This window comes from Pseudomonas sp. 3HC3, from assembly GCF_044904505.1.
GTDB lineage: Bacteria > Pseudomonadota > Gammaproteobacteria > Pseudomonadales > Pseudomonadaceae > Aquipseudomonas > Aquipseudomonas putida_Y.
This window is the reverse complement of the sequence record NZ_JADDRH010000011.1, coordinates 112,761-155,850: the sequence shown is the minus strand read 5'-3', so window position 1 is coordinate 155,850 and position 43,090 is coordinate 112,761. Positions and strand designations below refer to the sequence as shown.

Sequence of the window (43,090 nt, the reverse complement as noted above, 5' to 3'; positions counted from 1 at the left end):
AGCAAAAAGCTTCCTCGAACAGGCCTGATACATAGATGCAACCGGGTTCCTATGTTCAAAAAAGCAGCTAGACAGTGTGGGCGAGTCCATACATAGGAGCGGGTTTACCCGCGAATACGGTAGCGGCAGCAACGGTGAACGGCGGGTGGAGATTGGCCAGCTGGGCCGGCCTCTTCGCGGGTAAACCCGCTCCTACGGCGGGCTGCGTCCAACCTCCGATGTGTGCCCACCACCAATCTGTGTAGGAGCGGGTTTACCCGCGAATACGGTAGCGGCGACAACGGTGAACGGCGGGTGGAGATTGGCCAGCAGGGCCGGCCCTTTCGCGGGTGAACCCGCTCCTACACGGCGGGCTGCGCCCAACCTCCGGTGTGTGTCCACCACCGATCCGATGTAGGAGCGGGTTTACCCGCGAATACGGTAGCGGCAGCAACGGTGAACGGCGGGTGGTAAATGGCCAGCAGGCCCGGCCCTTTCGCGGGTGAACCCGCTCCTACACGACGGGCTGTGTCCAACCTCCGATGTGTGCCCACCACCAATCTGTGTAGGAGCGGGTTTACCCGCGAATACGGTAGCGGCAGCAACGGTGAACGGCGGGTGGAGATTGGCCAGCAGGCCCGGCCCTTTCGCGGGTGAACCCGCTCCTACACGGCGGGCTGTGTCCAACCTCCGATGTGTGCCCACCACCAATCTGTGTAGGAGCGGGTTTACCCGCGAATACGGTAGCGGCGACAACGGTGAACGGCGGGTGGAGATTGGCCAGCAGGGCCGGCCCTTTCGCGGGTGAACCCGCTCCTACACGGCGGGCTGTGTCCAACCTCCGATGTGTGCCCACCACAGATCTGTGTAGGAGCGGGTTTACCCGCGAATACAGTAGCGGCGACAACGGTGCACAGCGGGTGGGGATTGGCCAGCTGGGCCGGCCTCTTCGCGGGTAAACCCGCTCCTACGGCGGGCTGCGTCCAACCTCCGATGTGTGTCCACCACAGATCTGTGTAGGAGCGGGTTTACCCGCGAATCCGGTAGCGGCAGCAACGGTGCACAGCGGGTGGAGATTGGCCAGCAGGGCCGGCCTCTTCGCGGGTAAACCCGCTCCTACAGCGGCCCGGCTCCAACCTCCGGTGTGTGTCCACCACCAATCTGTGTAGGAGCGGGTTTACCCGCGAATACGGTAGCGGCGACAACGGTGAACGGCGGGTGGAGATTGGCCAGCTGGGCCGGCCTCTTCGCGGGTGAACCCGCTCCTACGGGGATCTCGGCAGGAACAGCGGATAGGCAAACAAAAAGGCCGGCATCTCTCGATGCCGGCCTTTTTGCTTACTTGGCCTGGTAGATGATCCCCGGGCTGCACTGCACCATCTGGTAATGGTCCGGCAAGCCGTTCAGCGCTTCCGAGGCGCCGAGGAACAGGTAGCCACCTGGCTTGAGGGTACTGTGAATGCGCAGCAGGATGTCCTTCTTCACCTGCGCCGAGAAATAGATCAGCACATTGCGGCAGAACACGATGTCGAACTTGCCTAGACTGGCATAGCTGTCGAGCAAGTTGAACGAGCGGAACTCGACACGGCTGCGAATCGCTGGCTTGACCGCCCAGCGCCCCGGCCCCTTGGGGTCGAAGTAGCGCTGCAAGCGCTCTTGGGACAAGCCGCGGGCAATCGCCAGGCTGTCATATTCGCCAGTCTTGCAGTTGGTCAGCATGGTGCCGGAGAGGTCGGTGGCGACGATCTGCGCCCCCATCTTCAACTGGCCGAGGTTGCTGCGCTCGAACTCGTCGATTGCCATCGAGATGGAATACGGCTCCTGCCCCGACGAACAGGCCGCCGACCACATGCGCAGTCGCTGGCCGGGGTTGTTGCGGATGAACTCGGGGATCACCTTGTTCTTCAGCACTTCGAACGGATAGGTGTCGCGAAACCACAGGGTCTCATTGGTGGTCATGGCATCGACCACCTGCTCGCGCAAGCCGCCGCGCGGCTGGGCCTGAATGCGCTGCACCAGCTCACCCAGGCTCTTGATGCCCTGTTGTTCCATCAGCTTGTTGAGACGGCTGGAAACCAGGTACTGCTTATTCTCGCCAAGCAGGATGCCACAGGCTTTCTCCAGGAAGACCCGGAACTGTTCGAAATCCAAATTACCCGTAGACACTACTGCCGCCTCTTTTCAATCACTGGTGCCGGGGGCATGCCCCCCGGCTGCTTCAATGCGCTGCCTTGATCCGGTCGACCACCCGTTGGGCCAGGTCGTCCGGCTTGAACTTGGCCAGGAAGTCATCGGCGCCGACCTTCTTGACCATTGCCTGGTTGAACACCCCGGAAAGCGAAGTATGCAGGCAGATGTGCAACTTTTGCATGCGCGGATCGCTGCGAATCTCCGCCGTTAGCGTATAGCCGTCCATTTCCGGCATTTCAATGTCCGAGATCATCATCAGGAACTCTTCTTCAGGCTTTTTGCCCTCATCCACCAGCTGACGCAGGTAGTTCAGCGCCTGACGACCATCATTGAGCGCCACCACCTCGACCCCGACGGTTTGCAGGCAACGGCTGACCTGTTTGCGCGCCACCGACGAATCGTCGACGGTCAGCACCCGCATCAACACCGCCTTGTCCTGCACCTCGGCATCGATCACACCGGCCGATACCGACTCGGACGACGGCGACACTTCGGCCAGCACCTTCTCCACATCGATGATCTCGACCATGCGGTTGTCCACCCGGGTGACCGCGGTCAGGTAGTGATCACGGCCGGTCCCCTTGGGTGGCGGATGAATCTCTTCCCAGTTCATGTTGACGATGCGCTCCACCGAATGCACCAGGAAGCCTTGGGTCTTGGTGTTGTACTCGGTGATGATCACGAAGCTGTTGCGTGTGTCTTCCTGCAGCGGTCGCAACCCGGTGGCCATCGACAAGTCGAGGATCGGGATGGTCGCCCCGCGAATATTGGCAACGCCACGCACCACAGGGTGCGCCTTGGGCAGCAAGGTCAGCGCAGGGCATTGCAGTACTTCCCTGACCTTGAACACATTGATGCCGTAAAGCTGTTCGCCATTGAGGCGGAACAGCAGCAATTCCAGGCGATTCTGCCCCACCAGCTGCGTGCGCTGGTTGACCGAATCCATAACACCCGCCATGCCAGACTCCTTAACGTTTCAGCCTTTCGTTGCAACTCAGGTAGCGAGTCGGCACGGGCTTTGCTTTTTTGAGTGTCATGCACACGAAAACGACATTTTCCCGACGATTGACACGCCTGCTGACTGGCCCGCTGGCCACGCTGTGCCTGCTGATGCCCGGCGTTCGCACGGTAGCGGACGCGTTCACCTTGCCTGAACAGCTTATCGGTGTCACCCAAGGGTTTCTTGAATTCACCGTTGAAGATTACCTGTCCACCACCCAGACTGCCGGCCGCTATGAAATCCAGGTCAACCCGCTGGACCCACGGTTGCGCATGCCATTGTGCAGCCAGCAGCTGGACGCCTCGCTGGAAAGCCCGGCCAAGCCACTGGGCCGGGTGACGGTAAGGATACGCTGCAACGGCGCAGCACCGTGGACGGTATTTGTACCGGCCACCGTGCGACTTTTCCGCGACGTGGTAGTGGTAACCCGCCCGCTCAAGCGCGACAACACGGTCGGCGAAGGTGACGTGGCCCTGCGCGAGCGAGACGTCGGCACCCTGGGCCAGGGCTTCCTGACCGAGCTGGACCAGGCGGTGGGCATGAAGATGCTGCGCCCCACGGTGATCGACCAGGTGCTCACCCCGCAACACCTGGAACAGGCCGAGGTGGTGCGCAAGGGTGATCATGTGGTGATCATTGCCCGCAGTGGTGGCCTGAGCGTGCGCATGCCGGGCGAAGCCTTGAGCAAGGGCGGCCTGAGCGAGCAGATCCGGGTACGCAACCTCAACTCCAAACGCGTGGTCAAGGCCAGGGTGACCGGGCCTGGCCAGGTCGAGGTCAGTATGTAGGCCAGCCACCAGATTGCGCTGGCAGTGAGGAACCGCTTTTCCTAAACTGTGTCAGAACACGGGTTCGCGGGCTTGCCGACAGGCGGCAATGCATTTGTGCCTAAAGTTTATATCGGGTTGGCCGAAAACAAGGCAAGCGTCCAAATACCCAGAGGTTTCTGATCATGGTCATCGACTTCAGTCGTTTGAATAACTCTCCGTCCGTCACGGGCGGCGTGCGCGGCAATACCGCGTCCGGCAGCGCCGAAAAACCGGCAGCCAGCCAGGAAGCGACAAGCGCCACCAGCGCCAGCGGAGAAGCGGTACACCTCAGCCAGGAGGCCCAGCAGTTGCAGAAGATCAGCGACAAGCTGCGCGACGAGCCGGTGGTCAACAGCGCCCGCGTGGCCGAGTTGAAACAGGCAATCGCCGACGGCAGCTACCAGGTCGATGCCAGCCGGGTCGCCAGCAAACTGCTTGATTTCGAAGCCCAGCGCTGACCGTACGGCGCGCTGACTTCACGGACGCTAGAAAAGCCAAGAGTTAGCCATGCACGACACCACCTTGCTGCAACTGATCGAAGATGACATTGCCCCGATGCAGGAACTGCTCGACCTTCTGCACAAGGAAGCAATTGCCCTGCATGGCCGCGACATGCCGCTGCTGGAGCAAATCCTGGCGCGCAAGCAGTCGTTGATCATCTTGCTCGAGCAGCACGGCCAGCGCCGCAGCCAATTGCTCGGCAGCCTGGGCCTGAGTGCCGACCGCACCGGTGTGCAGGCTGTAGCCGCGCAGTCACCTCATGGTGATGTGATGCTGCAGCGGCTCGACATGCTGTCGCAACTGATGGACGACTGCCAGCAGGTCAACCAGACCAATGGCCGGATCATCCAGGTGCAGCAACACGTCACCAACAACCAGATCCGCATCCTTCAGGGCGGCGATTCGCCCTCACTCTACGACAGCCGTGGCAGCACCTCGCCTCTGGCCAAGCCGCGCGCGCTCAGCCAAGTGTGATTTTTCTATCAAGGCACAGAACATAGTGGCAAAATGCCGTTACTTGCGTGTGTCGCTTTTGCCTGGAGAACGATAAGCTGTGTTCAATGAATCCGATGCCCCGCAGCCACCCAAGGTGTTGAGCACCCCCTTGGAGATTGCGGCCAACTTGCGGCAGCTGCAGGAAAGCCACGACCCCCTGATCATCACCTTCCATGACCGCAGCCAGCGCTTCCAGAGCTATGTGGTGCGCGTGGACCGCGAAAGCAACACCCTGGCACTGGACGAGATGATCCCCCGTGACGGCGAGAAATTCATCGAGAACGGCGAGCACTTCCGCGTCGAAGGCTTCCACGATGGTGTGCGCATCGCCTGGGAGTGCGATCACGAGCTGAAAATCAGCGAGGTCGACGGCCATCGCTGCTACAGCGGCGCCCTACCGCAAGAGATGACCTACCACCAGCGCCGCAACGCCTTCCGCGCCGCACTGAAGCTATCGCAGCTGGTCGACATCATCCTCGACGGTGCTCACCTCAAGGGCAACGGCGCCATGCGAGGCAAGCTGCTGGATATCTCGGCCACCGGCTGCAAACTGCGCTTCGAAGGCAATGTCGAAGACCGCTTGCAACTGGGCCAGGTGTATGAGCGTTTCAAGGCGGGCAACCCGCTGGGCCTGGTGGATACCATGGTCGAGCTGCGTCATCTGCACTATGAAGAGCGCATCAACACTACCTTTGCCGGCGTGCGCTTCCACAACCTGAGCGGGCAGGCTCAACGCAAGATCGAGAGTTTTGTGTACCAGCTGCAGCGTGAGGCGCGGCGGTTCGACAAGGACGATTATTGATCGTCGGTCGGTAAAACAGAAAACGCCACCTGCTGAGGTGGCGTTTTCATTTGTGTTTCTGCTGGGCTGGCCTCTTCGCGGGTAAACCCTACACCGACTTGCTGGCTTCTTCCGGTTCAGGCGCCTGCTGCTGCGCGCCCTTCTCTTCATCCTCGGTGTCTTCAGCCGCCACAGGTGCCTGCATCACGTCCTGCACGGTCTGCTCATCCACCCGCGGGTCCAGCGCCGCCGACAACGGCGAACCGGCCGCCGGCATCGCCACGTGGCCCAGCGGTGCATCCTGTACCTGATGCAGGCCGGTAACCGCTTTCGGCCGAATGCGCCAGACCAGCACCAAGGCAAAGAATACGAAGAAGGCATACAACATCTGCGCGCCCAGCACCTTCATCAGAACCCCTGCCGCCAACGGGCCAACGCATGCACCCACACCGTAGGTCACCAACAGCATCGCCGTCAGCGATACCCGGCGCTCGCTTTCCACGTGGTCATTGGAAAAAGCAACCGCCAGCGGGTACAGGCAGAACTGCAGCAACGAGATCAGGAAGCCGATACCGAACAGCAACTCCAGCGGCACACTGGGCAGAATCGCCAATGGCGCAGCAGCCAGTGCCAGCCCCACAGCCACGCTACGAATAAGCACGGCCCGGTCATAACGGTCAGACAACCAGCCTAGCGGCCACTGCACCAGCAGGCCGGCAAAAATGCAGCTACCCATGAACAGACCAATTTGCTCGGTACTCATCCCCTGGCTTGACGCATATAAAGGCGCCAGACCGTAGAACGAGCCGACAATCAGCCCCGAGCCCAAAACCGTACTGAGCGACTGCGGCACGCGCTTGATGAAGAACTTCGGCTCCATCGGTGCCGGGCGCAAAGGCGCCGGGTGAATACGCCGGGTCATCGCCACGGGCACCAGGCACAGGGCAAAGCACATCGCCACCAGCATCAGCAGCTCAGGGCCGAGCTGCGGGTGCACAACCAGGATCAACTGGCCAAGCACCAGCCCCAGGTACGAAGCAATCATGTAACCGCTGAACACCGCGCCCCGGTGCTTCACATCGGCCTGCTCATTGAGCCAACTCTCGATGACCATGTATTGGCACATCATCCCCAGGCCAACGATCATGCGCAGCCCGACCCAGGCCGGCAGCCAGTTGGTCAGGCCATGACCGAGCACCGCGGCGCCGACGATACCGGCACAGGTGGCATAGGCGCGTATGTGCCCTACCCGCCCGATCAGCCGGTGGCCAACCTTGCCGCCAACCGCCAGGCCAAAGTAGTTGGCCGCCATCAACGCACCCACCCACAGGCTGTCGACATGGTCGGCCGCCAGGCGCAGGGCCAGGTAGGTGCTGAGCAGGCCCGAGCCGATCAACATCATCAGCGCGGCGAAATACAACGACTGAAACGGCTTCCATACATTTCGCATACGTCCCGTGGAGCTCCCTGGTCAGGTGGCAGTTTTGGGTGCTAGCAGCATAAAGGCAAAAACCGCCTGGCGCAGGCCCCCCGACAGCTATTTGGCTGTGCGGGGGCGTGCCCGGTGCAGGTTGTGTCGCGCTCAGGCCTGTGCCGCCAGCACCCGGCGCTCCCACGGCGTGATCTCGTCGAAGAAATCGCTCAGTTCAAGGGTCTTGCTGGCGATGTAGCCTTCGATGAACTCGCTGCCGAACAGTTCCCGCGCCAGCGTGCTGCGCTTGAGTCTTTCAAGGGCCGCGTGCAGCGTGCACGGCAAGCTCAGGGGCTCGGGCACCTCGAATTCGCCCTGGATGGCCGGCGATGGCTGCAAGCGCTGCTCGATGCCGTGCAGGCCGGCGGCCAGGCTGGCGGCAATGGCCAGGTAAGGGTTGGCATCGGCGCCTGGCAGGCGGTTTTCCACCCGTCGCGCGACCGGCGCACTGGCCGGAATGCGCAGGCCAGCGGCGCGATTGTCCTCGGACCAGCACGCATTGTTCGGCGAGGCATAGGGATGGCACAGGCGCTGGTAGGAGTTGACGTTGGGCGCGAACAGGGCAGTGAAGTCGGCCATGCACGCCTGCAACCCGCCGATGAAGTGGTGGAAGGTGTCTGTCGGCAGGCCTTGCTCGTCACTGAACACGTTACGCCCGCTGCTGGCCTCGACCAGGCTCTGGTGAATATGCATGGAGCTGCCGGGCGTACGCGCCAGCGGCTTGGCCATGCAGACCACCGTCAGCCCGTGCTTGAGCGCTACTTCCTTGAGCAGGTGCTTGAACAGGAAGGTCTGGTCGGCCAACAGCAGCGGGTCGCCGTGCAGCAGATTGATCTCGAACTGGCTGACACCCATTTCGTGCATGAAGGTGTCACGTGGCAGGCCGAGCGCGGCCATGCAGTGGTACACCTCCTTGAAGAACGGGCGCAGGCCGTTGTTGGAGCTGACACTGAACGCCGAATGGCCCTGCTCGCGGCGGCCATCGCTGCCTACAGGCGGCAGGAACGGTTGGTGCGGGTCAGTGTTGGGGGCAAAGACGAAGAACTCCAGCTCGGTTGCCACTACCGGCGCCAGGCCCAGTACCGCATAGCGGGCTATCACGGCCTTCAGCTGGCCCCGGGTGGACAGTGCCGAGGGCCGGCCATCCAGCTCGTTGGCATCGCAGATGGCCAAGGCGCGGCCGTCATCGCTCCAGGGCAGGCGGTGGACCTGACCGGGTTCGGCCACCAGTGCCAGGTCGCCGTCGTCACTACCGTAGAACTTCGCCGGTGGGTAGCCGCCCATGATGCACTGCAGCAGCACCCCCCGGGCCATTTGCAGACGACGGCCTTCGAGGAAGCCTTCGGCGGTCATCACCTTGCCGCGCGGGACGCCGTTGAGGTCAGGGGTGACGCATTCGATTTCATCGATGCCCTGGAGCTGAGCAGTGCTCATGACGCTTGTCCTTGTTGTTGTAGGCTGACAACAACATAGGCTGCGGGTGTTTAAAATATCAAGCAGCCTATTGGGTGGCTGTGCCGGCCTCTTCGCGGGTGAACCCGCCCCTACAGGTGGATGCGATCCTTGTGCCGGCACCGCCCCCCTACTCCCGCAAGGTCATGCCATTGGCCGGCAACGGCAACGCCGTCTTGTAGCGCACCTGCTTCAGGGCAAAGCTCGAACGAATATTGGCTACCCCTGGCAAGCGCGTCAGGTAATCGAGAAACCGCTCCAGCGCCTGGATGCTGGGCAATAGCACCCGCAACAGGTAATCCGGGTCACCCGTCATCAGGTAACACTCCATCACCTCGGGCCTTTCGGCAATTTCTTCCTCGAAGCGGTGCAACGACTGCTCCACCTGTTTTTCCAGGCTGACATGGATGAACACGTTCACATCCAGCCCCAGCACCTCCGGCGACAGCAAGGTCACCTGCTGGCGGATCACCCCCAGCTCCTCCATGGCCCGCACCCGGTTGAAACAAGGCGTGGGCGACAGGTTCACCGAGCGTGCCAGCTCGGCATTGGTGATGCGGGCGTTCTCTTGCAGGCTGTTGAGAATGCCGATATCGGTACGATCGAGTTTGCGCATGAGACAAAATCACCGGTTTTTTGTGTTTATGCGGAATGTTTATCTGCCCTGCTCAGCAAAGGCAATCAACTTGAGAGAAAAATTCTCCTGCCGGGCCACTAAGATGTAAGTGACGCTGACTTACCAGTCACAAGCCGGTACTCAGCGGCGGCCGCTTCAGAGCTCACAAAAACAAATACCCGAGCGAGCGTAAAAAGCATGAACGAGTACGCCCCCCTGCGTTTGCATGTGCCCGAGCCCACCGGCCGGCCAGGCTGCCAGACCGATTTTTCCTACCTGCGCCTCACCGATGCAGGTCAAGCCCGTAAACCCGCTATCGATGTCGATGCTGCCGACACTGCCGACCTGTCCTGCAGCCTGGTCCGCGTGCTCGACGAGCAAGGCAACGCGCAAGGCCCCTGGGCCGAAGACATCGACCCGCAGATCCTTCGCCAAGGCATGCGCGCCATGCTCAAGACGCGGATCTTCGACAGCCGCATGGTGGTTGCCCAGCGCCAGAAGAAGATGTCCTTCTACATGCAAAGCCTGGGCGAAGAAGCCATCGGCAGCGGCCAGGCGCTGGCGCTGAACCGCACTGACATGTGCTTCCCGACCTACCGCCAGCAAAGCATCCTGATGGCCCGCGACGTGTCGCTGGTCGAGATGATCTGCCAACTGCTGTCCAACGAGCGCGACCCCCTCAAAGGCCGCCAGTTGCCGATCATGTACTCGGTGCGCGAAGCCGGCTTCTTCACCATCAGCGGCAACCTGGCGACCCAGTTCGTGCAGGCGGTCGGCTGGGCCATGGCATCGGCAATCAAGGGCGATACCAAGATCGCCTCGGCGTGGATCGGTGACGGCGCTACTGCCGAGTCGGACTTCCACACCGCCCTCACCTTTGCCCACGTGTACCGCGCCCCGGTCATCCTCAACGTGGTCAACAACCAGTGGGCCATTTCCACCTTCCAGGCCATCGCCGGTGGCGAGTCGACCACCTTTGCCGGCCGTGGCGTGGGTTGCGGTATTGCTTCGCTGCGGGTTGACGGCAACGACTTCGTCGCCGTATACGCCGCCTCGCGCTGGGCTGCCGAACGCGCCCGCCGTGGCCTGGGCCCAAGCCTGATCGAATGGGTCACCTACCGTGCCGGCCCGCACTCGACGTCGGACGACCCCTCCAAGTACCGCCCTGCCGATGACTGGAGCCACTTCCCGCTGGGTGACCCGATCGCCCGCCTGAAGCAGCACCTGATCAAGATCGGCCACTGGTCCGAGGAAGAACACCAGGCCGTTACGGCCGAGCTCGAAGCTGCCGTGATTGCCGCGCAGAAAGAAGCCGAGCAGTACGGCACCCTGGCCAACGGGCACATCCCGAGCGCCGCCTCGATGTTCGAGGATGTGTACAAGGAGATGCCCGAACACCTGCGCCGTCAACGCCAGGAACTGGGGGTTTGAGATGAACGACCACAACAACAGCATAAACCCGGAAACCGCCATGGCCACCACTACCATGACCATGATCCAGGCCCTGCGCTCGGCCATGGATGTCATGCTTGAGCGCGACGACAATGTGGTGGTGTACGGCCAGGACGTCGGTTACTTCGGCGGCGTGTTCCGCTGCACCGAAGGCCTGCAGAACAAGTACGGCAAATCGCGCGTGTTCGACGCGCCCATCTCCGAGAGCGGAATCGTCGGTACCGCCGTGGGCATGGGCGCCTATGGCCTGCGCCCGGTAGTGGAAATCCAGTTCGCCGACTATTTCTACCCGGCCTCCGACCAGATCGTCTCCGAGCTGGCCCGCCTGCGTTACCGTTCGGCCGGCGAATTCATCGCCCCGCTGACCCTGCGCATGCCTTGCGGCGGCGGCATCTACGGCGGCCAGACTCACAGCCAGAGCCCGGAAGCGATGTTCACCCAGGTGTGCGGTCTGCGCACCGTCATGCCGTCCAACCCTTATGACGCCAAAGGCCTGTTGATTGCCTCGATCGAATGCGACGACCCGGTAATTTTCCTGGAGCCCAAACGCCTGTACAACGGCCCGTTCGATGGCCACCACGACCGCCCTGTAACACCGTGGGCGAAGCACCCGCACAGCGCCGTACCCGACGGCTACTACACAGTTCCGCTGGACAAGGCCGCCATTGCCCGCCCCGGCAACGACGTGACCGTGCTGACCTACGGCACCACGGTGTACGTGGCCCAGGTCGCCGCCGAAGAAAGCGGCGTCGATGCTGAAGTGATTGACCTGCGCAGCCTGTGGCCGCTGGATCTGGACACCATCGTCGAGTCGGTGAAAAAGACCGGCCGTTGCGTGGTGGTGCACGAGGCCACCCGCACTTGCGGCTTCGGTGCCGAACTGGTGTCGCTGGTGCAGGAGCACTGCTTCCACCACCTTGAGGCGCCGATCGAGCGCGTCACCGGCTGGGACACCCCCTACCCTCACGCACAGGAATGGGCTTACTTCCCAGGCCCTTCGCGGGTAGGTGCGGCATTGAAAAAGGTCATGGAGGTCTGAATGGGCACGCACGTCATCAAGATGCCGGACATTGGCGAAGGCATCGCGCAGGTCGAGTTGGTGGAATGGTTCGTCAAGGTCGGCGACATCATCGCCGAGGACCAGGTGGTGGCCGACGTCATGACCGACAAGGCCACCGTCGAAATCCCTTCGCCGGTCAGCGGTACAGTGCTGGCCTTGGGTGGCCAGCCCGGTGAAGTGATGGCGGTCGGTAGCGAACTGATCCGCATCGAAGTAGAAGGCAGCGGCAACCATGTGGATGTGCCTCAGCCAAAGCCGGTAGAGGCCCCGGCTGCCCCGATTGCAGCCAAGCCGGAACCGCAGAAAGACGTAAAACCCGCCGCGCACCAGGCGCCCGCCAATCACGAAGCTGCGGCCATTGTGCCGCGCCAGCCGGGCGACAAGCCGCTGGCCTCGCCGGCCGTGCGCAAACGCGCCCTGGATGCCGGTATCGAACTGCGTTACGTGCATGGCAGCGGCCCGGCCGGGCGCATTCTGCACGAAGACCTCGACGCCTTCATGAGCAAGCCGCAAAGCAATGCCGGCCAGGCACCGAATGGCTATGCCAAGCGCACTGACAGTGAACAGGTGCCGGTGATCGGCCTGCGTCGCAAGATCGCCCAGCGCATGCAGGACGCCAAGCGCCGCGTCGCACACTTCAGCTACGTGGAAGAAATTGACGTCACCGCACTGGAAGCCCTGCGCCAGCAGCTCAACAGCAAGCACGGCGACAGCCGCGGCAAGCTGACCTTGCTGCCATTCCTGGTGCGCGCCCTGGTCGTGGCGCTGCGAGACTTCCCGCAGATCAACGCAACCTACGACGACGAAGCGCAGATCATCACCCGCCATGGCGCGGTGCATGTGGGCATTGCCACCCAAGGTGACAACGGCCTGATGGTACCGGTGCTGCGCCACGCCGAAGCGGGCAGCCTGTGGGCCAATGCCGGCGAGATTTCGCGCCTGGCCAACGCTGCACGTAACAACAAGGCCAGTCGCGAGGAACTGTCTGGCTCGACCATCACCCTGACCAGCCTCGGCGCCTTGGGTGGCATTGTCAGCACGCCGGTGGTCAACACCCCGGAAGTGGCAATCGTCGGGGTCAACCGCATGGTCGAACGGCCAGTGGTGATCGACGGCCAGATCGTCGTGCGCAAGATGATGAACCTGTCCAGTTCGTTCGACCACCGCGTGGTCGATGGCATGGACGCCGCCCTGTTCATCCAGGCCGTGCGCGGCCTGCTCGAACAGCCCGCCTGCCTGTTCGTGGAGTGAGCATGCACCAGACTATCCAAACGACCCTGCTGATCATCGGCGGCGGCCCCGGCGGTTATGTGGCTGCCATCCGCGCCGGGCAACTGGGCATTCCTACCGTACTGGTGGAAGGCCAGGCACTGGGCGGCACCTGCCTGAATATCGGCTGCATTCCGTCCAAGGCACTGATCCACGTGGCCGAGCAGTTTCACCAGGCCTCGCGCTTTACCGAACCCTCGCCGCTGGGCATCAGCGTAGCCTCGCCGCGGCTGGACATCGGCCAGAGCGTGGCCTGGAAGGACGGCATCGTCGACCGCCTGACCACCGGTGTTGCCGCCTTGCTGAAAAAGCATGGGGTCAAGGTGGTACATGGCTGGGCCAAGGTGCTCGACGGCAAGCAGGTCGAGGTCGATGGCCAGCGTATCCAGTGTGAGCACCTGTTGCTGGCCACCGGCTCCAGCAGTGTCGAACTGCCGATACTGCCGCTGGGTGGCCCGGTGATTTCCTCGACCGAGGCCCTGGCGCCCAAAGCACTGCCGCAACACCTGGTGGTGGTCGGTGGTGGCTATATCGGCCTGGAGCTGGGCATTGCCTATCGCAAGCTGGGTGCACAGGTCAGTGTGGTGGAAGCGCGTGAGCGCATCCTGCCGACCTACGACAGCGAATTGACCGCCCCGGTGGCCGAGTCGCTGAAAAAACTGGGCATAGCTTTGCACCTGGGTCACAGCGTCGAGGGCTACGAAAATGGCTGCCTGCTGGCCAGCGACGGCAAGGGCGGGCAACTGCGCCTGGAGGCCGACCAGGTACTGGTGGCCGTGGGCCGCCGGCCACGTACCCAAGGCTTCAACCTGGAATGCCTGGACCTGAAAATGAACGGCGCCGCCATTGCCATCGACGAGCGCTGTCACACCAGCATGCACAACGTCTGGGCCATCGGCGACGTCGCTGGTGAACCGATGCTGGCGCACCGGGCCATGGCGCAGGGCGAGATGGTCGCCGAAATCATCGCCGGCAAGGCCCGACGCTTCGAGCCGGCAGCGATTGCCGCTGTGTGCTTTACCGACCCGGAAGTGGTGGTGGTCGGCAAGACCCCGGAACAAGCTAGCCAGCAGGGCCTGGACTGCATCGTCGCGCAGTTCCCGTTTGCCGCCAACGGCCGGGCCATGAGCCTGGAATCGAAAAGCGGTTTTGTGCGCGTGGTGGCGCGGCGCGACAACCACTTGATCCTGGGCTGGCAGGCGGTTGGCGTGGCGGTTTCCGAACTGTCCACAGCGTTTGCCCAATCGCTGGAGATGGGCGCGTGCCTGGAAGATGTGGCCGGAACCATTCATGCCCACCCCACGTTGGGTGAAGCGGTGCAAGAAGCCGCCCTGCGCGCTTTGGGCCACGCCTTGCATATCTGACACTGAAGCGGCCAAGGCCGATTTGGCCCGCTGCGCCGAGAGGCGCTGCGGGTCTTTTTTCGTTCAGGCCATCTAAGCCTCCAGAAAACAGCGTGCGCTCTGAGGGGCTTGTTACTCGGCAATTGCGTTCTTGCCTGTCCCCTTGGCCCTGTATAGCGCCTGGTCGGCACGCGCCAGCAGCGCGTGCTGGTCCTCCCCTTCCAGCCATTGCACCACGCCATAGCTCATGGTCAGCCGGCAATCACCCACCGGCTCCACCTGCTCCAGCACCTGGCGCAAGCGCACTGCCACCTCCAGCGCCTCCCCCAACGCGGTCTGCGGCAGCACGATGACGAACTCGTCGCCTCCCCAGCGCGCAAGCAGGTCCAGTTCGCGCAAGCAGGTGCGCAGGTTTTCGGCCACCCGCACCAGCGCCGCATCGCCACGGGCGTGACCGTAGCGGTCATTGATCGGTTTGAAATCATCCATGTCCATGGCAATCAGCGACAATGGCTGGCGGAAGCGCTGGGCGCGCTGGCACTCCAGCTGCAACGCGCTCTCCAGCCGGTAACGGTTGGCGACGCGGGTCAACGCATCGCGTTCGGCCAGTTCACGGTTTTCGTCCAGTTGCCGCTGCAACTGCTGGTTCACCCAGGACAACTCGCGAGTGCGTTCGGCCACCTGAAACTCCAGCGACTGGTTCTTCTGTTCCAGTTGAGCCACCAAGCGCTTGCCAGTGTCGATATTGCGATGCGCACCCAGCATGCGCGCCACGGAACCGTCCTCGTTATGCGCGATGATGTAGCCGCTGTCTTCGATCCAGATGTAGCTGCCATCCTGACAACGGCAACGGTATTCAATGCGGTAGCGCTCGTTGCGCTGATTGATATAGGCCTCGAAATGCGCCATTACCCGTGGGTAGTCTTCAGGATGGATCACGCTTTCCCAGGTAAATACCGAGTTGGCCATGGAGTGGCTGGCATAACCCAGCATGCTGTACCAGCCCGGGTTGCGATAAACGTAGCCAGTATTGGCATTCCAGTCCCAGATGCCATCGCTGATCAAATCGAACAAGGTGTGCAACTGCTTTTCACTGAAGCCGGCAGGTACCGGCCTGGTTTCTTGACTCATGGACACTCTCCCTGATGCCCAGCAACTGCGCTCCGATCAAGGGGCTGCCGACAGTGGTGGTAATTGCCGCAGGCGGCAAGATCATGCCTGACACGGGCAAGCATATGCCCGCCCGCGTGTAACGGAAATACCGCCAAAGCCCTGATTTCAACCGACACAGTGCTGGCACGGCTTTTGCGCTGGGTATCCGCCCACGAGATTTCCAAGGAGGAAACATGATAATCGCCCATAATGGCGTGAGCTGGCAGCCCACACTCCATCAGCCTCGGCACGCCAACGATGAACAGGCAGTGGCCGAGATTGCGCCTGTCCGCACACCAATATCCACCGCCAACACGGCGAGCCAACAGCAGAACGGAGGCAGTACCGCTCAGCAAAACGCTGAGGATGCTCGTGCAGAAGCCTTTGCCAAATTCAAGGTGATGCTGCAAAACCTGGGTTCTGCGACCACCGAGCCGGTCATCGGAGAACCACTGCCGCCCAAGACTGCCCGGCAGGAATTTCATGACTTCATGTCCAAGTCGCCTGGCGAGATGATCAAGGAAAAACTGCTGCGTGAGGTAGGCCTGACCGAAGAAGAGTACGACGCCCTGCCACCAGAAATGAAAGCAAAGGTCGACGAGTTGATCGCCCAGCGCATGAAAGAAGACATCGAGCGCAAGATGGAGGAGAAAGCGCAAGAGCAGGTCGCCAAGGTGGATGGCGAACAGGATGAAGAGCAACAAGCGGCAAGCCCGGTATGAAGGAGTGGCAGCGCTCGACTGGTATAGCGCCGCGGTTCGTCCAAGGCTCCCCGACCTGACCGGTTTGAAGGCGTCAGGTGGCGTCGATGTTCAGGTGGTGCATGGCTTCGTCAACTGCACCGCTACCGGCGCCATCACCGGCCTCAGGAAAAATCGGCAGGATGTTGTGCAGAGAATTCGTTTGAGGTCCTTGGCCTTATTGTCCAGGGTGGCAGGCTGGTAGCTATTTGCCACGCGTGGACGCAGGCGCATGACGATGCCTGCGTTGGGGGACGATGTCGGATCCCTCCAAAAATAAGAGAGGACAAGGAAATGCAATCCAACAGTTTGAAGCAAAGCCTCAAGCAGCGGCATATCACCATGATCGCGCTGGGTGGGGTGATCGGTGCAGGCCTATTCATGGGCTCGGGCTCACTGATCGCATCGGCAGGGCCCGCGGCCATACTGTCGTATTTCATTGGTGGCCTGGTGGTCACTCTGGTCATGTTCATGCTGGGCGAAATGGCCTGCCGCAACCCGGATGCAGGGTCGTTCTCGACCTACGCCAACACCTACCTCGGCGACTGGGCAGGGTTTGCGGTCGGCTGGCTGTACTGGTTCAAGTCGATGATGACCATCACCCTGGAAGCGGTACTGCTGGGTGCCATCCTGCATGACTTCCTGCCCTGGCTGCCGATCTGGGCAGGCGCCTTCCTGATGCTGGTGACACTCATGGCCAGCAACGCCTACTCGGTGCGCTCGTTTGCCGAAGTAGAGTACTGGCTGGCCGCGATGAAGGTCGCCACCATCCTCATCTTCATGCTGCTGGGCGTCTCGATCCTGCTCGGCCTGCACAGTGAGATTCCCGCCCCCGGCCTGGTCAACCTCACCGCCCATGACGGTTTCATGCCCAACGGCCTGTCACCGGTGATGGCCGGCGTTATCGTGGTGATCTTCTCACTGGGCGGCAGCGAAATTGCCGCTGTGGCCGCGGGTGAATCAGAGAACCCCCGACAGAACGTGATCCGCGCGATCAAGAGCGTGATCCTGCGTGTGATGCTGTTCTACGTAGGTTCCGTGTCGATCCTGATCCTTTGCCTGCCCTGGACCGACAAGGCCAACCTCGCCTCGCCCTATGTTTCGCTGTTCAGCCTGGCCGGGTTCGGTGGTGCTGCAGTGGCCATGAAGCTGGTGCTGTTCGTCTCGTTCATGTCGGTCATGAACTCGTTCATGTTCTCCAACTCGCGCATGCTGTTCTCGCTGAGCCAGCGCGGTCACGCGCCCAAACTCTTCTCGCGCACCAGTGCCAAGGGCGTACCGATCAATGCACTGCTGCTGAGCCTGTCGATCTGCACGATGATCCTGACCGTGCACTTTGTCAGTGGCGGCGACCTGTTCATGACCTTGGCCAAGAGTACCGGCAGCCTGGTCATGGTCGTATGGATCTTCATCATCATCGCCCACGTGGCCATGCGCAGGAAAACCCGCCACGAAGCGGTCGCCCCAAACGCCTTCCGTGCCTGGCTGTTCCCCTACACCAATATCATTGCGCTGTTCGCCTTGCTGGCAGTAATCGGCACCCAGGCGTTCGACCCGGCATCGCGTTTCCAGTTCTGGTTCACGGTGCTGACGGTACTGCTGGTGGTGGCGGGGTACTTCCTGATGCGTCAGCGGCTGGCCTCAAGCGCGGCGTTATGCCACGAACGTGATGCATGACAGCGCTGGCCAAGCGAAGATGCTGTAGCAGCACGGCGGCGACAAAGGCGACGGAGACAATGATGGGAATGACAAGAATGGCGTCCCAGGCAGGAATTGAACCTGCAACCTTCCCCTTAGGAGGGGGATGCTCTATCCAATTGAGCTACTGAGACGCTACGACCGGCAGCGAACGCTGCACAGCGGGATGGCCAGCATGTTAACCAGCATGCTGGCGTTTGTCATGCCTGAACTGGGCTTTTTCGCGTAATCCTTTTCTGCGGCTGTTATCCCCGCGGTAGCACGCCCTGATTGCGCAGCAGCGAAAGGAATGCAACGACCGCCGCCTCCAGTGTGGAAGAATTATCCAGCACAAGCACCGACGGGTCGGCTGCAGCCTGCAAGCGTGCGCTGCGCGCCAGGCGCTGCTCCACTTCTTCTGTGGTTTCCCGGCCCCGGGCCAGCAAGCGCTGGCGCAGCACCTCAGGCTTGACCTGGACCAACACGACCAACAAATCCGGATAGCGCTGACGGGCCTCTGCCAGATAAGCCCGCGAGCCGTTCACCAGCACCGCCCTCCCCGCCGCCAACCACTGGTCCACCTGCCGGGGTATGCCATAGTCCAGGCCATTGGCCCGCCAGTGCATGGCAAAAGCACCCTGCGCACGCAGGGTATCAAACTGTTCGGGCGTGACCCCTTGGGCAGCTTCGCCTTTGGCTTCGGCCGAACGGGTGATGACCCGGCGGGCAATTTCTACCCCAGCGACGGCCAGTTGCTCACGCGAAGCGTCGATCAGGGAATCTTTCCCGGAACCCGACGGCCCAACCAGAAATATCAACCGGCCCGTCCCTGATCGGCGGTCGCTTGCGTCATGTTGCATAGCCACTATGCTCTATGGAGAGAACCGGCGCATTCTAGGGCTTTTCCGGGCATTTTTCTGCGTTTTACCAATTGTTGACGGCAAAAGACTGACGGCCAGGCTAGCCAGAGCATGTAAAACTTTTCAAACCAGTGCTCATTTCTGATAATTGGTACTGGCATAAAGCCTTTATCCGGCTCACTATTTGTCACATAATTGACGCCAAGCAAACGGCGACCATGAGGCAAGATGAGCATCCATTTTTCACTGGCGGTTGAACATTTTGTCGTCGCCACGGTCGTACTTCCATCCCGTGCGGCCAATTTGAGAACCGCTTCCCCTGAACCAAACTCTGGTCAATTTATATGCGCCCAATGAAACAGGCTATTTATTCGAGCCGCACCGCTGACAAGTTCGTCGTCCGCCTGCCAGACGGAATGCGTGAGCGCATTGCCGAGGTAGCGCGCAACCACCACCGCAGCATGAACTCCGAGATTATCGCACGCCTGGAACAGAGCCTTATCCAGGAAGGTGCGCTAGGTGACGAGCTGAGCATGCGCCTGGATAGCCCCGAGCTGTCCCTGCATGAGCGCGAATTGCTGCAGCGCTTCCGCCAACTGTCCCATCGCCAGCAGAACGCCCTGGTCGCCCTCATCGCTCACGATGTGGAAATGGCCGCCGACGCCTCCTGAGGCCTGCTGCGAACACGAAAAAGCCAGCGCAAGCTGGCTTTTTTGTGGGCGACTGATTGGCAGCAATGACATTTCCCTGTGGAATTGCTCCCACAGGGAGGATCGGCTTACAGCAGGAACAGCGTAGCCAGCCCAAGGAAGATGAAGAAACCGCCGCTGTCGGTCACAGCAGTGATCATCACGCTCGCCCCCATCGCAGGGTCGCGCCCCAAGCGGGCCAAGGTCATCGGGATGAGCACGCCCATCAGCGCCGCAAGTAACAAGTTCAAGGTCATCGCTGCAGTCATCACCACCCCCAGCGACCAGCTGCCATACAGCCAGAAAGCCACCGCACCAATCACTCCACCCCAAACCAGGCCGTTGATCAGCGACACCGCCAACTCCTTGCGCATCAAGCGGCTGGTATTGCCTGGCGACACTTGGTCCAGGGCCATGGCGCGAACAATCATGGTGATGGTCTGGTTACCAGAGTTGCCACCAATACCCGCAACGATCGGCATCAACGCAGCCAACGCTACCAGCTTTTCAATCGAACCTTCGAACAACCCGATCACTCGTGAAGCAACAAAGGCGGTAATCAGGTTGATTGCCAGCCACGCCCAACGGTTGCGTAACGAACGCCAGACCGAGGCGAAAATATCCTCCTCTTCACGCAGACCCGCCATGTTGAGGACTTCGGTCTCGCTCTCCTCACGGATCAGGTCGACCATTTCGTCGATGGTCAGACGGCCGATCAGGCGTTCGCTCTTGTCCACCACCGGGGCGGATACCAGGTCATAACGCTCGAAAGCCTGCGCTGCATCGTAGGCATCTTCCTCGGGCTGGAAGGAGACAGGGTCGGTCGCCATGACCTCCGCCACCTTCTTCTCCGGGTCGTTGACCAGCAGGCGCTTGATCGGCAATACCCCCTTGAGGATGCCGTCGTAATCGACCACGAACAATTTGTCAGTGTGGTTGGGCAGTTCTTTCAGGCGACGCAGGTAGCGCAGCACCACTTCCAGGCTGACGTCTTCGCGGATGGTGACCATCTCGAAGTCCATCAACGCACCGACCTGCTCCTCGTCGTAACTCAGCGCCGAACGCACCCGCTCGCGTTGCTGGGCATCGAGGGTGTCCATCAGCTCGTGAACAACGTCACGCGGCAGCTCTGGGGCGAGGTCGGCCAGTTCGTCGGCGTCCATCTCCTTGGCGGCAGCCAGCAGCTCGTGATCGTCCATGTCGGCGATCAACGATTGGCGAACCGAATCGGAAACTTCCAGCAGAATGTCGCCATCGCGCTCCGAGCGCACCAACTGCCAGACCGTCAGGCGATCTTCCAGGGGCAAGGCTTCGAGGATGTAGGCGATGTCGGCGGGGTGCAGGTCATCGAGCTTGCGCTGCAGCTCGACGAGGTTCTGGCGGTGGACCAGGTTTTCCACCAGGTCATTGTGCGCGCCTTCCTGGCGATGGGTCAGGTCTTCGACCATGCGCTGGCGCTGCAGCAGTTCGACCACCTGGGCCAGGCGATCCTGCAGGCTTTCTTGCGCTTTTTTAACTTCTACTTCAGTCATAGGCGAACTCCACTCCCAGCAGCGGAGCACGCCGAGGGAATCAATCGGTCAGATCTTTCTGTATGAATCGTGTTAGCGAGTAACTACTGGGTAAGTCCATGGTGGTTTTCCACAAGCCCCGGCGGGGCTGACGGGCGCAATCATACACTGCTAAAGCTGTCAGATCGCTTAAATTTTTGGCCAGAACAATCGTTTGCGTGATAAAGCTGGGACAACGCTCGAAGCTATCAGTGCGACGGTTGTTGTGGATGAGAAAGCACATTTGATTTTTGAGGCCGCATAGCGGCTCCAAGCTACACCGCAATCATTACAGAAGAGCGTAGATCGACATGATCAAGAATTCATTGGCGCACAAACAAAAAGCCCGCTCTATTGAGCGGGCTTTTTGATGGGGTATGGCGGACTCAGCAGGATTCGAACCTGCGACCGCTCGGTTCGTAGCCGAGTACTCTATCCAGCTGAGCTATGAGTCCGTGGTGGTAGTTTTAGACCAGATTACCACTGGTTGACTGAAGTAGCTTTGCAAGCAGAACCACTTCAAAAAGTGGCGGACTCAGCAGGATTCGAACCTGCGACCGCTCGGTTCGTAGCCGAGTACTCTATCCAGCTGAGCTATGAGTCCGCAATTGGTATTTTTAGACCAGATTACCACTGGTTGTTTGAAGTAGCTTTTAAGCAAAGCCACTTCAAAAGTGGCGGACTCAGGAGGATTCGAACCTCCGACCGCTCGGTTCGTAGCCGAGTACTCTATCCAGCTGAGCTATGAGTCCGTGTCTTGCCGCGCATTATAGGTCGCTGAAACATTTTTGCAAGAACTTTTTTCGTTTAAAATCAACTACTTAGCGTTCTTACCGTTTACAGCGCCCTAAGCGAATAATGGCGGTGAAGGGGGGATTCGAACCCCCGATACCCTTATGAGGTATACTCCCTTAGCAGGGGAGCGCCTTCGGCCACTCGGCCACCTCACCGCAACACGAGGCGAATATTAAAGAACCTCTTTCACCTTTGCAACCCTTTTTTTGAAAAAAACTTCAAAAAAATTAAAGGCTTGGCTCTTCATCCTTCTCCTTCTTGATCCGCAGGTAGATTTCCTCGCGGTGAACTGCCACTTCTTTCGGGGCGCTCACGCCAATACGCACCTGGTTGCCTTTGACGCCAAGCACCGTCACGGTGATCTCGCCGTCTCCAATGATCAGGCTCTCGGCGCACCGACGAGTCAAAATCAACATAGCTTTCTCCTTACGCAAAACATTCAGGGGTAACAGTCTTGGATATCGGGCCGGGTCGCGGACGACGACCATGGCCCTGGTACTCGCCGCACAGGGCAGGACAGGGCCTGCGCGGCGAGCAGAAACGCGAAGGGCGCGGCAAGCCGCGCCCTTCCAGGCAGCGCCTTACTCGCCCTGTCGGGCAGGAGTATCCAGATCGAACGCGGTGTGCAGCGCGCGTACGGCCAGCTCCAGGTACTTCTCTTCGAGCACCACCGAAACCTTGATCTCGGAAGTGGAGATCATCTGGATGTTGATGCTCTCCTTGGCCAGGGCTTCGAACATGCAGCTGGCAACACCGGCGTGCGAACGCATGCCGACGCCAACGATCGAGACCTTGGCGATCTTGGTGTCGCCGATCACTTCACGGGCACCGATTTCGCGTGCAGTGTTTTCCAGCACGCTATGCGCCTTCTCGTACTCGTTGCGGTGCACGGTGAAGGTGAAGTCGGTGGTGTTATCGTGCGCAACGTTCTGCACGATCATGTCGACTTCGATGTTCGCAGCGCTGATCGGGCCGAGGATCTTGAAGGCCACGCCCGGGGTATCCGGCACGCCGCGAATGGTCAGCTTCGCTTCATCACGGTTGAAGGCGATACCGGAAATGATCGGCTGTTCCATGGATTCCTCTTCATCAATGGTAATGAGGGTACCCGGACCCTCCTTGAAGCTGTGCAGCACGCGCAGCGGAACGTTGTACTTGCCGGCGAACTCCACCGAACGGATCTGCAGCACCTTGGAGCCGAGGCTGGCCATTTCCAGCATCTCTTCGAAGGTGATCTTCTCCAGGCGACGAGCCTGTGGCACGACGCGCGGGTCGGTGGTGTAGACACCATCGACATCAGTGTAGATCTGGCACTCATCAGCCTTCAGCGCCGCCGCCAGGGCCACGCCTGTGGTATCAGAGCCGCCACGCCCCAGGGTAGTGATGCTGCCGTGCTCGTCGACGCCCTGGAAACCTGCAACCACAACCACGCGGCCTTCCTTGAGGTCGGCACGAATCTTCTGGTCATCGATTTGCAGAATGCGCGCCTTGTTGTGCGAGCTGTCGGTGAGAATACGCACCTGGTTGCCGGTGTAGGACACCGCTGGCACACCACGCTTGATCAAGGCCATGGTCAGCAGGGCAATGGTGACCTGCTCACCGGTCGACACGATCACGTCCAGTTCACGAGGAACCGGGTTATCGGTAATCTGCTTGGCCAGGTCGATCAGACGATTGGTTTCACCGCTCATGGCCGACAGCACAACCACCAGGTCGTCGCCCGCCTCACGGTGTTTCTTGACCTTTTCGGCTACCTGCTCGATCCGCTCGATGGAACCGACAGAGGTGCCGCCAAATTTCTGTACGATCAACGCCATTTCAATGGTGCCTCAGCCCATACAGGGCCCCAAAAAACAATCCAACATGAAGGGGTGGACGGGAGTGGCCTGTGTGGCCACTAGACCATCCACCCCATCATCTCAAAGTCCCTGCTCTGCGAATGGCACGGCCAGCGCCAGGGCCTGGTCCAGGGCGGCGACGTCGACGCCACCACCCTGTGCCATGTCCGGACGGCCACCGCCCTTGCCACCCACCGCCGCAGCGGCTTGTTTCATCAGATCGCCAGCCTTGAGTTGGCTGGAGAGGTCCTTGGTCACGCCGGCCACCAGCACAACCTTGCCCTCATGCTCGCTGCCCAGCAGGATCACTGCGTGGCCGAGCTTGTTCTTCAGCTGATCGACCAGGGCCAGCAGGGCCTTGCCATCCTGCCCATCCAGGCGGGCGGCGAGGACCTTGGCACCCTTGACCTCAACAGCCGCATTGGAGAGATCATCCCCGGCGGCGCTGGCGGCCTTGGCCTGCAGCTGTTCCAGCTGCTTTTCCAGCTGACGGTTGCGCTCAAGCACAGCCGACAGCTTGTCGATCAGGTTGTCGCGGTTACCCTTGACCAGTTGTGCGGCTTCCTTGACCTGCTCTTCGGCAGCGTTCAGGTAGGCCAGCGCAGCGGCACCGGTTACGGCTTCGATACGGCGCACACCAGAGGCCACGCCGCCTTCGCTGATGATCTTGAACAGGCTGATGTCACCGGTGCGCTTGGCGTGGATACCGCCGCACAATTCCACCGAAAAATCACCGCCCATGCTCAGCACACGCACGGTGTCGCCGTATTTCTCGCCGAACAGCGCCATTGCGCCTTTGGCCTTGGCAGTTTCGATGTCGGTCAGTTCGGTTTCAACCGGGGTGTTCTTGCGAATCTCGCGGTTGACGATGTCTTCCAGCTGCTTGATCTGCTCCGGCTTCACCGCTTCGAAGTGGCTGAAGTCGAAACGCAGGCGCTGGCTGTCGACCAGCGAGCCCTTCTGCTGTACATGCTCGCCCAGCACCTGGCGCAGCGCTTCGTGCAGCAGGTGAGTGGCGGAGTGGTTCAACGAGGTAGCGTGTTGCACCTCTGCATCGACCTTGGCCTCGACTGGCGAACCGATCACCAGCGCGCCGCTGGCAACCACGCCGTGGTGCAGGAAGGCACCGCCGGTCTTGGTGGTGTCGCGCACGTCAAAGCGTGCAGCGCCAGCCTGCAGGAAGCCGGAGTCGCCAATCTGGCCGCCGGATTCGGCGTAGAACGGCGTGCGGTCGAGCACGACCACGCCCTGCTCGCCTTCACCCAACTGGTCGACGGACAGGCCGTCCTTGTACAAGGCGATGATCTTGCCTTGGCCTTCAGTGGCATCGTAGCCGAGGAACTCGGTGGCGCTGTCGACTTTTACCAGGCTGTTGTAATCCATGCCGAAGGCGCTGGCGGAACGGGCACGCTCACGCTGGGCGTCCATTTCACGCTCGAAGCCGGCTTCGTCGATAGTCAGCTCACGCTCACGAGCGATGTCGGCAGTCAGGTCCATCGGGAAGCCATAGGTGTCGTACAGCTTGAACACCACGTCGCCCGGTACCACGTCGCCTTTCAGCTGGGCCAGGTCTTGCTCAAGGATGCGCAGGCCCTGCTCCAGGGTTTTGGCGAACTGCTCTTCTTCGGCCTTGAGCACGCGCTCGATGTGCGCTTGCTGGCTCTTCAGCTCTGGGAAGGCTTCGCCCATTTCAGCGGCCAGTGCGGCAACGATCTGGTAGAAGAAGCTGCCCTTGGCGCCCAGCTTGTTGCCGTGACGGCAAGCGCGGCGAATGATGCGGCGCAGCACGTAGCCACGGCCTTCGTTGGACGGCAGCACGCCGTCGGCAATCAGGAAACCGCACGAACGGATGTGGTCTGCGACCACTTTCAGCGAGGCCTGGCCGTCATTGCTGCAACCGATGGCCTTGGCTGCGGCAGCCAGCAGATTCTGGAACAGGTCGATCTCGTAGTTCGAATGCACGTGCTGCAGCACGGCACTGATGCGCTCCAGGCCCATGCCGGTGTCCACCGACGGCGCTGGCAGCGGGTGCAACACGCCGTCGGCGGTGCGGTTGAACTGCATGAAAACGTTGTTCCAGATCTCGATGTAGCGGTCACCGTCTTCTTCTGGCGAGCCGGGTGGGCCGCCCCAGATATCCGCACCGTGATCGTAGAAAATCTCGGTGCATGGGCCGCACGGGCCGGTATCGCCCATGGTCCAGAAGTTGTCGGAGGCGTACGGGGCGCCCTTGTTATCGCCGATGCGCACCATGCGCTCGGCCGGCACGCCGACTTCCTTGGTCCAGATGTCGTAGGCTTCGTCGTCAGTGGCGTAGACGGTGACCCAGAGCTTTTCCTTGGGCAGGTTCAGCCACTGCTCGGACGTCAGGAAGGTCCAGGCGAAGGTAATGGCGTCGCGCTTGAAATAATCGCCGAAGCTGAAGTTGCCCAGCATTTCGAAGAAGGTGTGGTGACGCGCGGTGTAACCGACGTTTTCCAGGTCGTTGTGCTTGCCACCGGCACGCACGCACTTCTGGCTGCTGACAGCACGCGTGTAGGCGCGCTTCTCCGCACCGAGGAAGCAGTCCTTGAACTGGTTCATGCCTGCGTTGGTGAACAGCAGGGTCGGGTCGTTGTTCGGGATCAGCGAACTGGAGGCGACTCGGGTATGTCCCTGCTCTTCGAAGAAGCGAAGGAAGGCTTCACGGATTTCTGCGCTTTTCATAGGTTCTTCCACGGAAACGGCGGCCCTGTTGGGCAAACGCGTCGACGAAACGACGGCAAAGGGCCGCATTATATCGGTCCTGCAGTCTCGATGCAGTGTGTTTATACGATAGAAGCCATCGTTTGGACGGTTTTTCGGGCTATGCAAACGAAAACGACATGACCGGATGCTAAATCCTGTGTTTCGCCACTGGCAAGCCAATTACCGCTTAAGGGAGGGGAAAATGGAACAGGCGGTGAATTAAAAGGTTTTCATCATGGATAGGATCCGAAACTGTGTCGCCTGTTGCGCGGGTAAACCCGCTCCTACGGGCACGGCGCCACATTGAGACCTTGCACATATCTCGTGGGAGCGGGTTTACCCGCGAAACAGGCGACACCGGTCTCACCCCAGGTGCTGCCCCGAATCCGGCACGATCAGAATACCGGCGCGCAAGCCATTCTTGACCTTGGGGTTGGGGAAGATGATGCGTGCCCCCTCCTCCTCGACCACCCAGCGCATCTCGGCCAGGTCTTCAGCCAGCAGGTAGCCCTTGCTGAGCTCGGAGAAGTTTTCGATGTCCGCCGGCAGGTGCAGGTGGAAGCTGTCGCTGTGCTTGATGATTTCGCGGGAAACCCTGAACAGCTGCAGGCCATCCAGCGAACTTTCGTCCTCTGGTTCGGTAGCCTCAATGATGCGAATCAGCCGCTCTTCGAGCTTGTCGAGGTTCACCTGCTCGTTCTGGCCGAACGGACGGGCCTTGCCCAACTCCAGGGTAAAGGCTTCAGCCTCAAGCTGTTCGTAGGTGAAAGCGCTGAAGGTGATGGACGACTTGCTTTGCAGCAACACCGCTTCCATACCTGCCGCCGCCAGGCGCGCCAGTTCGCGACGGGAGTGCTTGCGCCCCTCTTTATAAGGGTACAAGGCGAATTGCTCGATCTTCGAACCGCGGATGGCGGTATGCAGGTCGTAATGCAGGCGGTTGCGCTCCGGCTTGCTGAAGAATACCCGGGCGAACTGTTCCAACTCGGCAGCACGCAATGCTTCAAAACCGCTGGACAGCTCATGACGGCCATTGAACAAGCGGTTGATGTCCTGTTCGATAAAACGCTCGCCCTTGCGGATCGCCGCAGGGTTGCCGAACAGGAACAGCACCCGTGCCCTGGGTTTGATCTTGCCGTTGGCCACGCCGTGCAGCAGCCGCTCGAGCAATTCGATCGGCGCTGTTTCGTTGCCATGAATGCCGGCGGACAACAGCAAGTCCAGCCCGCAATCTTCGCTTTCGGCCGGTCGCACTTCGAGCGCGCCCTCCCCCAGCCACCGTAAACGCGCGCCCTTGGGTGTCACTTGGGTCTTCTCGGCCGGTTCGTGATCGGTGAGGGTCAGCTCAAGCAATTTGCCAAGGGCGAGCATAGGTGCTTCCTTAGTGGTGGTGACCGCAGTCAGGGCCATGAACGTGATCGTCGTCTTCGCCAAGCTCTGCCGGTTCCATTTCCAGCTGCAGGCTGACCAGGTTGGTGGCCATCGGGCGCAACAGCAAGTTGGCATACTCGGTGTCGTCTTCCTCGACATCCACACCGATCAGCAGCTGGCCACGGCCATCCTGCTGAATCCACACTTCCTTGCCTTGCCAGACCACAGCAAAGCGGGTGCAGGAAGTTTCCAGCTGGGTGCCGTCTTCATCTTCGAGGATCAGGCGCAAGGCGTCGGTCATTACAGAGTCTCTCTTCAAGGTTGGCGTTGGAACGGATACACCGAGCCCAACTTCAGGATCTGGGTCAATTCGTCCAGTGCCGTACGGCATTCCACCAGCAGTTGCGGGTCAGCCAGGTCTGCTTCGCCAAGGCGATCGCGGTAGTGCCTGTCGACCCACTGCAGCAGCGTGTCATACAGCGAGGCTGTCATGATAACGCCTTGGTTGACCGCCGCCAGTTCCGATTCCTTCAAAGCCACGCGCAAACGCAGGCAGGCTGGGCCGCCGCCGTTTTGCATGCTCTGCTTGAGGTCGAACACCTTGACCTCCTTCACCGGGCCTCCCTGGCTGGTCAACTGGCCGAGATAGGCCCAGACCCGCTCGTTGTTGCGGCATTCTTCCGGCACGACCAACAGCATGGAACCATCGTCGCGGCTCAGCAGCTGGCTGTTGAACAGGTAGGAACGCACCGCGTCCTCCACCGCTACCGCGGCCCTGGGCACGCAGATGGCCTGGAAGTTGCCACCCTTGCTGGCCAGTTTAGCTCGCAGCTGCCCAAGCACCGCGTCGGTGTCGAGAAACGCGTCCTCGTGATAGAACAGCACTTCGCCGTTACCCACCGAAATCACATCATTGTGGAACACACCCTGGTCGATCACCGCCGGGTTCTGTTGAGCGTAGACCACACCGTCATCGCTCAGGCCGTGCAGCCGGGCCACAGCCTGCGAGGCCTCCAGGGTTTGCCGGGCCGGGTACTTCTGTGGCGCCGGGTAACGGCTGTCGAAAGCGCTGCGGCCGTAGACAAAGAACTCCACACCTGGCTCGCCATAGGCGCGGCAGAAGCGCGTGTGGTTGGCCGCACCCTCATCACCGAACTGTGCCACGGCAGGTAGTGCGGCGTGGTGGGCAAAGTGCTTCTCGTTGTTGAACATGGCGCCCAGCACACGACTGGTAGTCGGGTGCTCGATGCTGCGGTGATATTTGCAGTTGAGGTTGGCGGCGGTGAAGTGCACACGACCGTCAGCCGTGTCGGCACTCGGGCTGACTGTCGCGGCGTTGGCCACCCACATGCTTGAGGCCGAGCAACTGGCCACCAGCAACGGCATGGCATCGCGGGCGGCGCGCTGGATGACTTCAGCATCGCTGCCACTGAAACCCAGGCGGCGCAGCGCGGCCACGTCCGGGCGCTCCTGTGGCGCCAGAACACCCTGCTTGAAGCCCATGTCGGCCAGCGCTTTCATCTTCGCCAGGCCCTGGCGCGCCGCCTCACGCGGGTTGGACCCCTGCTGGCTGTTGCTCTGCGAAGCCACGTTGCCGTAAGACAGGCCGCCATAGTTGTGGGTGGGCCCCACCAGGCCATCAAAATTCACTTCATAGGATTTCATCGGCTAGGCTCCGTGACCTGTTGTTATAGGGTGATGCCCGGCGTCAGGGTCGCCGGCAAGGCAAGGCTGGCGGTCTCCAGCGAAGCCACGGGGTAAGCGCAGTAGTCGGCCGCGTAATAGGCACTGGCGCGATGGTTGCCACTGGCACCCACGCCACCGAACGGCGCGCTGCTGGCAGCCCCCGTCAGCTGTTTGTTCCAGTTGACGATGCCGGCGCGGCTGCGCAGCCAGAAGTACTGGTAGCGGGCGCGCGAATCAGACAGCAAACCGGCAGCCAGGCCATACTGGGTATTGTTGGCTTCATCGATGGCAGCATCGAAGTCGGCGTAGCGGATCAACTGCAGCAGCGGGCCGAAAAACTCTTCGTCCGGGCGGTCAGCCACGGCGGTGACATCGACAATGCCCGGGGTCAGCAGTGCGGCATCGGCCTGTGGCTGGGTCATTTCCAGCAGTTTCACGCCACCTTTGGCGGCCAGTTCGGCCTGGGCCGCAAGCAGCACCCGAGCCGCCTGCAGCGAAATCACCGAGCCCATGAAAGGCGCCGGCTGCTCATCGAACGCCCCCACCGTGATGGTTTTGCACACCTCGACCAAGCGCGCGATCAGCGCATCGCCCCAGGCGCCTTGCGGCACCAGCAGGCGTCGCGCGCAGGTGCAGCGCTGGCCGGCGGAAATGAATGCTGACTGGATAATGGTATACACCGCCGCGTCGAGGTCCTTGACCTCGTCCACCACGAGCGGGTTGTTACCCCCCATTTCCAGGGCCAGGATCTTGTCTGGGCGCCCTGCGAACTGTTGATGCAGCAGGTTGCCGGTGCGGCTGGAGCCGGTGAAGAACAGGCCATCGATACCTGGGTTGGCGGCCAGCGCCACACCGGTTTCGCGTGCCCCCTGCACTAGGTTCAGCACACCCGCCGGCAGGCCGGCAGCAATCCAGCAGTTGACGGTAAGCTCAGCAACCTTGGGGGTCAGCTCGCTGGGCTTGAACACCACGCAGTTGCCTGCCAGCAGCGCCGGCACGATATGGCCATTGGGCAGGTGCCCGGGGAAGTTGTAGGGGCCGAACACCGCCACCACACCGTGAGGCTTGTGCCGCAGAACAGCCGTGGCATCGGCCAGCGGACCACTCTTTTCGCCGGTACGCTCGCGGTAGCTCTGTACCGAAATCGCCACCTTGTTGACCATGCTGGTGACTTCAGTCGCAGACTCCCACAGCGGCTTCCCGGTTTCCTCGCCAATGCATTGGGCCATGGCTTCGGCATGCACTTTCAGCTGCGCGGCAAACTTCTCCAGCACATCGATACGTGCCTCCAGGCTCAACTGCGCCCAGGCCGGGAAGGCCTGCCGCGCCGCCTGCACAGCAGCGCCGACCTGGCTGGCGTCAGCGCCCTGCCCTTGCCAGATCACGGCCTGGGTCACCGGGTTGAGCGACTGCAGGGTTTCACCCTGGCCAGCCTGCCAATTGCCTGCGATGTAATGCGTGGTCATTTACTGGGCCTCCCGGCTGGCCGACAGCGGCACCGCGCGCACATTGTCGCCGACGCCCATGCGCAGTCGCTTGGCGGTCAACGGGTCGACCACCAAGGTACCGGCGGCCAACCGTGCAGGTGCAGCAGTGATACGGCAGTCGTCGCGCTTGCGGTTGTGGATGATGAAAGGGGTCGCGTCATCGCCCGGCGTACCTATCGCCAGCACCAGGGTCTGGCTCTCGCGCACGGCGCGGATCTTGGCAGTGTCACACTCGATGGCCGGGCCGGCGTCGAAGATGTCGACGTAGCCCTGATAGTTGAAGCCCTCCTGCTTAAGCATGGCCAGCGCCGGCTCGGTGTCTTTGTGCACACGGCCGATCACGTTGCGCGCTGCCTCGGACAGGAAGCAGGTGTACAGCGGGAACTTGGGCATCAGCTCGGCGATGAACGACTTGTTGCCCACGCCGGTGAGGTAGTCAGCCTGGCTGAACTCCATCTTGAAGAAATGCCGGCCCAGGCTTTCCCAGAACGGCGAACGGCCCTGCTCGTCAGACATGCCGCGCATTTCGGCAATGATCTTCTTGCCAAACAGCTCCGGGAACTCGGCAATGAACAGCATGCGCGCGCGCGACAGCAGGCGGCCATTGAGGCCGGAGCGGTGGTCGCTGCGCAGGAACAGCGAGCACAGCTCGGAGTTGCCGGTCAGGTCGTTGGCCAGGAACAGCGTCGGGATTTCGCGGTAGATCTTCAGCTCCTGCGAGGCGCTGACCGTCAGGCCGACCCGATAGTTGTACCAAGGCTCACGCAGGCCGACGGCGCCGGCGATGGCACTGATGCCCACCACCAGACCTTCGTCGTTTTCCAGCACGAACAGGTAATCGGTGTCACCACGCTCCGCTTCGCCACGGAAGCTTTTTTCCGCCCAACCAACACGGTGCCCGAGGCGCTCTTCGTTGGCCGGCAGCGTGGTCAGCCCGGTGGTGCCGGTGCTGCGTGCCAATTCGATCAACGCAGGCAAATCGCTGCTGCGTACAGGACGAACGATCATGCTATCTCCTTGTGCGGCGGCATCGGCCGGCGCAAAACTCTGCTAACGCATCAATCCCGAAACGTCTGTTGCCAGACCTCAAACCGCGACCAGGCGCACGCTGGCGCCCTCGCCCACGCCCAGCGCGTCGGCTGCAGCCACGCTCAGGCTGACCGGTTTGCCAGGCACCCAGTCCAGGTCCAGCAACACCGCGCGGTAGTCTTGCAACAGGCCGTTGCACACCAGGTACGGGCGCCCGCCCTTGGCCGGGGCCTCTTCGATCTTCACCGGGACCACCCGGCTCTGAGCGATCGAGCGGATGCCAGAGGTGCGCGCATGCAGGGTCGGGCCGCCGTCGAAGATGTCGATGTAGTGCTCGGTCTCGAAGCCTTCGCGCATGAGTATGTCGAAGGTGATCTGTGCCCGCGGATGTACCTGGCCCATGGCTTCCTGCGCCAGGTCTGGCAGCAACGGCACGTAGATCGGGTAATGCGGCATCAGCTCAGCGAGGAAGGTACGGCTCTTCAGGCCGCACAGGCGCTCGGCGTCGGCATAGTTGAGGTCGAAGAAGTTGCGGCCGATGGCGTCCCAGAACGGTGATTCACCCTGCTCGTCGCTGAAGCCGACGATCTCGGTTACCACCGAATCGGCAAAGCGCTCCGGGTGCGCAGCCATGAACAGCAGTCGGCCACGCGAATTGAGCTCGGCCCAGCCACTGTTCACCAGTTCCGGTGCTACATAGAAACTGGTCAGCAGGCTGTTGCCAGTCAGATCGTGACACAGCGACAGCACATGGATCTTGTTGTGTATCTTCAGCTCGCGCGAGGCGTGCACGAATGTTTCGTTACGAAAACTGTAGAACGGCTCGGAGTAGCCGGCCGAAGCGACGATGGCCGAGCAACCGGCCAACTTGCCTGTTTCGCTGTCTTCGAGCACGAAAAAATAACTCTCTTCGCCGTTGAAGCTGACCTCGGCGGCGAAGGATGTCTCGGAGGCGGCAATCTTGTCGCCGAGACGAGCGGTGTCGTCCGGCAGCGAGGTGACACCAATGGGGCTGTCTGCAGCCATGCGCTGCACGTCGTTCAGATCAGCCATTTGCGCGGGGCGCATCACCAGCATGGTGTCACTCCTTTGGAATACGGGCCGTTCACAGCGGCACGAAAAAACGGCAGGCACCCAGGCACCTGCACTGGAATCGGGTATCGCCGGCCCGGATCGGCCTCGTGCCGAGGCTGGGCTGAGGCCGGCGAAAGGACCGTTGGCGGATCAGCCTTTGGTCAGTGTGGCCACAGCGCGCTCGAAGCGGTCCAGGCCTGCGTCGATATCGGCGTCTTCAACCACCAGGCTTGGGGCGAAGCGGACAACGTCCGGGCCGGCCTGCAGCACCATCACGCCTTCTTTCTCGGCAGCGTTGAGCACGTCCTTGGCCTTGCCTTTCCAGGCCTCGGTCAAGACGCAGCCCAGCAGCAGGCCGACGCCACGCACCTGGCTGAACAGGTTGTACTTCTGGCCGATCTGCTCCAGGCGGGTTTTGAAGCGCTCGTGCTTAGCCTTGATACCGGCCAGGGTTTCCGGGGTGTTGACCACATCCAGCACCGCGCAGGCAACGGCGCAGCCCAGCGGGTTGCCGCCATAGGTGGTGCCGTGGGTGCCAACGGCCAGGTGCTTGGCCAGCTCGGTGGTGGTCAGCATGGCACCAATCGGGAAGCCGCCGCCCAGGCTCTTGGCACTGGTCAGAATGTCCGGGGTCACGCCGTAGTGCTGGTAGGCATACAGCGAGCCGGTACGGCCCACGCCAGTCTGCACTTCGTCAAAGATCAGCAGAGCGTTGTGCTCGTCACACAGTTTGCGCGCGCCTTCCAGGTAGGCCTTGTCGGCCGGCACCACGCCGCTCTCGCCCTGGATCGGCTCGATCACCACAGCGCAGGTCTTGTCGGAAATCTGTGCCTTCAACGCTTCCAGGTCGTTGTACGGCACATGGCTGATACCGGTGATCTTCGGGCCAAAGCCATCGGAGTACTTCGGCTGGCCACCCACGCTGACGGTAAACAGGGTGCGGCCGTGGAAGCTGTTCACGGTGGCGATGATTTCGTGCTTTTGCGGACCGAAGCGGTCATGTGCCACACGACGGGCCAGCTTGAAAGCGGCCTCGTTGGCCTCGGCGCCGGAGTTGCAGAAGAACGCGCGGTCGGCAAAGGTGGCGTCCACCAGCTTGTGGGCCAGGCGCAGGGCCGGCTCGTTGGTGAACACGTTGGATACGTGCCAGAGGGTGTTGGCCTGTTCAGTCAGGGCCTTGACCAGTGCCGGGTGGCAGTGGCCCAGGGCATTGACCGCGATGCCGCCGGCAAAGTCGATCAACTCGCGACCCGACTGGTCCCAGACGCGGGAGCCCTCGCCTCGCACAGGAATGAAGGCCGCCGGAGAATAGTTGGGGACCATCACCTGGTCGAAATCGGCACGTTGCACCGGGGCTTGCTCAACGGACATCTGAGTCTCCTGAAGAGGAACGCTGGCCTGGAAGTGGCGAGCGATGGGGGGATTGTAAGGACTGATCCGCGCCTGTCCTTGCGGCCAAGCGACAACTTGTTACAGCGCAAAACCCAGTTTTAACAAGGCTTTCGGCAATGCGACAAACACTGTCGCAATCGCGCAGTGTACGGGAGAGAGGGAGCTGGGTGAACGGGTGTTCACACAGGTTTGTGTGGGGGCAGGATGTACGGCGATGTTGATGTGTTGACGGGGAGATCGAGCGCCGCCCGCGCGGCGCATCGCGAGCGAAGCTCGCTCCTACATTTGTTGCAACGCGCCGAGCCTGTTACGCCATGGTTGCCAGCCTTTGTGCATGGCTTGAGCCTTACAAACAAGGCTGACAACCATGGCCTCACAGGCATGGCCACGTTGCAACAAATGTAGGAGCGAGCTTCGCTCGCGATGCGCCGCGCGGGCGGCGCTCGATTTGCGCCCCACCACCAACCCCAAGGCATACACCCCGAACCCACCCAAAATCTCAGCCTTTTTCAGCCGGCGCCGAGCTCAACTCAAACGGGCTGCTGCTGCGTCGCTGATTACGGTCTTCCCGCGGCGTGGCACCAAAGAAGTTACGGTAGGCACTGGAAAAATGCGGCCCCGAGGAAAAACCACAGGACAGCCCGATCTGAATGATCGACTTGCTGGTCTGCATCAGCATCTGCCGCGCCTTGTTCAACCGCAACTCCAGGTAGTACTGGCTGGGTACACGGTTCAGGTACTGCTTGAAGATGCGCTCCAACTGCCGACGCGATACGCACACATGCTGGGCAATTTCGTCAGTGGTCAGCGGCTCTTCGATGTTGGCTTCCATCAGCAACACAGCCTGAGTCAGCTTGGGATGACTCGAACCCAGGCGGTTCTGCAGCGGGATACGCTGGCGCTCGCCACCCTCGCGGATGCGCTCTACCACCAGCTCTTCCGACACTGCCCCAGCCAGCTCCGCCCCGTGATCGCGCGCCAGCACCGCCAGCAGCAGGTCGGTCACGGCCATACCACCGCAGGCGGTCAGACGATCGCGATCCCAATCGAACAGGTGGCTGGTGGCGATGACCTTGGGGAAGCGTTCGGCAAAGTCATCCTGCCAGCGCCAGTGCACGGCTGCCCGGTAACCATCGAGCAGACCCAGCATTGCCAGCGGATATACCCCGGCCGACAGGCCACCGATCAGGCAGCCACTGCGCGCCAGCTGCTTGAGCGCCGTCGAGAAGGCAGCCCCCATCGCCGCAGGCGGCTCGTCGGCCAGCAGAAATAGCTTGTGGCAACCCTCCAGGCGGCCGAGCCACGGCTCGCCCGGCAGGCGCCAGGCGCCTTCCTGCGCAGGCTCGGCCTGCAGGAAGACCAACTCGTAGACCACATCCGGATGCACCCGCTGCGCCACCAGCAACACTTCCTCGGCCAACGCCAGGGTTAAAGGCCTGGTGCTGGGCCAGATGAGAAAACCGATTCGCTGGGTGGTCATAGGGTACGGTCCGAAACCTGAGGTCGTTCGAGTCTGTGCGCCGGGTCAGGCTGCGCTCGCCGCGCAGCATGCCCTATTCTGGTGCAAAAATGCAGCTTTTACTTCAGGCTGCCGGAGAGGAACTGTTTCAGGCGCTCCGACTGCGGGTTGGCCAGCACTTCACGCGGGCAGCCGGTTTCTTCCACCAGGCCTTTGTGCAGGAACACCAGCTGGTTGGACACCTCGCGAGCAAAGCCCATTTCGTGGGTCACAACCACCATGGTCCGACCTTCCTGGGCCAGCGCCTGCATTACCTTCAGCACATCACCTACCAACTCAGGGTCAAGCGCCGAGGTCGGCTCGTCGAACAGCATGACCTCCGGCTCCATGGCCAGCGCACGGGCAATTGCCACACGTTGTTGCTCACCACCCGACATATGCCCGGGGAAGGCATCCTTGCGGTGGGCAACGCCAACTTTGGCCAGGTAGTGCTCGGCCTTTTCGAGGGCTTCCTTCTTGTTCACGCCCAGCACGTGCACCGGCGCTTCGATGATGTTCTCAAGCGCTGTCATGTGCGACCACAGGTTGAAATGCTGGAACACCATCGACAGGCGTGAGCGCATGCGCTGCAATTGACGCGGGTCGGCGGCCTTCAACGCGCCATCCTTGCCGGCGACCAGCTTCAGCTCTTCGTTGTTGAGCAGGATCTTGCCGGCGTGCGGCTGCTCCAGCAGGTTGATGCAGCGCAGGAAGGTCGACTTGCCCGAACCACTGGAGCCGATGATGCTGATGACGTCGCCGGCCTTGGCCGCCAGCGACACGCCCTTGAGCACTTCGTGGCTGCCATAGCGCTTGTGCAGGTCTTGGACTTCGAGTTTGTACATGCTGTCGATTCTCACAAAGCGGTCAGTGCTTGCGCGGCGCCAGGTAGCCGAGCCAGCGGCGTTCGGCCATCTTGAACAGGCGCACCAGGATGAAGGTCAGGCACAGGTAGAACACGCCCGCCGTGATGTAGGCCTCGAAAGGCAGGTAATACTGGGCATTGACCGTGCGCGCAGCACCGGTGATGTCGATCAGGGTAACGATCGACGCCAGGCTGGTGGTCTGCAGCATCATGATCACTTCATTGCTGTACTGCGGCAGCGCCCGACGCAGTGCCGATGGCAGCAGGATGCGGCGGTACATTTTCATGCGCGACATGCCCATGGCCTTGGCGGCCTCGATCTCGCCATGCGGCGTGGCCTTGAGGCTGCCAGCAATGATTTCGGCGGTATAGGCACTGGTATTGATGCCGAACGCCAGGCAGGCGCAGAAGGTGGCACTGGACAGCAGCGGCCAGAAGATACTCTCGCGCACCGCCTCGAACTGGGCCAGGCCATAGTAGATCAGGAACAGCTGTACCAGCATCGGCGTGCCACGGATGACGTAGGTGTACAGCCATGCAGCAAGGTTGACCACCGGCTGCCTGGATACTCGCATCAGGCCCAACGGCACAGCCGCCAACAGGCCGAAGAAAAGCGAAATTGCCAGCAGCTTCAGGGTGGTCAGCAGGCCGCCGAAGTACATCGGCAGCGCTTCCCAGACGACGTTGTAGTCGAAGATCATAGTTCAGCCACCTTGACGCCCACCGAGTAGCGGCGTTCCAGATACTTCAGGGCCAGCAGCGAGACACTGGTCAGCACCAGGTACAGCGCCGCCACTGCCAGGAAGAAGGTGAAGGGTTCGCGGGTGGCGTCAGCCGCCTGCTTGGCCTTGAACATCATGTCCTGCAGGCCGACGACCGAGATCAGCGCAGTAGCCTTGGTCAGCACCAGCCAGTTGTTGGTGAAGCCCGGAATGGCCAGGCGAATCATTTGCGGCACCTGGATGCGGAAGAACACTTGGCGGGGGCTCATGCCATACGCCACACCCGCCTCGGCCTGGCCTTTGGGAATGCCCAGGAAGGCCCCGCGGAAGGTCTCCGAGAGGTAGGCGCCAAAAATGAAGCCCAGGGTACCGATACCCGCAACCAGCGGGTTCAGGTCGATGTAGTCTTCGTAGCCAACTAGCGGCGCCACCCGGTTGATGATGTCCTGCCCGCCGTAGAAGATCAGCAGGATCAGGACCAGGTCCGGAATACCACGGATCACCGTGGAATACAGATCGCCCAGCCAGGCCAGCCAGCGCACTGGCGACAAACGCAGCGCCACACCGATCAGGCCGAGCACGATGGCCAGGGCCATCGACGACAGGGCGAGCTGTAGCGTCAGCCACGCCCCGTCGAGGATGACTGCCCCGTAGCCTTTCAACATGATGAGGTCCTCGACCTAGAGAATGAAAAATGGTGCAAACCTCAGAGCCTCTGCTGTTTGCACCATTGCACAGGTGAAACCCGACGTCTTACTTCGAGTCTGGACCGTAGATGTCGAAATTGAAGTACTTGCTCTCGATTTCTTTGTACTTGCCGTTGGCACGGATGGCGTCGATAGCCGCGTTGATGCGGTCGACATTGGCCTTGTCACCCTTGCGCACGGCGATACCGATACCGTCACCGAAGTACTTGGCGTCGGTAAAGGCCGGACCTACGAACGCAAAGCCCTTGCCGGCATCAGTCTTGAGGAAGCCGTCTTCCAGCAGGGTGGCGTCAGCCACGGTGCCGTCGAGACGACCCGCTGCAACGTCCAGGTAGATTTCGTTCTGGGTACCGTAAGGCACCACGGTGGCACCTTTGGCGCCCAGCACTTCCTTGGCGAAGCGGTCGTGAATGGAGCCGCGCTGCACGCCGATCTTCTTGCCTTTCAGTTCGTCCAGGCTGTCGCTGACAGTGGTGCCGTCCTTCATGACCAGGCGCGCCGGAGTCAGGTAGTAGCGCTTGGTGAAGTCGACCGACTTCTTGCGGTCATCGGTGATCGACATGGACGACAGAATGGCGTCGATCTTGCGCACCTTCAGCGCCGGGATCAGGCCATCGAATTCCTGCTCGACCCAGGTGCACTTGGTTTTCATCTCTTCGCACAGGGCGTTGCCGATATCGTAGTCAAAGCCGGCAATGCTGCCGTCAGGTTGCTTGAAGGCGAAGGGTGGGTAAGCAGCTTCGATACCGATTTTCAGCGGTTTTTCATCAGCCTGCGACACCAGGGAAAACACAGACAGCGCCAGGGCGCCAAGCAGTGCGAGCTTCTTCATCAGGTAACTCCATCGGTACGGGGCAATACAAGGCAGGTAACGGCTGCCCGATATGCGAATGAGTACAACGCGAGCCGCGCAGGGTTCGACCAAGGCCGCATACCACGAGCGAGTGAGTGGCATTTTAACGACAGCCCGGTAGTCGATATTTCTTCAAAGCGACAACTACTTATAGAAGCGCCTGAAACCGCCGCGAGCGATGTTGACAGCCAATGCAGAATATGCAATGGCGCAAGAAATAGAACCTATAGACCTAGCAATTCCTGGGCCTATTATTGGCAAAGCCTTGTACGACGGCAAGTGTAGCGTGCCGCGATGCACAAAATGGCGACCCCGACGCACCGAAACGGGCCGGAATTGTTTCCTCGCGCCCCGAACCTGTGCGGGGCCGGTGACAGAACAGTTACCGATGATTGTCGGGTAACAATGCAAAAGCGGGCTTGCCCGCGAATGCGTGAGGTCAGGGTACAGCTTAGCCTGAACTCAAGCACTCGCGGGCAAGCCCGCTCCTGTAGGGGTATTGCCGGGGGGGTTAGGCCGAAGCCAGGCTCATCGCCTTGTGGGTATCGATCAGGTGCTGCACCACACTCGGGTCGGCCAAGGTCGAGATATCGCCCAGCGCGTCGTATTCACCGGTGGCAATCTTGCGCAGGATGCGGCGCATGATCTTGCCCGAGCGGGTCTTCGGCAGCCCCGGCGCCCACTGGATCACATCCGGAGAAGCAATCGGACCGATCTCCTTGCGCACCCAGTTCTTCAGCTCCAGGCGCAATTGCTCGCTGGCCTCGATGCCGGCATTGAGGGTGACATACACATAAATGCCCTGCCCTTTGATGTCATGCGGCACGCCAACCACTGCAGCCTCGGCAACCTTCGAGTGCGCGACCATGGCGCTTTCGATCTCGGCAGTCCCCATGCGGTGGCCGGACACGTTGAGCACGTCATCCACGCGGCCGGTGATCCAGTAGTAGCCATCCTCGTCACGGCGCGCACCGTCGCCGGTGAAGTACATGCCGCGGAAGGTCTTGAAGTAGGTGTCGACGAAGCGATCGTGGTCGCCGTACAGCGAACGCGACTGACCCGGCCAGGAATCAAGGATTACCAGGTTGCCTTCGGCAGCACCGTCGATCAGGTTGCCCAGGTTGTCGACCAGTGCCGGCACCACCCCGAAGAACGGACGGGTTGCCGAACCCGGCTTGAGAGCAGTGGCGCCAGGCAGCGGACTGATCAGGATGCCGCCGGTCTCGGTCTGCCACCAGGTGTCGACGATCGGGCAACGCTCCTTGCCGACGGTCTTGTAGTACCAGTTCCAGGCCTCAGGGTTGATCGGCTCACCCACCGACCCCAGCAGGCGCAGGCTGGAACTGTCGGCGCCCTCAACAGCTGCCTGCCCTTCAGCCATCATGGCGCGAATGGCAGTTGGCGCTGTGTAGAGGATGTTGACCTTGTGCTTGTCGACGATCTTCGATACGCGGGTAATGTCCGGGTAGTTCGGCACGCCCTCGAACAGCAAGGTGGTGGCGCCGTTGGCCAGCGGGCCGTAGACGATATAGCTGTGGCCGGTAACCCAACCGACGTCGGCGGTGCACCAGTACACCTCGCCCGGGCGGTAATCGAATACGCGCTCGTGGGTCAGCGCGGCGTAAACCAGGTAACCGCCTGTGGTATGCAGCACGCCCTTCGGCTTGCCGGTGGAGCCGGAGGTATAAAGGATGAACAGCGCCTCTTCAGCACCCATTTCTTTGGGTGCGCAGTGGCTGGAAGCCACTTTCATCAGGTCTTCGTACCAGATGTCGCGATGCTGGTGCCAGGCAATGTCGCCACCGGTGCGCTTGCACACGATGATTTTCTGCACGCTGCTGGTTTCAGGGTTGGTCAGCGCCAGGTCGACGTTGGCCTTGAGCGGGGTACGACGGCCACCACGCACGCCCTCATCGGCAGTGATCACCACCTTGGACTCGCAGTCGATGATGCGACCAGCCAGCGCCTCGGGCGAGAAGCCACCGAACACCACCGAGTGAATCGCACCAATGCGGGCACAGGCCAGCATGGCGACCACAGCCTCGGGGATCATCGGCATGTAGATGGTGACCACGTCACCACGGTGCACATCCTGGCCACGCAGGGCGTTGGCGAACTTGCAGACCTGCTCGTGCAACTCGCGGTAGGTGATGTTGCGGTGCTCGGAAGGGTCGTCACCTTCCCAGATGATGGCCAACTGGTCACCGCGCTCTTCAAGGTGGCGATCCAGGCAGTTGGAGGAAACGTTCAGAGTGCCGTCGGCGAACCATTTGATATCGACATGGTGGTCGTCGAAGGAGGTCTGCTTGACCTTGGTGAACGGCTTGATCCAGTCGATACGCTGGGCCTGCTCGCGCCAGAAGCCGTCCGGGTTGATCACCGATTGCTGGTACATGGCCTTGTAGGTGGCCTCGTCGGTCAGGGTAGTGGCCGCAACCTCGGGACGAACGGGATACAGTGGAGCCGCACTCATCTGTGTTACCTCGGTGTAATAGTTGTTTTTGTATGGAACCGTTTGTAACTGTACCAGAGCGACAAAAGCCATTCGACGTTGGTAGTAATTTGGTACACCCGTTCCGACAAAGCGCTCTGGCGCGGGCATTACAGCCCTTCCTGAGAAAAAAGAGGGGCTTTGGCACAGGATTGTTACAGATTCTGTCAAAACACTTTATCAAAACACCCACTGTTTCAGCATTGGCCACCGCCATAAAATTCACCTCGCCAGCAACGGCAAGGCGATTAACAACTGGTAACAGCCCCCACGAAGGCAAGCGTTAATCTCCCTCTAATCCCGATAGTTAAAACTCGCTGTACTCGCGGCGCCATAAGCGCCGCGTGCCCCCTCACGACCTTAGACAGGTAAATAGAAAATGAAAGCTTTACTGGTATTGGTACTTGGCAGTCTTTGCGGCGCGGCGATGGCCGGTGAAGCAAAAGATGCCGAGCAGATTCCGGTTGAACAGTACAGTTACTCGCAGCACCTGGACATTGCCCGCGTCATCTCCATGAGCGAAGTGCCCAACGTGTGCGAAGTCGTGCCAGCCCGCATGACCTATGAAGACTCCAAGGGCCAGAGACACATTCTCGAATACCGTGTGATGGGGAACGGCTGCTCTAACGGCTGACACCTTGTGAATTGGGGGCCCTGCGGGCCCCTTCGCGGGTGAACCCGCGCCTACGAACACCACGCACACCATGAATGCGGCACGGTACCTGTAGGAGCGGGTTCACCCGCGAAGCATTCACCACCCGATTAACAGGCTATTAACTTACAGCCATTTAGTCAGTCGACTTGCCCAACGAATAATCCCTCAACTTGTTGGCAATCGTGGTATGCGAAACGCCCAGTCTTTTCCCCAAGGCCCGACTACTGGGAAACTCTCCCATCAAACTTTCCAGCACCGCCTTTTCAAAGCGCCCTACAATCTGCGACAGATCCCCTTCCAGCGAAAACTCGCCCAACGGTTGCCGCACGCCATAATCCGGCAAGCGAACATGCTCGCTTTTAACCACGCCGCCGTCACATAACGAAACCGCCTGGAACAAAACGTTTTCCAACTGCCTTACATTACCCGGCCAGTGATACTGCCCAAGTTTGTCCATTGCCGCCGGCGCCAGGCGCGGCATGGCGCAGCCAATCTGCCGACTGGCCTGATCAAGAAAATGCTGCACCAACCCCTCCAGGCCATCCATGCACTCGCGCAAAGGCGGAATGTGCAGCGACAGTACGTTGAGGCGGTGATACAGGTCCTGGCGAAACTCGCCACGGGCACATAACTCGGACAAATCCACCTGGGTTGCACAAATCACCCGTACATCCAGGTAGACCTCTTCATCGCTACCTACCCGACGGAAGCAGCCGTCCTGCAAAAAGCGCAGCAGCTTTACCTGCAGGCGCGGGCTCATCTCCCCCACACCGTCAAGGAACAGCGTGCCGCCAGCGGTCAACTCCAGCAGCCC

38 protein-coding genes and 5 tRNA genes (1 of these 43 running past the window's edge) are annotated in these 43,090 nt (G+C 61.1%); 12 read left to right on the top strand and 31 right to left on the bottom strand.

Features of this window, described 5'->3' with window-relative positions:
• Nucleotides 1-1,317 precede the first annotated feature (1,317 nt).
• Nucleotides 1,318-2,145, bottom strand: a complete 828-nt coding sequence (cheR, locus tag INQ47_RS16660; RefSeq protein WP_004575768.1) for a protein-glutamate O-methyltransferase CheR — start codon at nucleotides 2,143-2,145, stop codon at nucleotides 1,318-1,320.
• A gap of 52 nt (nucleotides 2,146-2,197) precedes the next feature.
• A complete protein-coding gene (locus INQ47_RS16655) occupies nucleotides 2,198-3,127 on the bottom strand; it encodes a chemotaxis protein CheV (RefSeq protein ID WP_010955104.1) in 930 nt (309 codons plus the stop codon).
• A gap of 77 nt (nucleotides 3,128-3,204) precedes the next feature.
• Here INQ47_RS16655 and flgA point away from each other — a divergent pair, with 77 nt between their 5' ends.
• The 4 genes from flgA (at nucleotide 3,205) to INQ47_RS16635 (ending at nucleotide 5,776) form a co-directional block, all read left to right on the top strand.
• Complete coding sequence (gene flgA, locus INQ47_RS16650) at nucleotides 3,205-3,957, top strand: flagellar basal body P-ring formation chaperone FlgA (protein WP_028696945.1); 753 nt, start codon at nucleotides 3,205-3,207, stop codon at nucleotides 3,955-3,957.
• 164 nt (nucleotides 3,958-4,121) lie between these two features.
• The gene (gene flgM, locus INQ47_RS16645; protein ID WP_279934548.1) at nucleotides 4,122-4,436 is read left to right on the top strand and encodes a flagellar biosynthesis anti-sigma factor FlgM; all 315 of its coding nucleotides are present in this window, start codon (nucleotides 4,122-4,124) and stop codon (nucleotides 4,434-4,436) included.
• Nucleotides 4,437-4,485: 49 nt separating this feature from the next.
• Complete coding sequence (locus INQ47_RS16640) at nucleotides 4,486-4,953, top strand: flagella synthesis protein FlgN (protein ID WP_010955106.1); 468 nt, start codon at nucleotides 4,486-4,488, stop codon at nucleotides 4,951-4,953.
• Between the two features lie 79 nt (nucleotides 4,954-5,032).
• The gene (locus tag INQ47_RS16635) at nucleotides 5,033-5,776 is read left to right on the top strand and encodes a flagellar brake protein (protein WP_103462183.1); all 744 of its coding nucleotides are present in this window, start codon (nucleotides 5,033-5,035) and stop codon (nucleotides 5,774-5,776) included.
• A gap of 88 nt (nucleotides 5,777-5,864) precedes the next feature.
• Here the strand turns inward: INQ47_RS16635 and INQ47_RS16630 are convergent, their stop codons facing one another.
• From INQ47_RS16630 to bkdR, 3 genes are all read right to left on the bottom strand, one after another.
• Nucleotides 5,865-7,205, bottom strand: coding sequence for an MFS transporter (locus tag INQ47_RS16630; RefSeq protein WP_404702125.1), 1,341 nt, complete (start codon nucleotides 7,203-7,205; stop codon nucleotides 5,865-5,867).
• Nucleotides 7,206-7,337: 132 nt separating this feature from the next.
• A complete protein-coding gene (locus INQ47_RS16625; protein ID WP_404702126.1) occupies nucleotides 7,338-8,579 on the bottom strand; it encodes a glutamine synthetase family protein in 1,242 nt (413 codons plus the stop codon).
• A 229-nt stretch (nucleotides 8,580-8,808) separates the two neighbouring features.
• On the bottom strand, nucleotides 8,809-9,294 hold the full coding sequence (gene bkdR / locus INQ47_RS16620; protein ID WP_003254485.1) for a Bkd operon transcriptional regulator BkdR: 486 nt from the start codon (nucleotides 9,292-9,294) through the stop codon (nucleotides 8,809-8,811).
• 198 nt (nucleotides 9,295-9,492) lie between these two features.
• Between bkdR and INQ47_RS16615 the strand changes: the two genes are divergently transcribed.
• The 4 genes from INQ47_RS16615 to lpdA are packed head-to-tail and all read left to right on the top strand — an operon-like array spanning nucleotide 9,493 to nucleotide 14,439.
• The gene (locus INQ47_RS16615) at nucleotides 9,493-10,725 is read left to right on the top strand and encodes a 3-methyl-2-oxobutanoate dehydrogenase (2-methylpropanoyl-transferring) subunit alpha (RefSeq protein ID WP_021785143.1); all 1,233 of its coding nucleotides are present in this window, start codon (nucleotides 9,493-9,495) and stop codon (nucleotides 10,723-10,725) included.
• Nucleotide 10,726: 1 nt separating this feature from the next.
• Entirely contained in the window at nucleotides 10,727-11,785 is a 1,059-nt protein-coding gene (locus INQ47_RS16610) for an alpha-ketoacid dehydrogenase subunit beta (protein WP_252458991.1), read from the top strand.
• Nucleotides 11,786-13,057 carry a dihydrolipoamide acetyltransferase family protein gene (locus INQ47_RS16605; RefSeq protein ID WP_252458992.1) on the top strand — a complete coding sequence of 424 codons (1,272 nt, stop codon included), beginning with the start codon at nucleotides 11,786-11,788 and terminating at the stop codon, nucleotides 13,055-13,057. It begins immediately after the preceding gene.
• A gap of 2 nt (nucleotides 13,058-13,059) precedes the next feature.
• A complete protein-coding gene (gene lpdA, locus INQ47_RS16600; RefSeq protein WP_252458993.1) occupies nucleotides 13,060-14,439 on the top strand; it encodes a dihydrolipoyl dehydrogenase in 1,380 nt (459 codons plus the stop codon).
• Between the two features lie 111 nt (nucleotides 14,440-14,550).
• On the opposite strand, the gene INQ47_RS16595 is transcribed toward lpdA, so the two are convergent.
• Nucleotides 14,551-15,549: a diguanylate cyclase gene (locus INQ47_RS16595; RefSeq protein WP_404702124.1), complete on the bottom strand. Its 999-nt coding sequence runs from the start codon at nucleotides 15,547-15,549 to the stop codon at nucleotides 14,551-14,553.
• Nucleotides 15,550-15,764: 215 nt separating this feature from the next.
• On the opposite strand from INQ47_RS16595, the gene INQ47_RS16590 reads away from it, so the two are divergent.
• Together INQ47_RS16590 and INQ47_RS16585 are read left to right on the top strand one after the other, a co-directional pair.
• Nucleotides 15,765-16,292 (top strand): hypothetical protein, encoded by a 528-nt coding sequence (locus INQ47_RS16590; protein WP_404702123.1) that lies wholly within the window; start codon nucleotides 15,765-15,767, stop codon nucleotides 16,290-16,292.
• 312 nt (nucleotides 16,293-16,604) lie between these two features.
• Nucleotides 16,605-17,987 (top strand): amino acid permease, encoded by a 1,383-nt coding sequence (locus INQ47_RS16585; protein WP_252458996.1) that lies wholly within the window; start codon nucleotides 16,605-16,607, stop codon nucleotides 17,985-17,987.
• 78 nt (nucleotides 17,988-18,065) lie between these two features.
• Here the strand turns inward: INQ47_RS16585 and INQ47_RS16580 are convergent.
• The 3 genes from INQ47_RS16580 to INQ47_RS16570 all read right to left on the bottom strand — a co-directional run bounded on the left by INQ47_RS16580 (nucleotide 18,066) and on the right by INQ47_RS16570 (nucleotide 19,122).
• Nucleotides 18,066-18,142 (bottom strand) — tRNA-Arg (locus INQ47_RS16580).
• Between the two features lie 111 nt (nucleotides 18,143-18,253).
• On the bottom strand, nucleotides 18,254-18,847 hold the full coding sequence (phnN, locus tag INQ47_RS16575; protein WP_404702122.1) for a phosphonate metabolism protein/1,5-bisphosphokinase (PRPP-forming) PhnN: 594 nt from the start codon (nucleotides 18,845-18,847) through the stop codon (nucleotides 18,254-18,256).
• Between the two features lie 5 nt (nucleotides 18,848-18,852).
• Nucleotides 18,853-19,122, bottom strand: a complete 270-nt coding sequence (locus tag INQ47_RS16570; protein ID WP_252459000.1) for a hypothetical protein — start codon at nucleotides 19,120-19,122, stop codon at nucleotides 18,853-18,855.
• A 69-nt stretch (nucleotides 19,123-19,191) separates the two neighbouring features.
• Between INQ47_RS16570 and INQ47_RS16565 the strand changes: the two genes are divergently transcribed.
• Entirely contained in the window at nucleotides 19,192-19,518 is a 327-nt protein-coding gene (locus INQ47_RS16565) for an Arc family DNA-binding protein (protein ID WP_003254499.1), read from the top strand.
• 107 nt (nucleotides 19,519-19,625) lie between these two features.
• Here INQ47_RS16565 and mgtE read toward each other — a convergent pair whose 3' ends face one another.
• The 21 genes from mgtE to acs form a co-directional block, all read right to left on the bottom strand.
• Nucleotides 19,626-21,068, bottom strand: a complete 1,443-nt coding sequence (gene mgtE / locus INQ47_RS16560) for a magnesium transporter (protein ID WP_252458998.1) — start codon at nucleotides 21,066-21,068, stop codon at nucleotides 19,626-19,628.
• A gap of 396 nt (nucleotides 21,069-21,464) precedes the next feature.
• A tRNA-Arg gene (locus tag INQ47_RS16555) sits at nucleotides 21,465-21,541 on the bottom strand.
• A 72-nt stretch (nucleotides 21,542-21,613) separates the two neighbouring features.
• Nucleotides 21,614-21,690, bottom strand: a tRNA-Arg gene (locus INQ47_RS16550).
• A gap of 71 nt (nucleotides 21,691-21,761) precedes the next feature.
• A tRNA-Arg gene (locus INQ47_RS16545) sits at nucleotides 21,762-21,838 on the bottom strand.
• Between the two features lie 107 nt (nucleotides 21,839-21,945).
• Nucleotides 21,946-22,036, bottom strand: a tRNA-Ser gene (locus INQ47_RS16540).
• Nucleotides 22,037-22,108: 72 nt separating this feature from the next.
• Nucleotides 22,109-22,297, bottom strand: a complete 189-nt coding sequence (gene csrA / locus INQ47_RS16535) for a carbon storage regulator CsrA (RefSeq protein WP_003254503.1) — start codon at nucleotides 22,295-22,297, stop codon at nucleotides 22,109-22,111.
• Nucleotides 22,298-22,462: 165 nt separating this feature from the next.
• Nucleotides 22,463-23,698, bottom strand: coding sequence for an aspartate kinase (locus INQ47_RS16530; RefSeq protein WP_252458789.1), 1,236 nt, complete (start codon nucleotides 23,696-23,698; stop codon nucleotides 22,463-22,465).
• A 102-nt stretch (nucleotides 23,699-23,800) separates the two neighbouring features.
• Nucleotides 23,801-26,425 (bottom strand): alanine--tRNA ligase, encoded by a 2,625-nt coding sequence (gene alaS, locus INQ47_RS16525; protein ID WP_252458790.1) that lies wholly within the window; start codon nucleotides 26,423-26,425, stop codon nucleotides 23,801-23,803.
• A gap of 384 nt (nucleotides 26,426-26,809) precedes the next feature.
• Nucleotides 26,810-27,817 (bottom strand): succinylglutamate desuccinylase, encoded by a 1,008-nt coding sequence (gene astE / locus INQ47_RS16520; protein ID WP_404702121.1) that lies wholly within the window; start codon nucleotides 27,815-27,817, stop codon nucleotides 26,810-26,812.
• Between the two features lie 10 nt (nucleotides 27,818-27,827).
• Entirely contained in the window at nucleotides 27,828-28,118 is a 291-nt protein-coding gene (locus tag INQ47_RS16515) for a topoisomerase II (RefSeq protein ID WP_003254508.1), read from the bottom strand.
• Nucleotides 28,119-28,132: 14 nt separating this feature from the next.
• Complete coding sequence (astB, locus tag INQ47_RS16510; protein ID WP_404702120.1) at nucleotides 28,133-29,482, bottom strand: N-succinylarginine dihydrolase; 1,350 nt, start codon at nucleotides 29,480-29,482, stop codon at nucleotides 28,133-28,135.
• A 23-nt stretch (nucleotides 29,483-29,505) separates the two neighbouring features.
• The gene (gene astD, locus INQ47_RS16505; RefSeq protein WP_404702119.1) at nucleotides 29,506-30,969 is read right to left on the bottom strand and encodes a succinylglutamate-semialdehyde dehydrogenase; all 1,464 of its coding nucleotides are present in this window, start codon (nucleotides 30,967-30,969) and stop codon (nucleotides 29,506-29,508) included.
• Nucleotides 30,970-31,998: an arginine N-succinyltransferase gene (astA, locus tag INQ47_RS16500; RefSeq protein WP_176685229.1), complete on the bottom strand. Its 1,029-nt coding sequence runs from the start codon at nucleotides 31,996-31,998 to the stop codon at nucleotides 30,970-30,972. It abuts the gene before it with no gap.
• A 78-nt stretch (nucleotides 31,999-32,076) separates the two neighbouring features.
• Nucleotides 32,077-33,096, bottom strand: a complete 1,020-nt coding sequence (gene aruF, locus INQ47_RS16495) for an arginine/ornithine succinyltransferase subunit alpha (protein WP_012051578.1) — start codon at nucleotides 33,094-33,096, stop codon at nucleotides 32,077-32,079.
• A gap of 147 nt (nucleotides 33,097-33,243) precedes the next feature.
• Entirely contained in the window at nucleotides 33,244-34,464 is a 1,221-nt protein-coding gene (locus tag INQ47_RS16490; protein WP_021785132.1) for an aspartate aminotransferase family protein, read from the bottom strand.
• A 520-nt stretch (nucleotides 34,465-34,984) separates the two neighbouring features.
• Complete coding sequence (argR, locus tag INQ47_RS16485) at nucleotides 34,985-35,965, bottom strand: transcriptional regulator ArgR (RefSeq protein WP_021783461.1); 981 nt, start codon at nucleotides 35,963-35,965, stop codon at nucleotides 34,985-34,987.
• A 98-nt stretch (nucleotides 35,966-36,063) separates the two neighbouring features.
• Entirely contained in the window at nucleotides 36,064-36,828 is a 765-nt protein-coding gene (locus INQ47_RS16480; protein ID WP_016711851.1) for an ABC transporter ATP-binding protein, read from the bottom strand.
• A gap of 22 nt (nucleotides 36,829-36,850) precedes the next feature.
• Nucleotides 36,851-37,549, bottom strand: a complete 699-nt coding sequence (locus INQ47_RS16475; protein WP_176685226.1) for an ABC transporter permease — start codon at nucleotides 37,547-37,549, stop codon at nucleotides 36,851-36,853.
• The gene (locus tag INQ47_RS16470) at nucleotides 37,546-38,235 is read right to left on the bottom strand and encodes an ABC transporter permease (protein ID WP_021783459.1); all 690 of its coding nucleotides are present in this window, start codon (nucleotides 38,233-38,235) and stop codon (nucleotides 37,546-37,548) included. Before INQ47_RS16470 ends, INQ47_RS16475 begins: the two co-directional genes overlap by 4 nt.
• 88 nt (nucleotides 38,236-38,323) lie before the next feature.
• Entirely contained in the window at nucleotides 38,324-39,109 is a 786-nt protein-coding gene (locus tag INQ47_RS16465) for an ABC transporter substrate-binding protein (RefSeq protein ID WP_012051577.1), read from the bottom strand.
• Nucleotides 39,110-39,641: 532 nt separating this feature from the next.
• Nucleotides 39,642-41,603: an acetate--CoA ligase gene (gene acs / locus INQ47_RS16460; protein ID WP_176685224.1), complete on the bottom strand. Its 1,962-nt coding sequence runs from the start codon at nucleotides 41,601-41,603 to the stop codon at nucleotides 39,642-39,644.
• Between the two features lie 397 nt (nucleotides 41,604-42,000).
• Between acs and INQ47_RS16455 the strand changes: the two genes are divergently transcribed.
• Nucleotides 42,001-42,255, top strand: a complete 255-nt coding sequence (locus INQ47_RS16455; protein ID WP_021783457.1) for a DUF2790 domain-containing protein — start codon at nucleotides 42,001-42,003, stop codon at nucleotides 42,253-42,255.
• Nucleotides 42,256-42,409: 154 nt separating this feature from the next.
• On the opposite strand, the gene INQ47_RS16450 is transcribed toward INQ47_RS16455, so the two are convergent.
• Nucleotides 42,410-43,090, bottom strand: the 3' portion of a protein-coding gene (locus tag INQ47_RS16450) for a sigma-54-dependent transcriptional regulator (RefSeq protein WP_392488108.1). The gene runs 879 nt beyond the window's last position; 681 of the gene's 1,560 nt are visible here — the last part of the coding sequence; its start codon lies beyond the right edge, outside the window; its stop codon occupies nucleotides 42,410-42,412.

What these genes read in the sequence shown, in the direction of transcription:
- INQ47_RS16585 (WP_252458996.1), top strand. Translation starts at nt 16,605, where the DNA reads ATGCAATCCAACAGTTTGAAGCAAAGCCTCAAGCAGCGGCATATCACC.
- INQ47_RS16630 (WP_404702125.1), bottom strand. Translation starts at nt 7,205, where the DNA reads ATGCGAAATGTATGGAAGCCGTTTCAGTCGTTGTATTTCGCCGCGCTG.
- INQ47_RS16480 (WP_016711851.1), bottom strand. Translation starts at nt 36,828, where the DNA reads ATGTACAAACTCGAAGTCCAAGACCTGCACAAGCGCTATGGCAGCCAC.
- astA (WP_176685229.1), bottom strand. Translation starts at nt 31,998, where the DNA reads ATGATCGTTCGTCCTGTACGCAGCAGCGATTTGCCTGCGTTGATCGAA.
- INQ47_RS16615 (WP_021785143.1), top strand. Translation starts at nt 9,493, where the DNA reads ATGAACGAGTACGCCCCCCTGCGTTTGCATGTGCCCGAGCCCACCGGC.
- INQ47_RS16610 (WP_252458991.1), top strand. Translation starts at nt 10,727, where the DNA reads ATGAACGACCACAACAACAGCATAAACCCGGAAACCGCCATGGCCACC.
- astE (WP_404702121.1), bottom strand. Translation starts at nt 27,817, where the DNA reads ATGCTCGCCCTTGGCAAATTGCTTGAGCTGACCCTCACCGATCACGAA.
- lpdA (WP_252458993.1), top strand. Translation starts at nt 13,060, where the DNA reads ATGCACCAGACTATCCAAACGACCCTGCTGATCATCGGCGGCGGCCCC.
- INQ47_RS16515 (WP_003254508.1), bottom strand. Translation starts at nt 28,118, where the DNA reads ATGACCGACGCCTTGCGCCTGATCCTCGAAGATGAAGACGGCACCCAG.
- alaS (WP_252458790.1), bottom strand. Translation starts at nt 26,425, where the DNA reads ATGAAAAGCGCAGAAATCCGTGAAGCCTTCCTTCGCTTCTTCGAAGAG.
- INQ47_RS16530 (WP_252458789.1), bottom strand. Translation starts at nt 23,698, where the DNA reads ATGGCGTTGATCGTACAGAAATTTGGCGGCACCTCTGTCGGTTCCATC.
- INQ47_RS16640 (WP_010955106.1), top strand. Translation starts at nt 4,486, where the DNA reads ATGCACGACACCACCTTGCTGCAACTGATCGAAGATGACATTGCCCCG.
- flgA (WP_028696945.1), top strand. Translation starts at nt 3,205, where the DNA reads ATGCACACGAAAACGACATTTTCCCGACGATTGACACGCCTGCTGACT.
- INQ47_RS16595 (WP_404702124.1), bottom strand. Translation starts at nt 15,549, where the DNA reads ATGAGTCAAGAAACCAGGCCGGTACCTGCCGGCTTCAGTGAAAAGCAG.
- INQ47_RS16475 (WP_176685226.1), bottom strand. Translation starts at nt 37,549, where the DNA reads ATGATCTTCGACTACAACGTCGTCTGGGAAGCGCTGCCGATGTACTTC.
- INQ47_RS16625 (WP_404702126.1), bottom strand. Translation starts at nt 8,579, where the DNA reads ATGACCGCCGAAGGCTTCCTCGAAGGCCGTCGTCTGCAAATGGCCCGG.
- flgM (WP_279934548.1), top strand. Translation starts at nt 4,122, where the DNA reads ATGGTCATCGACTTCAGTCGTTTGAATAACTCTCCGTCCGTCACGGGC.
- phnN (WP_404702122.1), bottom strand. Translation starts at nt 18,847, where the DNA reads ATGCAACATGACGCAAGCGACCGCCGATCAGGGACGGGCCGGTTGATA.
- INQ47_RS16490 (WP_021785132.1), bottom strand. Translation starts at nt 34,464, where the DNA reads ATGTCCGTTGAGCAAGCCCCGGTGCAACGTGCCGATTTCGACCAGGTG.
- acs (WP_176685224.1), bottom strand. Translation starts at nt 41,603, where the DNA reads ATGAGTGCGGCTCCACTGTATCCCGTTCGTCCCGAGGTTGCGGCCACT.
- mgtE (WP_252458998.1), bottom strand. Translation starts at nt 21,068, where the DNA reads ATGACTGAAGTAGAAGTTAAAAAAGCGCAAGAAAGCCTGCAGGATCGC.
- argR (WP_021783461.1), bottom strand. Translation starts at nt 35,965, where the DNA reads ATGACCACCCAGCGAATCGGTTTTCTCATCTGGCCCAGCACCAGGCCT.
- bkdR (WP_003254485.1), bottom strand. Translation starts at nt 9,294, where the DNA reads ATGCGCAAACTCGATCGTACCGATATCGGCATTCTCAACAGCCTGCAA.
- INQ47_RS16565 (WP_003254499.1), top strand. Translation starts at nt 19,192, where the DNA reads ATGCGCCCAATGAAACAGGCTATTTATTCGAGCCGCACCGCTGACAAG.
- INQ47_RS16455 (WP_021783457.1), top strand. Translation starts at nt 42,001, where the DNA reads ATGAAAGCTTTACTGGTATTGGTACTTGGCAGTCTTTGCGGCGCGGCG.
- INQ47_RS16655 (WP_010955104.1), bottom strand. Translation starts at nt 3,127, where the DNA reads ATGGCGGGTGTTATGGATTCGGTCAACCAGCGCACGCAGCTGGTGGGG.
- astD (WP_404702119.1), bottom strand. Translation starts at nt 30,969, where the DNA reads ATGACCACGCATTACATCGCAGGCAATTGGCAGGCTGGCCAGGGTGAA.
- aruF (WP_012051578.1), bottom strand. Translation starts at nt 33,096, where the DNA reads ATGCTGGTGATGCGCCCCGCGCAAATGGCTGATCTGAACGACGTGCAG.
- INQ47_RS16470 (WP_021783459.1), bottom strand. Translation starts at nt 38,235, where the DNA reads ATGTTGAAAGGCTACGGGGCAGTCATCCTCGACGGGGCGTGGCTGACG.
- INQ47_RS16605 (WP_252458992.1), top strand. Translation starts at nt 11,786, where the DNA reads ATGGGCACGCACGTCATCAAGATGCCGGACATTGGCGAAGGCATCGCG.
- astB (WP_404702120.1), bottom strand. Translation starts at nt 29,482, where the DNA reads ATGAAATCCTATGAAGTGAATTTTGATGGCCTGGTGGGGCCCACCCAC.
- INQ47_RS16590 (WP_404702123.1), top strand. Translation starts at nt 15,765, where the DNA reads ATGATAATCGCCCATAATGGCGTGAGCTGGCAGCCCACACTCCATCAG.
- INQ47_RS16465 (WP_012051577.1), bottom strand. Translation starts at nt 39,109, where the DNA reads ATGAAGAAGCTCGCACTGCTTGGCGCCCTGGCGCTGTCTGTGTTTTCC.
- csrA (WP_003254503.1), bottom strand. Translation starts at nt 22,297, where the DNA reads ATGTTGATTTTGACTCGTCGGTGCGCCGAGAGCCTGATCATTGGAGAC.